Genomic DNA, 46,424 nt, shown 5'->3' on the forward strand with positions numbered 1-46,424 from the left:
CCCGGCGTCCACGGCTACAACGTAGGCCGCGAGATTCGCAAAACGCATGCCGCCGTGCCCGTCGTTATGCGCACGACCAAGGGCGAGGAGATCGACAAGGTCGTCGGGCTCGAACTGGGCGCGGATGACTACATCACCAAGCCCTTCGGCGTGCGCGAACTGCTGGCCCGGATCGCGGCCGTCCTGCGCCGCTCGCGCCGGAACGAACCGGCGCCGGAGCCGGCCGCCGCCTTGCCGGACGTGCTGCGCTTCGGGGACGTCGAGGTGCACCGGAAGAAATTCACCGCGGCCCGCGGAAAAAAGGTCCGCGCGCTCACGGCCCGCGAGGTGAAGCTGGTCGAGTATTTCCACGCGCATCCCGGCGAGGTCCTGGGCCGCGACGCCATCCTGAACGCCGTGTGGGGAATGGATTACCTCGGCACGACGCGCACGCTGGACCAGCATATCGCCCAGCTGCGGAAGAAGATCGAGAAAGATCCCGCGCGCCCGGCGATCATCCTGACCGTCCACGGCGCGGGCTATCGCTACAACGCGTGAACCGGAACCGCGGCGCTCCCCGCCTCCTTGACACGGCGGCGGGGTTCGAGCGACAGTCAGGGCATGAGCGCGTCACGGCCGATGCTGGTGGGCATGCTGCATGTCCCCATCAACACGATCCTGGCCTCGCCGCCCGCGCACCGCGAGGCGCTGGGCCTGCCCGTTGCCGCGCCGCGGGATTGGGAACTCCTGGGGACGCTTGACCCGTTGCCGTCGTTCCCCGGACTGGCGCTGTCGGAAGACGAAATGAGCGCCGGGGCGCAGCGCGCCCGGGCCCTGTCGTTTTTCCCGTTCCTTGAGGACCGGGTGCTCTCCGAGGCGGCGGTGTATGCCCGGCACGGGTTCCCGGCCTTGATGCTGGAGAATGTCGCCGGACCCTATTTCGTCCGGGGCGGCCAGCCGCCCGCCCTCTTCTGGGTCATGCAGGCGCTGGCCGAGCGGGTGCGCCACGAGCATCCGGAGGCGACGATCGGCCTCCAGGTGCTGGCCTTTTCCGACGATTGGGCGATGGATATCGCGTGCCGGTGCGGCCTGGATTTCATCCGCTGCGAAAGCGCGCTGTTCGAGGGGGTCCGTCCCGAGGGCCGTACGCCCAACAGGGGGAACCTGGCGCAGCTCTACATGGCCCGCCAGCAGATCCTGGCGCGGCAGGGCGGCGGGGGCGCCGGGCCGCGCGTTTGTGTGGACGTGCAGAAGAAGCACACGGTGTTTCCGGCCGAGTTGGGCACGCTCGATCCGTGGCTGGACAACATCCTCTTTCAGAAACTCGAAGGCGTGATCATCACCGGGAAGGCCACGGGGAGCGAGGCGGCGGAGCAGGACTTGCGCCGGGCCCGCGAGGCGATCGAGCGGGTGAAGGAGACCACCGCGCGGACCCTCGGCCGGGCCTGGGCGCCGTGGCTGCTCGTCGGTTCGGGCGTGACGATCGAGAACCTGCCGCGGTGCGCCCGGTACGCCGACGGGCTGATCGTCGGCTCCTCGCTCAAGCGGGGCGGCTATTGGGAAAACCCGCTGGACGAGGAGCGGGTGCAGAAGCTGGCCGAGACTTTTCGGCCGTAGGGGCGTCGCTTGCGGCGCCCGGCTTGCGCGGGGGCCTTCTTGAGGTATTTTCCCTCAAAAGGAGGGCGGAATGAAGAAGATCCTCAAATATCTGTTCATCACCTCGGACGACGCGAACCTTGGCCTGCTGATCCTCCGCGTGTTCATCGGCGCGGCGATGCTGACGCACGGCATCCCGAAGATCACGGGCGGGCCGCAGTTCTGGGAAGGCGTGGGCGGCGTCATGACAAAGATCGGCGTGCCCGGCCCGGCGGTGTTCTGGGGCTTCATGGCCGCCGTCGCGGAGAGCGTGGGCGCCGCGCTGCTCCTGCTCGGGGCGTTCACCACGATCGCCTCCTTCCTGCTCGTCTTCACCATGAGCGTCGCCGCCTTCGTGGCGCACGCCGCGGACCCGTTCGACGTCAAGGAGAAGGCGCTGCTCTTCCTGTTTGCCGCGCTCCTTTTCCTGCTTAAGGGCGCGGGCCGCTGGTCGGTGGACCGGCTGATCCGGCGCTCCGCCTGATCACGGCGACTGCCCCCGCCGCCCGTCCCGGCCTGATACCTAGACCCTCTAGGTATCAGGGCGCGGGCGCGCGGCGTCGGTGGACGCGGGGCGGCCGGTCGAAAATGAACGGTGAACACCCCGCGGCGGATCGGGTATACATGGGCCATGTTTGAAATCCGATGTATTCGGGCCGCATGCAGGATCGCGCCCCTGCTGGTCTGGCTGGCCGGCGCGCGTCTCGCGCCGGCCGGGTACGAGGATTTCGTCAATTACCCCGCGACCGGCACCTCTTATGCCAGCGGCACGTTTCTCGGCCGTGACGGATCCACCTGGTCTTATGCCCAATGCCGGGGCGACCGCGTCATTACGGCGCCATCGCCCTGCATGAACAAGGAAACCACGGCCGCGAACATCACCTCGGGATCGATCGCGGGAGGCTGCGGCGCGCTGACGTTCGAGTGGCGGATGGGATACAGCGCCACAAACGCGAACGGCACCAACGTCTGCTTCGACGTCACGGTCAACGGCGCGCTGGTCAGCACGGTCCGGTTGGGCGTCCCGGGCATCACGTACACGAGCAGTCCGGTCACGGTGGATCAGGCCGGGAATTTTATCCTGAAGTTCGCCCAGCACAACGCGACGGCAAAACAGGTGATCATCGACAACATCGCGTGGACCCCGTACGGGGGCGGCGGAACGAATCCCCCGGAACTCATCCTGACGCCTCCGGCGACCAGCGTGGTGATGTCCGCCACCAATCTCCTGGAGGTGGACGTCGGCGCGACGGAGCCGGATGCCGACGAACTCCGCCTGTGGGCGACGGGTCTGCCGGCGGGCGCGACGTTCGCCGGCGCGACCGGGGCGGCGCCGCTGGCCTGCACGTTTTCCTGGACACCGGCCCTGGTGCAGACCGGGAGCCACACGGTCGTCTTCCATGCCGGGGACAAGGACGGCACCAACCAGCAGGCCCTCGCCGTCCTGGTGCTTTCCAACAAGCCCTACTACTACGGCACTGAAGCGCTGGCCGGCCCGGAGCTGCGGGCGGCCCTGCACGAGATCGTGTCGACCGGCTCGCGCCAGCTCACCGACGACCAGGAGAACACCGCGATGAAGGACCTGGACACCGACCCGGCCAACACGAACAACATCATCTGCCTGTACCGCCGGGTGCCGATCGCCAAGAGCCTCTACAACGACAACGACGGTTGGAACAAGGAGCACGCATGGCCGGAGTCGCGCGGGTTGGGCGGCGACGGGCCTGATCAGAACGATGTGCACAACCTGTTCGCCGCCGACGCGGACGTCAACGCGATGCGTGGCAACCTCTATTTCGACGAGAGCAACCCGGCCGATCCGTCCTACCGAAATCCAGCGACAAACACGGCGCCGCAGACCAGCCTGGACAGCGACTCATGGGAGCCCCCCGACGAGGTCAAGGGCGACATCGCCCGCGCGCTCTTCTACATGGACGTCCGTTATGACGGGCTGGAAGCGAATACCGAGGACATCCAGTTGCAGGACGCCTTGAGCGATCCGGCCGAGCGCCGCATGGGCGTCCTGACGACGCTCCGGGCGTGGCACGAGGCCGACCCGCCGAGCCTCGCGGAAAGCAACCGGAACGAAAAAATCTACGCGACATATCAGTACAACCGCAACCCGTTCATTGATCACCCGGAATGGGTGGCCTCGATTTTCGATCCCGAGACCACGCCGCCGGTGCTCCAGCCGATCGGCGTCCAGACCGGCGGGGTGGGGGCCTGGCTCCGGTTCGAGGCCCGCGCGACCGCCACGCAGAACGACCCGGTGACCCTCACCGTCAGCAACGGGCCAGCCGGGTCGGCGCTGTACGCCACGAACACGGCCGGCACTTTTTCCTGGATGCCCGACGCGGTCGGCATCTGGACGGTGCGGGTCTACGCCGCCGACAACGACGGAGCGGATTTCGTGGCCGTCCCGATGACGATTCTCGTGGACCAGGACGGCGACGGGCTGCCGAGCTGGTGGGAGCAGCTGTACTTCGACGGCGGCACGAACGCCACGCCTTCGCAGGACTCGGACGGCGATTTCTTCAGCAATCTCCAGGAATGGATCGCCGGCTCGCACCCGCGGGACAGCAACTCCTTCCTCGCGGCGGAAGTGACGTGGCAAGGCGGCGCGCTGCGCGTGTCCGGCGACGACGTGAGCACCGGGAGGGTCTACACGCTGGAGCGCGCCGCCGTCCTCGCAGACGGCGCGCCGTGGGAACCCGTCGGCGCCACGAATGACCTCCAGGGCGGCGCGGTCCTGTTCGACCTTTCCCCGACGCAGGGCGGCGCGCACTACCGGATCCGGGCGGAAAGGCCCTGATCAGGGGCGCACGGCCGGGACGGCCGTGTCACGCCGATTTAGGCCAGGGCCTCCAGCCGCGCCGCCGCGTCTTCCCACTCCGCCGTCACCCGCGCGAGGTCTTCGACGACGTACTGCAGTTCGCGGTTCACGGCCACGGCGCGGCCGGGGTTCTGGTACGTGGCGGGGTCCTCCAACTCGGCGGTCAGCACGGCCTGCCGGGCCTCCAGCCGCACGATGTCCGCCTCGAGGTCGTTCACGATTTTCTCCAGCTTCCGCTTCTCGCGCGAGCGCGCCTGCCGGGCCTCGGCCTCGAGCCGCTTGCGCGCCTTCTCCTCCGACGGCGCCGCGGGCTTCGTTGCTCCCGTCCCGGCGGCCGCCCGCGCGGCGGTCTTGTCCAGGTAGTACTGGTAATCGCCGTGGTACAGCGTCAGCCGGCCCGCGTCCACGTGCAGGACCTGGCGGGCGAGGCGGCGGATGAAGTAGACGTCGTGGCTGATGAAGATCAGCGTGCCTTCGTACGGCTCCAGGGCCCGGACCAGCGCCTCGACGCTGGAGAGATCGAGGTGCGTGGTCGGCTCGTCCATCAGCAGCAGGTTCGGCGGGTCGAGCAGCAGCTTCACCAGCGCCAGCCGGCTCTTCTCCCCGCCGCTCAACACGGAAACCGTTTTGAAGACGTCGTCGCCGGTGAACAGGAACGACCCGAGCACGGTTCGCGCGAATTCCTCCGTCAGCGCCCGCGGCGTGTCGAGGGCCTCGGCGAGCACGGTGCGGTCCGGCTGGAGCATCTCGACGCGGTGCTGGGCGTAGTAGCCGGCCTTGACGTGGAGCCCGAGCTCGCGCGCGCCGGACTGGACCGGCAGCACGCCCGCGAGGAGCTTGAGCAGGGTGGACTTGCCCGCGCCGTTCGGGCCGACGAGCACGAGCCGCTGCCCGCGCTCGGCCTCGAAATGCACTCCGCGGTAGACCACGTTCTCGCCGTAGGCGTGGTGGATGTCCCGCAGCGCGATGACCCGGTGCCCGCTGCGCGCGGGCTGGGGAAACCGGAACTTGATCGCCCGGCGGTCGCTGGTCGGCGCTTCGATCTTGTCCATGCGCTCGATCTGCTTGAGTTTCGATTGCGCCTGCGAGGCCTTGGTGTTCTTGGCGCGGAACCGGTCGGCGAATTCCTGCAGCTGCTTGATCTTGCGCTGCTGGGTCTTGAACGCGGCGAGCTGCTGCTCGTCCTGGGCCTCGCGCTGGCGGAGGTAATCGTCGTAATTGCCGCGGTAGCGGACCAGGCGGCGCTGGCGGATCTCGACGATGCTCCCGACGACCTGGTCCAGGAAGTCGCGGTCGTGCGAGATCAGGAGGATCGCGCCCGGGTAGGCCTTCAGGTAGCCCTGGAACCACTGCAGGGTCTCGAGGTCGAGGTGGTTGGTCGGCTCGTCAAGCATGAGCAGGTCGGGCTGCTGGACGAGCAGCCGCGCGAGGTGCGCACGCATGATCCAGCCGCCGCTCATCTCCCGCAGCGGACGGTCGAAGTCCCGCTCGCGGAAGGCCAGGCCGTGGAGGATGGTCTTCGCCCGGGGCTCGAGCCGGTAGCCGCCCAGCGCGTCGAAGCGCGCCTGGACCTCGTGAAAATCGTGGGACTCGGTGTTGTGCCCCGCCTCGAACTCCTGGATCCGGCGTCGCAGTTCCACGATTTCTGGCGAGATCGCCGTGGCGAGTTGCAGGACGGTCTCGTCGCCGGCCGGCGCGGTTTCCTGGGGCAGGTGCCCGACGGTGAGCCCGCGGTCCAGCGTGACCTCGCCGGCATCCGGCGAATCATGTCCCAGGATGAGCGAGAACAGCGTGGACTTGCCGGATCCGTTGGGCCCGACCAGCCCGATCCGGTCCCCGGGCCCGACCTGGAGCGAGGCGTCCTCGAACAGGACGCCCGGGCCGTAGGCCTTGGACATGCCGGTTATCGTCAACATGGGAGGCAAACGGTACGGCATCGGCGCCGCGGAGTCAGCGACGAATTCGCGGGCGGCCTCCTCCACCTTCTTGCCGATCTGACACTTCCATGCCGGCGTGACGGGGACGTGCGCCCTGACGGGCGTGCTGCAAACCTACTGCCCGTAGCTCGGCCGTAAGGCCGCCGAGTTTCATCTGTGAATGATCCGGCGATCGCCGGGAGCGAACTGGACCCGTTCTTGCCGCGCGGCCCCGGCGCGCCCGTCTTTGGCCTTGCTCGCCCTGTTGGTCGGCGTTAGCGTTGCGGCCGGCGTTAAGCCGCATCATGAGAAACACCACGAGCGTCGCGCGCCCGATATCGCGGCACAGCGAGGAAAGCCTGCGGATGGCCCTGGAGGCCGCCGATATGGTCACCTGGGAATGGGACTTGCGCACGGGCGCCATCCGGTATTCCGAGAACGTGGCCGATCTGGCCCGGGGCGAGGATATCGAGCGCTTCAACTCGGATGCCGGGTTGCTGCGGGTCATTCACCCGGCCGACCGGGGCCGGTTGGCCCGGGCCCTCAAGCGGACGCGGACGGAGGGGTGCCCTTTCGAGTGCGAGTACAGGGTGCGCATGCTGGACGGCCGCTTTCACTGGATCCTCGGCAAGGGGAAGACCGTGTTGGTTCAGAAGGGGCGTCCCGTCCGGGTCCTCGGCATTTCCCAGGACATCACGGTGCGCAAGCAGGCGGAGGAGGAACTCCAGCGGCGGTCGAGCCAGTTGGCCAAGTTGGCGTCGGAACTCGCCCTCGTCGAGCACCGGGAGCGGCGGCGTCTCGCGGAGATCATCCACGAAGACCTGCAACAAAGCCTTGTCGCCGCCTCGCTGGAGGCCGAGGCGGTAGCCGTCGATTCCCGTGCCGCGGTGCGCCGGCGGGGAAGGGCGCTGCTCGGCATCCTGTCCGAAGCCCGGGCGATTACCCGCGGCATGACGCAAAGACTGGCCCCGCCGGTTTCCCTGCGCGATAACCTGCCGGCCGCCTTCGACTGGCTGGCCCGGCACATGCTTACGCGGCACAAGCTTGCCGTGACCACGCGGATGGATGCCTCGGTCAAGCAAGCGCCGGAATCGTTCGGCGTGTTGCTCTTCACCGCCGCCCGCGAGCTGCTCCTCAACGTGGTCAAGCACGCCGGGCGGCGCTCGGCTCGGATCGCGCTGCGGCGGCAGGCGGGCGCCCTCGTCCTCGAAGTCACGGACAAGGGCAAGGGCATTCGCCTGCACGCCGGGCGCCGGCGGGGGGCGATGCCGGGGTTTGGCCTCTTTAGCATTCGCGAGCGCGCCGAATTGCTGGGCGGCACGCTGACCGTCGAGCCGGCCGCCGGCCGGGGGACGCGCGTCGTCCTGTCGCTCCCCCTTCCGCGCGAGAAGAATCCGCCGCGGGCAAGCCGCACCCCCGGCGCCCGCCACCGTCGGCCCCCGCCCGCGGCGTCCGGGAAACTCATCCGGTTGGTGGTCGCGGACGACCACCGCACCATGCGCAAGGGGATTATCAGCTTTCTACGCGGGGAACGCGGGTTCCAGGTCGTCGGCGAGGCGGACAACGGGAAGCAGGCGGTCGCCCGGGTGAGGCAACTCCGTCCGGACGTGGTTCTCATGGATGTGCGCATGCCGGTCATGGACGGCATCGAAGCCGCGAGGATCATCACGACCCGGTGGCCGGAGGTCAAGGTGGTCGGGCTTTCGATGTACGAGGAGGCCTCCGTCGCGCGCCGGATGCGGGCGGCCGGCGCCGCGGCTTTCGTGCCGAAATCCGCGGCGCCGGGGAACTTGATCCGGGCCATCCGGTCCTGCGCCGCCCGCCGGGCTCCCGCCCGTGACGGAAAGGATGGATTTTCCGGACGGAATCCCCTTTAATAACGCCCGGCGAAAAGAGGAGGGTTTACCATGACGGCTTTTTTCGACGCCCTGACCGCTCTGGAGAAATTCTACGCGGCCTGCGCCCTGTTCGGCGCGCTGCTGTTCATCGTCCGCACCATCCTGATGTTTCTCGGCCATGACGACGGCGTGGACATGGACCATCCCGGCGACGTGTCCGGCGACGCCGACGCGAGCTTCAAGGCGCTTTCGCTCCAGGGCCTGACCGCGTTCTTCATGATGTTCGGCCTGGTGGCGCTGGCGGTGTCCAAGCAGGGCGGCGCGCACAACCTGTGGGCCGTGCTGGCGGGACTGGCCGCGGGGCTGTTCACGGTCTGGCTGATCGGCCGCATCTTCGTCGGCATGAAGAAGCTCCAGGCCGACGGCACCCTGCGCATCGAGTCCGCCGTGGGGCAGGAGGGCGACGTGTATCTTCCCCTCGCGCCCGGCAAGAGCGGCCAGGTCCGCGTCGCGGTCCAGGGGCAGCTGCGCGTGTTCGATGCCGTGACGGAAGGGAGCGCCGAGCTGAAGACGGGAACCCGGATCCGGGTGGCCCGGGTGACCGGCGGGAATGTCCTGGTGGTCGAGAAGATCTAGAAGAAACCAAGGGAGGGTACGCCCATGCTGCCGATCGTCGTCCTCGCATTCGTGATCCTGATCGTATCGACCATCATGTTCCTCGCGGCGCGCTACAAGCGCTGCCCGTCCGACCGGATCCTCGTGATCTACGGCAAGGTCGCGGACAACCGCTCGGCGCGCTGCATGCACGGCGGCGGCACGCTCGTCTGGCCGCTGATCCAGGACTACGCGTTCTTGAGCCTGACGCCGATGACCATCAGCATCCCGCTCCAGAACGCCCTCTCCCAGCAGAACATCCGCATCAACGTGCCCAGCACGTTCACCGTCGGCATCAGCGTGGACCCGAACATCATGCTCAACGCCGCCGAGCGCCTGCTCGGGCTGGAGAGCGGCGACATCGAGGCGATGGCCAAGGAAATCATCTTCGGCCAGTTGCGCCTGACCGTCGCCTCGCTGACCATCGAGCAGATCAACCAGGACCGCGAAAGTTTCCTGGAATCCATCCGCAAGAACGTCGAGCCGGAATTGAACAAGATCGGCCTCTACCTGATCAACGTCAACATCACCGACATCACGGACGAGTCGCTCTACATCGAGAGCATCGGCAAGAAGGCGGCCGCGGAGGCCGTCAACAAGGCGCGCGTGGACGTGGCCGAGCAGGACAAGGTGGGCGCCATCGGGCAGGCCGAGGCGAACCGCGAGCAGACCGTGCGCGTGGCGGAGAACGTCGCCGCCGCCGAGAAGGGCAAGAAGAAGGCGGAGGCCGACCAGCGCATCTACGTGCAGGGCCAGGAGGCCCAGGCCGTCGGCGGCGAGAACACCGCCAAGGCGGACATCGCGGATTCCAACGCCCTGCTGGCCGTGAAGCAGGCCGCCGCGATGCAGAAGGCCGAGGTGGCCCGGCGCGAGGCCCAGGTCCAGATCCAGAAGGCCCAGTACCTGGCCGAGCAGGAGCGCCTGAACGCCGAGCTGGTCGTCCAGCGCGAGATCGAGAAGCGCAACATCGAGATCATGGCCGAGGCCGAGGCCGAGCGCATCCGCCGCGAGGCGAAGGGCCAGGCCGACGGCGTGCTGCTGAAGTACGAGGCCGAGGCCAAGGGCGTCCGGCAGGTGCTCGACAGCAAGGCCGCCGGGTACAACGCGCTGGTCAAGAGCTGCAACGGCGACGCCAAGGCCGCCGCGACGTTCCTCATGGTGGAAAAGATCGAGCAGGTCGTCGCCCGCCAGGTCGAGGCGATCCGCAACCTGAAGATCGACAAGATCACCGTCTGGGACTCCGCGGGCGGCGGGGAGAAGGGGTCGTCCACCGCGAACTTCGTGTCCAGCCTGATCAAGAGCGTCCCGCCGCTCCAGGACGTCGCGTCCATGGCCGGCGTGGAGCTGCCCGAGTACCTCGGCCGCATGACCGAGGACAAGGCGAAGAAGCCGGCCGCGAAGCCCGCGGGCGACGCCGGCTGACCCGGCCCCGGCGGCTACATAGTCGGTTCGCTTCGGACCGCTGGGGGGATATGAAGAGCGCGTACGAAAGCTTCCAGGACGAACTGAACCGGCTGGTCGCCGCGTTCGAGAAAGGCTTCCAGGCCTTCACCGCGCCGGACTACTCCGAGGCCCGCTGCCGCGAGGACTTCCTCAACCCCCTGTTCCGCGCCCTTGGTTGGGACCTGGCGAACCGGCGCGGGCTGGTCCAGAGCCAGCGCGAGGTGGAGATCGAAAGCCGCACCGACGTCGCCGGGCGCGCCAAGCGGGCGGACTACCTCTTCCGTGCCGACGGCCGCGAGCGCTTCGTCTGCGAGGCCAAGAAGCCCCGCGAGGTCCTGGGCGACCGCTACGCCTTCCAGGCCAAGCGCTACGCCTGGAACAAGGGCCTGCCGCTCGCCGTCCTGACGGACTTCGAGGACCTCAAGGTCTACGTCGTCGGCGGCCGCCCCCGGCCCGACCGCCCCGACGACGGGCTCTGGAAAACCTGGAACTTCCGGCAGTTTCCCCTGTGCGCCCGCGAAATCTGGGACCTGCTCTCCCGCGAGCGCGTCGTCGCCGGCGGCATCGAGGCGCTGCTCGACAGCCTGCCCAGGGCCAAGCCGGTCAAGGGCAAGGCGCGCCAGCCGTGGCTGATCCGTCCGGAGCGCACCAAGGCCCTCGACCAGGACTTCCTCGAATACCTCGACGAGCAGCGCCTTTCCCTGGCCCGGGACATCCTGGCCAACAACACGCGCGAGGACCTGCTCGCGGAAGGCCGGCTGAACGAGGCCGTCCAGCACATCCTCGACCGGCTCCTTTTCCTGCGCATCTGCGAGGATCGCGACATCGACACCGGGCTGCGGCTGGCGAAGATCGTCGAGACCTGGCGCCGCGCGTACGGCCACGAGGACCGCCGCCGCCCGAAGCAGGGCCATTTCTTCCGCGAAGAGAGCGCCGCGTACCGCGCCGCGCCGCCGCCCGACTCGCTCTGGGCCGCCGTGGTCGGCCACCTCCAGGCCCTGGACCGCCGCCCGCCGGGCAACATGCCGCATTTCAACGGCAACCTGTTCAAGCCGCACTTCAGCGAGGCCCTGCGCGTCGGCGACCAGTGGCTCTGCGACTTCATCGAGGACTTGAGCGACGACGAGTCGCCCTACCTCTTCAACGTCATCCCCGTCGAAATCCTCGGCAGCGTCTACGAGCGGTTCCTCGGCAAGGTCATCCGGCCCAGCGGCCGCGGCGTGGCGGCGGACGAGAAGCCCGAGGTCCGCAAGGCCGGCGGCGTCTATTACACCCCGCGTTACATCGTGGACTACATCGTCGAGCAGACCGTCGGAAAACAGCTCGACGACATCGCGGGCGGCGAAAAGACCTACGCCGCCTTCGACAAAAAAACCCGCGCCCTGAAGATCCTCGATCCCGCCTGCGGGTCCGGCAGCTTCCTGCTGCGCGCCTTCGAGCGCGTGGGCGAACATTACCAGCGGCGGCTCACGGAGCAGGCCGGGGACCGCAAGCCCGACCGGTGCTGGACCGACCCCGCCACGGGCGACGTCCATTTGACCGTCGACCTCAAGCGGCAGATCCTGCGGAACAATATTTTCGGCGTCGACCTCGATGCTCAAGCCGTCGAGGTCACCCAGCTCTCCCTCTACCTCAAGATGCTCGAAGGCGAGGACCGCGCCACAATCAAACAGCAGCGCGAACTGTTCCGCGACGACACCGCCCTCCTCCCGCCGCTGGAGGACAACATCAAGCACGGGAACTCGCTGATCGCCTCCGACTTCTCCCTCGTGCCCGACGACTTAACGCGCGTCCACGCCTTCGACTGGGACATCCAGTTCGCCGATATCATGAAGGCCGGCGGCTTCGACGCCGTGATCGGAAATCCGCCGTACATACTTCTTCAAGATGATTTTCGTGACGACCAGCAGCTTGAGTATTTTCGGCGAACCTACGAGGGGGCATCCTTTAAGCTCGACACCTATCACTTATTCATTGAGCGCGGCATCCGCCTCTGCCGAAAGTCAGGGCGTATTTCGTTCATCACCCCTTCAAACTTCCTCACCAACAATCACCTCGATGGCTTGCGAAGGGTAATTTTGAAAGCTACCCAGCCTGAAGAAATCGTGGTCGTCGAAGGCGGAGTTTTTTCAGGTGTCAGCGTGGACAATGCCGTTTTCGTTTTTCGAGGTGACGGTCCTGCGGTCGCTCCATTCCCGATGACAAGGGCTGTAGCGGAGGGCAAAGGACTCAAGCCGACTGGCGAGGGCAAGGTCGAGCCGCGGAGAGTCATGGCCGAATCTCGCGCCCTATTCACTTCCGGAATACATACGCCCGATAGCGAACTGTGGGATCGGCTGTCCTCGCGTTTTCCACAGTTGGGAAGCTTTGCGGATGTTAATTTTGGCAAGCAACTTCGCGACCGCTCAAAGTTCACAAACGATGTAATTGAAGTTGCAGGACCTAGATCAATTCCGCGAACTCATGTTGCCTGCGTCACAGGGAAGGATGTCGAGCGTTACCTGCTTACATGGTCGAAGTTGGCTTGCCTGAACGACACGATTGCGCAATCTGGCGGTTGCTGGGATGAATCCAAACACAAAGCCAAAGGGAAGCTGCTCACGCGCCAGATTGGTCAGTTCCCAACGTTCGCGATGGACCCGAGCGGATACCACTGTCTGAACACTATTTTCATGGTAACGCTGCGAGACGGGGCAGCGATCAAGCCCGCCTTTCTGCTAGGCATCCTGAATTCAAAACTGCTTCGCCGTCTTTGGGTTGGCAGATTCTACGACCAGCGCAAAACGTTTCCGAAAATCAAGGGCACGTATCTAAAGGAGCTGCCAATTGCCGTTTCTGCTCTTTCCTCCCCCTCCGACCTTGCCCGTCACGACAAGCTGGTGGAGCTGGTGGACAAGATGCTGGCGCTGGTGCCGAAGTTGCGGAGCGAGGCGAGCGAGTCCAAGCGGAAGACGTTACAGAACGCGGTGGACGCGACGGACCGGCAGATCGACCGGCTGGTTTACGAGTTGTACGGGCTGACCGAGGAGGAGATCGCGCTGGTGGAGGGGCAGGGCGGATGATGACTTTGCGGGATTGTTTCGGGAAAGCGGTGAGACTCACCGACGAGCGCCTGGCGCATATTCTCGATCATCCTGAAATGAAGGCCATGACCGGGGCCATGAGCGCGGCCCTGCTCCGGCCGGAGATCGTGCGCAAGTCGCGCTCGGATGAGACGGTGCGCCTGTTCTATTCATTCCACGAGAAAACCGTTGTGGGTGGTAAATGGCTGTGTGTTGTGGTTAAATACATGAAGGATGACGCGTTTGTCGTGACGGCCTACTTGACCGACAGGCCGAAAGCGGGAGAAGACGTATGGCCGACAAAGTAAAGGTATGGTTTGACGCGGAGGCCGACTACCTCGAAGTCAGGTTCTCCGAGAAGGCTGGCTATGAAAAAGCCACCGCCCATGACGCCGTCATGGAACGCGTGGACGCCCACGGCAAGGTCATCGGTTTCAGCATCCTTGGCGTCAGCCGATTCAAGAAAATGAATCCGCTGGTAGCGGATCTGTCCCCGGCATGACCCCGGGTATGAAGGTGAACGCACATCGGGCGGAAGCCGCCCTGTACCTGCGTCTCGATGACGCTCCGGTGGTCGAGTCCGAACGAATCGCGCCGGGCACGATCTTGACGGCTCGATACCGGGCATGAGCGTCTCCCGGGCAGGGCGGCTTGGCTCAAGCCGCCGCCGCATGTTTTTTCCGGCCAACGAATACATCGAGGTGAATCGCATGAGTTTGGGCACATTACGGAAGTCCGCGGCCTTTGCGTGGTGCATGTTCTCTGTATCCGCCGGCGCGGCGGACTGGTACGTCAAGACCAACGGCAGCGACGCCGCCTCCGGCACCAACTGGGCCACGGCGAAGGCGACCATCCAGGCCGCCGTGGACGCGGCCGCCGACGGCGAGGTGGTCTGGGTGACCAACGGCGTGTACGACACCGGTGGCGTGACGAACCGGATCGTCGGCTCGGTGTTGACCAACCGCGTGGCGATCTACAAGCCGCTGACCGTCCGCAGTGTCAACGGGCCCGCCGTGACGTTCATCGTCGGCTCCGCGGGATCCGGGGGCGGGGGCATCTCTACCGTCCGCTGCGTCTCGCTGACGAACGGGGCGTTCCTGGGCGGGTTCACGTTGACCAACGGACACACCACCGGCTCGGTCGGCAGCTCCGACGGCTGCGGCGGCGGGGTCTGGGGCGCGTACAGCAACGCGGTCGTGTCGAATTGCGTCATCACCGGCTGCACGGCCTGGGAGGGCGGCGGAGCGTACGTGGGGCGGCTGGAGGACTGCCGGATCGTTGGAAACGATGCGGGCGAAGGCGGGGGCATATCTTACTCGCCCGGCTCCCCCGCCCGGCTTTTGCGGTGCGTGCTGTTCAGAAACTCGACCTACAACTGGGGCGGCGGGGCCTATAACGCCGAGCTGACGGGCTGCGAGGTCGTCAGCAACTTTGCGACCTCCGGCGGCGGGGGGGCGATGTACTCGACCCTGTCGAACTGCGTGGTGAACGAGAATTACGGCCATTACGGCGGCGCGGCCTTCGGCTGCACGCTCGCGAACTGCCTGATGATCAGCAATACCGCGGGCTATGGCGGCGGCGCGTACCGGAGCACGCTCAACAACTGCACCGTGGCCGGGAATAGGGTGTCCGATGACGGCGGCGGGGTTTTGTCCTGCACCCTGTACAATTGCATTGTGTACTACAACCAGGCGCCGGAAGGGCCCAACTGGTATGTCGAGAGTTTCGGCTTCGCCACCTCCATCTACTATTCCTGCACGACGCCCCTGCCGCCCAAAATCGGGAATTTCACCAATGAGCCGCAGTTTGTGGATGGGGCCGGCGGCAATTATCGCCTGGCGAGCAACTCCCCCTGCGTGAACACGGGATTCAACCAGAACTGGATGGTTTCGGCCAGGGACCTGGACGGCTCCAATCGCATCGCCTACGGCGTGGTGGACCTCGGGGCCTACGAGTACAACGGTCCCTTGATCCTGCCGATCACGGCGGCGACCGTGGCCGGCCCGGGCGTCACGCTGACGAACCGGTTCGTCACCAACACGGTTTCCGTCGTCCCGCCGGGCGCGACGCCGCCCCTGTACTATTCCTGGTCGCCGGCGCCGACCTCCGGGCAGGGCACGGCCCAGGCGGTGTACCGGTACTCGACGCCGGGCACGAAAGTCGTCACCGTGCTGGTCTCGAATCTCTTCAGCCAGGCCGTGGGCACCGGCGTCGTGCATATTGCCGTTCCATCGAATGCCTACGTGGCGGTGTCGGGGAACGACGCCCACGACGGGTTCCGCTGGGCCACGGCGAAGCGCACGATCCAGGCCGGGGTGGACGCCGTCAGCACGGGCTATACCGTGTGGGTTTCCAATGGCGTTTACGACACGGGCGGGCGTCCGTGCGGCGGCCAGACCCTGACGAATCGCGTCAGCCTGGACAAGTTCGTCATCGTGCGCAGCGTGAACGGGCCGGAGCACACGGTCATCGTCGGGCAGGCGGATCCTTTCGATCCGGACGGGGAATACGGTCCGGCGGCCGTGCGCGGGGCCTACCTGACGAACCGGGCGGTCCTGGCCGGGTTCACGGTTTCGGGCGGCCGCACGGATCACCAGGACGATTTCCCGTTCACGGCCATGGAGTACGGGGGCGGCATCTACTGCGCCTCGACCCAGTCCGTCGTGTCCAATTGCTGGGTCATGCAGAACGCCGCGTACCGGGATGGCGGGGGCGTGATGGGTGGCACGCTGCACAACTGCTTCATCGCGTCCAACCGGGCCGGTCAGGGGGGTGGCGTAGCGGGCGACATGGTCAGCGGCGGGGCGATTGTGCTGTCCAACTGCGTGCTGGAGGGCAACTCGACCTGGAACTGGGGCGGCGGCGCGTACAATGCGCGGATGTACGGCTGCCGGGTGAGCGGAAATCAGGCCGCTTCCGGCGGCGGCGGGGCCGTGTGGTCCGTCCTGTACGGCTGCGTCCTCGAGTCGAACACGGCCAACAGCGGGGGCGGGGTGCTAGAAAGCACGGCTTTCAGTTGCGTCATGCAAAGCAACGCGGCGGTGTGGGGCGGCGGCGCCGAGAGGTCGCAGCTCGTTAATTGCACGCTGATCGGCAATTCGGCCTCGCAGAGCGGCGGCGGCGCGGCCAACTGCGCCCTGTCGAATTGCATCGTCTGGTTCAACAGCGCGCCCGAGGGCACCAATTGGTTCGTCGATGAGTGGGAAACGACGAACATCGCCTACACCTGCGCGGTCCCCCTGCCGCCGGGGCCGGGGAATACCGCCGCCGATCCGGCGCTGCGGGACGCGGCCGCGGGCGACTGGCGGCTGGCCACCAATTCGCCGTGCGTCGACAAGGGCACGAACCAGGCCTGGATGACCGGGGCCCTCGACGTCGAGGGCAAGGCGCGGGTGCTCAACGCCCGCGTGGACATGGGCGCGTGTGAGCTGGTGCCGCCGTCCTGGGACTCCAACACCAACGGCCTGCCGGACTGGTGGGAATGGGATTACTCGCACAGCTTCACCGGCATGAGCGCCACGGCCGACCTGGACGGGGATCGCGTCGTCAACCTCGACGAGTACCGCGCCCGCACGATCCCGACGAATTCCGATTCGTTCCTCGGGATGTTGTCGCCGCCGCTGGCCGGCGGCCCGACCGGCCTCGTCGTGCGCTGGCGCAGCGTGAAGGACCGGACCTACCAGGTGGATCGCGCCACGAACCTGCTTTCGTCCGCCGCCTTTACGAACGTGTTCGCGAATGTCCCGGGCCAGGCGGATTACACGACGGTCACCGACACGACCGCCACCGCCGCGGGCCCGTACCTGTACCGCGTGCGCACGCAACCGTAGGTGAGGTTGGACCGTCGGAGGCGCGGCCCATACCGGCGGCGTGGTGTTCCGCACCAATCTCCCGGCCGGCGCGGGTCAGCCGCCGTCGTGGGCCGGGGCGCGGACCTGGCCCCGCGTCGCCCTCAAGTTCCGCCACAGGCGCGGGATGGTGTCCTGGTCCAGTTCCTGGAGCACCGCGAGTTTCTCGGCCGTGCTCGCGTCGGGCCGGGCGGCGAGCCGGTCCAACGCGTTCCGGGCGGCCAGGAGTTCTTCGTCGGTCTCCCGGAGCAGGCGTTCGGCGGCCCGGCCGGGCCGCGCGCCGGCCGCCGGGGAGTTCGTCCATTCGGCCCGCGCGGTGTCCTGTTGCCGGGCCACCCAGTCCAGCCTTCTCCGCACCCGCTGATCCATCCAGCTGCACATACGGTCAATCCGCTGGCGGATGTCCTCGTGGGCGGCGGCGACGCGGGGCGCGTGCTCGTCTTTCACGGCCAGGAGCTTCGGCGCGCGCCGCGTGTATTCCTTCGCCAATTTGGCCACGTCCTTCTCCAGGATGACGACGACGAGATTCCCCTCCAGCAGCGCGACCGACTCCCGGTGCGGCCAGGAGGCGTGCTGCAGGGCGTACTGGCAGGCCTGTTGCCACAGGACCTCCTGGTCCCGGGTCTTCCACGGGGTTTGCAGGGACAGGGTCGACCCGAGCATGGCAAACATCAGTTCCGGCTCCCAGGGCGGTAGCATGGAGTGCTCGTCCATATAGTCGGCCGGCTTCCGGGAGAGGAAGTCCCTTTCGCGGTACCGCGGCATCGCGTCCAGCGGCAGGTCGCCGATCACCACCAGGGAGTAGGTCTCGTCGGGGTCCAGCCGGGGCAGCCGCTCGATGCGCGAGAGAAGGCGATTGGCCAGGTGCATGTCGTGGTCGTTGCTCCGCACGACCAGGCCCTGGTGCACGAGATCCTGGTAGGCGAAGAGGAGCAGCGCGCCGGCCGACAGCGCGGCCGCGAGGGCCCGGACGCGGGGGCGCGGCGCCTCCATCGCCAGCAGCATCGCGAAGACGTACAGGAAGGTGAGCCCGCCCGAGAGGCGGAAGGCGAAGTAGAAGCGGAGCGGGCTGAACAGGACGATGCTCTTCGTGGCCCACACGGCGGCGACGAGCAGGAGCAGGCCCCAACCCGCGTATTGCAGGCGGCGCGCCCCCGGCCCGGCCGTCCGCGCGCCGAGCAGCCGGCGCAGGATGGCCCCCGCGGCCAGGACGAGCAGCGCGAGCAGGATCAGCTTGACGGTCAGGAGCATGTAGGGCTGGGGGAGGACCAGGTGCTCGAGCGCCGCTTGCAGGCTTCGCGCGAGGCGCTGGGGCCAGTAATGCCAGTCGGCCTCGCGAAGCTGGTACGCGCCCCAATCGATCCACCCGAACCGCCGGCAAACGGCCAGGCTCGCCCGGTACAGGACTCCGCCGGCGGCGAGGGCGAGGGCGCCGGGGGCAAGGGCGGCGGCGAGGAAGCGGAACGGCGCCGGGCTCTCGCCGCGCGCGCGGGCGTCCGACAGGGCGAGCAGGGCATACAGAAGCAGGGCCACGGCGGCCACGCTCAAGACCGGCTGGTAGGAGGCCAGGGCGCACAGGATCAGCGCGGCGCCCCCGGCCACCCCCGCCGGAGTCGCGCGGGCCGCCGCGATCAGGCCCCCGAGGGCCAGACACTGCGCCGCCCCGAAGCAGAAGGACTGGTAGCTGTAGTAGAAGTGAGACAGCACGAAAGGCACGAGGGACGCGGCCAGCCCCGCGACGGCCAGCGGGAAGGCGCGGCCGGCCCGCTTCCAGTAGATCGCCGCCGCCATGCCGCTGACGATGTGAAACACGATGGCCAGGAACTGGTTGAAGACCGGCAACTGGGCGTGCCCGACCAGCAGGTACAGGACAAAGCAGAACCAGCGGCCCACGGAAACCTGGTTCCGGTACTCGATCCATGGCAGCCTGAAGAGATCATGGTTGCCCAGGGGATGCTGGATGAGCAGGTACGCGAACACGAGGATGTTCACGCCGAGCACGAGCGCAAAGGCCTTCTTGAAGTGGGCGGGTATGCGCCGCCATGCGCGGCCCAGGTACTCGCCCAGCGCCCCGGCGCTCGGACCGTCCGGCTGTTTCGTGTCCTGTGGCATTCGGCGGAACCGGGATATCCAGCGGTGCCGCGAATCCTGCGCCGGGCCGGGGGGGATGTCAAGCGCCCGGGTCATATCTTCTAATTCATGCCCTTGTCCTGATCCCCTTAATATGGCATGCTTTAAACATGGGTGGTTGTGCCAAGGAAGACATCCCGCCGGCCGCGGACGGACGGAAGCACGATCTCGCCCCGCCCCCTGACGTTTCTCGGAAAGCCGGCGGGGCGAATGCCCGGCCGGCGGACGAGCTCCTGCAGGTTCTACGGCAGCGCGGGCTGGAGGGTTTGGTCGTCCTGGGCGGCGCCGCCCGGGACCGGCTCCTGTCCGTCAACGGACACGGCGACGTGGACCTGCAGGTCCAGGTCCGGCTGCACGATTTCGAACAGGCCTGGATCCGCCGTATCCGCCGGTTGGCCCGGCTCCGCTGGCCGTGGGGCGGACTCTGGTATTCGCTGGCCATGCGGGCGGCCATGCGCCGGATTCAAACCCGCCACACAACGGACTGGGACCCGCTGCTCCGGAGCGGGGTGCTGGACCGGCCCGGGGAACTCTTCGCCGGCGGGGCCGGCTTCCGTGGCGTGCGCGTGGAGCGGGCCAAGCGCGTCCTGGTCACGGATCGCGGGGAAATCATCCCCGAGAACCGGGTGCCGTCCTTCGAGCTCGTGGCGATCTCCCCGAAGGGAGAGGTGTTCACCTACGACCGGCAAACCCTGGAAGACCTGGAGCAAAGGCGGGTCCGGATCACGGGCTGCGGCGCGTTGTCCATCCGGACCGTCATGCGGATGGTGTCGATACGGCGTCAGTTCGCGGGGGCCTGGTACGACGAGGAATCCTGGCGCGAAATGACCCGGTACGCCGGGTGGCTCCGGCGCGGCCTGGGGGCGCGCTATCACCTGCGCTCGCGGCATGCGCGCCGCGTGATCCTGGCGCGGCTGGGCGAGACGATCCAGCGGGCCGGGGACCAGTGGCCGCTCGCCGTGGAGGACCTGGACAAGCTCGGCATCCTCACGCTGATCGAGGCGGCGTGCCCCGAGGCGATCCGCCTGATTCACTACCGGGGCGCGCTCGATCGCGGGTCCTCCGTCCCCGGGGAAGAGGCCGCCTTCTGCGAGCCCCTGCTCTCGAGTTTTTCCCGGCAGCTCTTTCCGTTGGATGCGCCGCCCCGGGCGGGGGTGAGCCGATGAACACGAACTCCGGGGGCCGGAACGGCTCGAGCTTCGCCTACTCCTTCTCCCTGCTTTCCATCATGCTGTTCACGGTGCTCGGGACGACCCTGCTGCGCCCGGTGATCGACCTGAACCTCAACCGCGCCGGGCAGACCAAGACGTACATCGGCGCCAACGGGGTGATGTGGGAACTCGGTTGTTTCCTGGCGGCGCTCCTGCTGGTCCGGATCCTACGGCGCTGGGGCCAGCGCGCGCTCCTGGCCGTATGCCTGGCCCTGCTGCCCCTCCTGATCCTCGCGACGCCGCCCCTGATGCCCACGGCGCTGCTCTTCCCGGCCCGTTTTCTCCTGGGCCTCCTGACCACGCTGGTGTGCCTGGCCTGCATCACGGGCGCGGTGGTGGCCAGCGGGAAGGAGAACCACGGTACCGCGCTGTGTGTCATCACGGCCTCGGCCACCGGGGCCAAGGCCCTGGGCTCCGCCATGGTCCATCCGGTCGGCATCGACGGCTACGGACCTTTCCTGTTCGCCGCGATGAGCGTCGGGCTCGGCCTGCTGCTCCTCGCGGGCCAGCGGAACGGCGGCGCGAAGGCCGGCCGCAGTCCACCCCGCGTGCCTCCGCCCCGCGGGAAGGCCCCGTCCGTGGCGCGCGGCACGCTGATCGCCCTGGCGTTCTGCGCGGGCGCCAGCCGGGCCGCGTTCTTCACCTTCCTGCCCATCTTCGCCACCGGCCTCGGGTTCCGGGCCGAGGACGGCGCCCTGCTGCTCGCCGTTTCCTTTGCCGGGGCCGTGATCTTGAGCGTGCCGATCGGCCGGCTGGGGGACCGGTTCGGGCACGGCCGCATGCTGGTCCTCGTGATGCTCGCCGTCGTCGCCGCCTCGATATTCCTGGTGCTTCCCTCCGCCGGCCTGCCGGGGCTCATGGCCGTGGTCTTCGTGATCGGCGGCGGGGTCTCCACCACGCGGGACCTCGGGCAGGCGGTATGGAGCTGCCGGCACCCCGAGCCGGAGAACGTCATCGCGCACCTCTCCTTCTGGGCCGGGTTGGGCGCCGTCGTCGGCGTGCTGGGCACGGGAGTGCTCATGGACCTCTCGGGCCCGCTGGCCTTCGGCTTTGCCGTCATGGGCGGGAGCGTGCTGATCATGGCCATGGCCGCCGCCACCGATCCGCGCGATCTCAAGGTCGACGAGGAGGCCGGGCGCTCCATCGATCCGCTGCTGGGCGCGGACAAGATCCTGTTCGAAGATTGAGGCCGGCGCGGGCCGGCCCGAAACACGGGTGACGCCGACGATGAAAACGGAATGGATCCGAGGGTGGAGCCGGAGAACGCGTTGGACGGCGGTCTTCCTGCTGCTGGTGTTCGCGGGCCTCGGCCTGCGCGTGTGGCGGCGCAGGGAAACGCCCCCGCCGCCGGCGCCGGTCTGGGCGCCGGACGAGGACTACCTCTCCGAGCCGGATCTGGACTTCGTCTCGCCGCACCCGGCCACGGACCCCGCCCCGTTTCCCTACCTCGCCCAGGTCGTCCAGGCCCTCAACTACCGCCTGCGGGACGTCGAGCTGGCCGGCCGCGCGGGCGGATTCCGCTTCCGGCACGTGTTCCAGGGCGGGTGCGGCTCGGGCTTCCTCCGCGAGAACACGGTGGGCAACGACCTCGATTACATGGTGACGGTCCATCTCGGCGAACTGGAGACCGACCTGGCCGATCCCGCCGCCGCCGCGGACGCCCTGCTGGCCCGCATGGAAAGCTACCTGGAGCTGTTCCACCGCGTGGTCCACGACGAGGGCGGTCCCGACCTGGCGCTGGGCGACGGCGTGAACATGCGCGGCGCGCGGCTGCGGGACCGCGACCGCCTGCAGCAGCACCTGGCCGACTCGCTCGCGGCGCTCCGCGAGGGACGGGGCCGGTACTTCTTCCTCGATACCGACTTCGGCCGCCACGTCCCGTGCCACGTGCCGCAAGGCGAACTGGGCCTCCCGAACGATCTCATGGCCAAGCTGATGTCCAACCGCATCCAGTACCAGCCCGCGATGTATCCCGGCATCCGGGAACTCGGCCTCCTCTTCCGCTTCTACTGCGACTTCGTGAGTCCCGGGCCGGACGGGCAGGCGGAGGTGAAGCGGAACGTGCCGGTGAATGCCCTGCATTCCTCCGGGCGCGTGCTGGGGCTGCACAACGTGTTCATCGGCCTGGCCCCGATCGGGCGGGATTCGGCCGCGTTCCTGCGCGCGGAGATCGCGGCCGACCCGGCGCAGTGGGTGCGCTACCGTCTGTGGGTGGGCGCGGACCTGTTGAGCCAGGTGACCCGTTTTCTCAATGAGGACAATCCGCTCAAGGCCCTGAAGCGCCTCCACCAGGCCCTGGATTTCCTGGAGCCGATGCTCGACGAGGAGGCCGTCGCCGGGCTCCGGCCGTTCCTGCGCCGGCGCCTGCAGGACCCGGACGTGCTGCGGACCGACGGGATCCGGGAACTGTCCTGGCAGGCCGCGGACGTGGTCGCGTCGCCGTGGCTCCGCCGGCTCTACACCGGTTCGGGCGATTTGCGGAGGACCCTGCGCCGGATTTTCGTGGACCTGGCCCGGTTCGAAAAGCGCTGCCCGGCCGCCCTTGCGCAGGAGGTCGCCGGGCTCAAGGCCGAAGCGGAGCCCCTCCTGCTGGGCGACCTTCGCTCGGGCGGCGATCGTCGGCTCGCGGCCGTCGAGCAGGTTCTCGAGACCCTCGGGGACAGCGCGGCCCGGTGGACGGCCGCGCTGCTCGAACCCGCCGAGGGCGAGATCGCGCAGTGGCGCGATCGCCTGCAGCGGGAACTGGCCGCCTGCGGCCTGCACCCGTTCCGGGCCTACGGCATCGCGACCAACGAGACGGTCGGCCTGCTCGCCGAGGACCTGGCGGGGGTCGTGGCCCTCGACGCCTTGAATGAACTTGCCGCGCGAACCAACGTGCCGCCCTTCCGCTACGAGGTCATCGCGCCGGACCGGATCCCGCCCGATTCCAAGGGCCGCACGGACTACTTTCCCCTCTACCTGTGGCTGCGGCCGGCGCCCGGCCCGGAGGCGGAGGCGCGCTTCCGGCAGGCCCTGTCCCGGCTCGAGGCCGACCTGGCCGCGTCCGGCTTCTGGGGGGAGATGCCGTGACGGCGCCGGCGCAGACCCTTCCCGCGGCGGGGGCCCGGTCGCGGAAAGGCCGGTGGATCCTGGCGGCGCTGGCCGTGGCCGTCGCCGTCGGCGCGGGGCTTTATGTCGGCCTGCGGCGCTCCGGTTCCGCCTATCGCGACCGGCGGGCCTGGGGGGTGCCGTCGGACGAGCAAGCCGAGCGCGACGAGATCTTCACCTTGCTGGCCTTCGCCGTCGCGCACAAGGACTGGCAGGAAGAACGCCCCGACAAGCGCGGCTTCAACATCGGGGCCGTGGTGGTCGATGCCTCGGGAACGAACGCCGTCTCCTGGGGCCGGAACTGCAACGTGCGGCTGGGCAACGCCACGCAGCACGCCGAGCTGCGGGCGATGCTGGGCTACCTGGACGATGCCCGGATCTACAGCCTCACGGGGTGCACGGTCTACGCCACGCTCGAGCCCTGCGCCCAGTGCGCCGGCATGATGACGATGCTCGGCGTCCGCCGCGTGGTCTACGGGCAGGCCGATCCCGAGTACGGCAAGGCCTTCGAGCGCCTGCAGCTCCATTCGCGCGGGCGGCTTCGCGAGTGGCGCGGGAAGCAGAAGCGCGGCTACGTCCCGTACCCGCGGGCCGTCGCGGTGCACCGGAGCCGCTCGGACCTGACCCGGCGGCTGGAGGAGGCCCACGACCGCTCGGGGTCCGACATGCCCGACTTCCTGTGCAGCGAGGAGGTGCGGGCCCTCTTCGAGGAGGCGCGCCGGGCCCTCGACGCGTACCGCGTGCGCCATCCCGAGAACGAGTCCGCCCTGTCGTCGGCCCGAAGCATGCTCGAAAGCGTCCCGGAGGATTACGCGCCGCTCGGCCTGGACCTGTGACGCCGCGCCCGGCTTTATCAAAGGACCCCCGTGAAAAGAATAACCTACACCGTCGGTCTCGTCTCCGCCCTGCAACTGGGGCTGGAGATCCTTTTCATCAAGCTGGCGCGCTATGACTTCGGGACCTTCTCGGTGGCCGTGGTCGGCATCGCCATGCTGGGCATCGGCGCGGCCGGCTGGATCGCGCACGTCGCGGCCGCCCGCCGCCAGGCCCTGCTGGAACGCTCCCTCCTGGCGCTGCCCGTCCTCGTCCTCCTCGCCGGCCTCGTGTTCTTCTCGTCGCCGCACGCCCTGACGCCCCTGGCCGCCGTCTTCCTGCGGCTGGGCCTGGAAAGCCTGGCGATCTTCCTCGTCATGTGCTGTTCCGCCATCCCGATCTTCGCGCTGCTGGCGGAGCAGTCCCAGCGTGCGTCCGTCGTGTACGGCGCCAGCCTCATCGGCGCGGCGCTGGGCGCGGTGGCCAGCTTCGTCATCAGCCACTTCCGGGGCGACTTCGTCGCCTACGCCGTCATGTCCGGCACGCTGGTCTTTCTCTGGCTGCCCGCCACGCACGGGGGCCGCCGCGCCGCGTGGATCCGGGCCGCGAGCCTCGTGGCCGCCCTCGCGGGCTTCGCGCTCTACCCCGTCCTGGAACGATGGGCCCATCCGGACAGCCTCTACTCCCGCAGCAATTCCTTCACCCGCATCGACGTCGTCCCCTCCAGCGAGAAGGTCATCCATATCCGGACCGGCGGCGTCAACGCCGGCACCAGCGTCCTGCTCGAGGGCTACAAGCCGCTGGCGTGGCGGCACCGCCGGGACATCACCGCCGCCCCGTGCTACGCGGGCGGCAAGCGGTCGCTGATCCTCGGCAGCGGCGGCGGCAAGGACGTGGCCCAGGCGCTGGCGCTCGGCGCCGACCACGTGACCGCCGTGGAGATCAACGGGCTGATCACGGAGTTCATGGAGGCGCAGGTGCCGGCGGAGGTCAATCCGTACCGCGACCCGCGCACGCGCCTGATCGTCGGGGAGGGCCGGGCCGCCGTGGCGGCGCTGCTGAAGGAGGGCGCCCGCTTCGACACGGTCTACATCACGCTGGCCACCCTGTACGGGTCCTCGGGCCACATCTTCACCCACAGCTACCTCATGACCCGGGACGCCGTGCGCACCTACTGGGACCTCGTGGACGGGGAGGGGATCGTCGCGGTCTACCACATCGGGGAGGACTTCTTGCGCGCCAAGACCGCGCATGCCCTGTTCGACGCGCTGCGGGCCGTGCAGCCCGACGCCGTGCCGGAGCAGCTGGCGGTGTTCGTGCAGCAATCGGAGTTCCGCATGGCGCGCTTCGTCATCCTCGCGCGCAGGGGCCGGCCGTTTACCGGGGAGGAGAAGGACGCGATCCAGGCCCGCCTGCAGCAGGTGGAGCAGCGGGATCCGGTTCGGGATCTCGAGGTCGGCCGCTCGCTGATCCTGATCACCGACGACAATCCGTTCATGCACAACGACACGGAACTGCCCGTCAGCACGAGGCGGTTCTTTGTCTGGAGCCAGCGCATGCTCATGCCGCTGCTCGCGGTGTCCGGCGCGCTGTGCCTGGTCCTGTGCCTGTGGGGCGGCCGGTGGGGAAAGGCGGGCGCGGGGCGGTCGCACGCCGACGGTGTGCTGCACCTGGCGGCGTTCACGGGCATCGGGTTCGCCTACACGCTGCAGCAGACGCTCGTCTTGCAGAAGCTCGAGTTCTTCCTGGAGCACCCCGTGACCAACACGTTCGTGGTGCTGCCGCTCTCCCTGGTGGGGACGGGGCTGGGTTCCCTGGCGACCGCGTCGTTGACGCGCCGATTCCCGCGGGCCGTGCTCCTGGCGTTGCGATGCCTCCTGCCGGTCGCCGTGATCGGGCTGGCGTCCGTGCCGGCCGCGTGGCTGCTGGGCTTCGCCTGGCCCTTGCCGGTCCGCGTGGCCGTCGCGGCCCTGCTGGTGATCCCGTGCTTCTTCCTGATGGGCACCTACTTCCCCGTGCTGTTCGCCCGGGCCGCGCGCCTGGACGCGGGCCTGCTGCCCTGGTGCTGGGCCGTCAACGCCGTGGCCGCCGTGGCCGGCTCGCTGTGCTTCATCGTCGTCGGCATGCGCATCGGCTTCCGCGCGCTCGCCGTCCTGCCCGCGGCCGTCTACCTGCTCGTCACCCTCTGGGACTACCGCCGCTCGGCCCCCACGCGTGAAACGTCTACCTGAAATCCGAAACAAAACCGCGGAGTACGGATGCACGCGGATGGAAGAGGATGAAGGGACGAGAGCGAAGGGGATCCCAAATCCGCGCAAGGATCTCCGACCCTGTGCGATGCTGCGCAGGTTCTCCTTGGCGGTCACGGCTCGCGGGACGCTCGCCCTCCAGGCGAGAAAATTATCTGCATCGTATAGAAAGCGTTCTGGAGCGAGCGTCCCCGCAAGCCGCGGTTCAGAACCCCGCCCGGAGCACCTCGACGTAATCGAGCAAATCCTTCCACGGCGAGGGAGGGAAGTCCGTAGCCTGGCTCGTTTCCACGCGTGTTTCGGGCTGCGGCTGCCCGTCGTCGCCCCGCAACCGGATGCGTAGTTCGGCGGCGCGGGTCCAGGGCGTCTTCTCGGTCGGCGCCTTCAGCGCCTTGGCGAGCAGCGCCCACAGTTCGCGGGCCTGTGCCCGGGAGAGCCGGCCGAGCAGCACGCGCTCGGCCGCCCCCCGCTCCAGCCATATCTCGCCGCCCTCGGTGATGCGCAGCACGTCCTCCCCGCCGGCCGCGGGCATGCGGAGTTCCAGGCTGAAGGGTTTCATCGGCTCGCCGGGCGGCGGCTCGACCGCGAGTTCCTCGTCCATCGCCACGGGCGGCGCCACGGCCGGTGGCGCGGCTTTCGCCGCGAAGACCCCGCCGCCCGTGAACCCCGCCCAGCGGCCGCGGGACGTGGCGGGCGCGACCATGGGCATGCCGCCCGGCATGGACGCCAGTTCGCCGCCGAAGACCCCCTCGTACGATACGCCCTCGGGCATCTCGACGGGCACCTGGATCGTCACCGGCGTGCCGTCCTCGTTGACGACCTTCTCCTCGACGGCGACGAAGGATGTGTACTCGGACATCAGCCGGTGCTTCAGCGCCAGCGCGGTGATCTCCTCGACCACGTCCGGGTCCTCGCCGGCGTAAAGCTCGGTGGAGAGCTCGCGGATCCGCGAGCGCGCCCACAGCGAGGCGACGGCCGCGTGGCCGTCCGCGCTTTCCGGCAGGTCCACGGGCAGGTCGTAGGTCACCGGGGCCCCGCTGATTTTCCCGTGGATGCGGATCGTCGCCGCGCCGGGCCGGTTGTACCGCCCGAGGACGAAGACCGGCTGGCCCGCGAACAGGTCGGGGATGCGCGCGGGGTAGAGGTCCTCGACGTCGAGGCCGGCCCAGTCCACGCGGATGTGCGTGAGGACCGGGTTGCGGATGCGCTCGTAGAACTTCTTCACCGTGTCCTCGGGCTTCTCGTTGAGCAGGACGTACTTCACCTCGCCCCGGCCGACCTCGGCCATGCGCTCGAGGAGGTAGCGGTTGACCGACGAGCCGACGCCGAAGGAGAACAGGCGGGTGTCGTCGCCGAGCCGCGTTCGGATGGCGGCGAGGATGTCCTTCTCGTTGCCGATGTACCCGTCGGTCATGAAGCACACGATGCGCAGGCGGTGGTCGCGGTTCGGGAAGTCCAGGGCCGCCTTGATGCCCTCGAGCATCTCCGTGCCGCCCTCGCCCTCGAGGCCGTTCACGTACGACAGGCCGCGGCGGACATTGGCCGGCGTGGCCTTGACCGGCTCGGACGAGAACGAGGAGGCGGACTCGGAGAACCGGATGATGTGGAACGTGTCGTCGGGATTCAGGTTTTGGAGCGCGTGCCGCACGGCCTTCTTGACCAGCGAGATCGGCTCGCCGGACATCGAGCCGGAGCAGTCGAGCACGAAGACCATCTCCTTGGGCGCGATAACGTCGAGCCCCGGCTGGGCCGGCGGCTGGAACATCAGCATGAACGCCCCGCCGTTTTCGTCCCGGTGCGCCAGGAACCCGGTCCGCGGCGCGGCGCCGGCGACCGTGTAGCGCAGGACGAAATCCTTGTTCGGCACCCTGTCACGCGGGGCCAGGCGCACGGTCGCCGGGCCGTCGAACGGCGCGGGCCCCGGCTCGGTCACGATCTCGTGGCTCGGGCACTCGAGGGCCTGGACCGGCACGCCGGCGTCCAGTTTCACGGTGACCATGATGTCGTGCCCGTTGCGCTCGCCCGGCTTCAACACGGGCGGCGTGATGCGCGACGCGTCGGGAACCTTATCTGTATCTTCCGCCCAGCCCCCGGCCTGTTTTCCGGCCGGCTGGCCGGGGATGTATCGCGGACCGACGACCATCGGGAATGCGAACTCGTACCGGCCCTGCTCATAGGGGAGAAGGTCGTCGTAGGTGATTTCCACCACGATGTCGCTCCCGGGCATGAGGTTGGCGACCGACTGGCTGAAGATGTTGGGCCGTTCCTGCTCCAGCAGCGCCGCCGTCTTGCCCTCCTGCTTGGCCTTTTCGTAGATCTGCTTCGCCTCCTCGCGCTTCTTGATCAGGCCGCGGATCACCCGTTCGCCGATCCGGATCTGCATGTCGTTGACGGCGGCGTTCTGCGGGAGGGGGAAGACGTAGACGGCCTCGATCGGCTGGTCGCACGGGTTGGTGAACGTCTGCTTCACCTTCACGCGCGCGATGTACCCGCTGATCTCCGCCTCGACCTCCGTGTGCTTCAACGGCAGGTCGATCGTGGTTTCCTTGCCCTGGTCGTCCTTGACAACGGTGCTCAACGCCCCCTGCGAAGGGGCATCGGACTTCGCCGCCGCGGTAACCGCGGCGCACAAGCACACCACCAAACCGGAACAAAGCAGGCTTTTCATGGCGATTTCTCCTCTGTGGGTTCCGAAATCATGCAATGCACGGCGCGAAAACCGCCGGCCGAGACGTCGGCTTCGATCACGGCCTCCAGGTCCGATTGGCGGGCCACTCGGCCTTCGTTATTCAAAAGCCGAAGGCTCCAACCCGGCCGCTCGAAGGCGCGGGTGACCGATACGAGCTGCGCGTTCGTGGCGTCGTTCAGGACCCGGACCTGCCAATGCCGGGTGCGGAAGCCTTCCTCCGGCGCGGCGACGAGCCCGTCGGCCTTGCTTTTCAGGGGGATCAGCATGACGCGCACCTGGTTGGTCGGGTCGAAGCTCCAGCCCTTCGGCAGCCGCGCGGTATGGGGCGCCGTGTCGGCGGGGCGCGGCTTGCGCGGCCGCCGGGCGGGCTTTTTCTCCGCCGCCGGCGCGGAGGACTTGGGCGCGGGCGGCTCGCTGATGTCCGCCCCGGCCGACCGCTCCGGCGCGAAGGCCCGGGCCGCCGCCAGCATCGGCGCGGCGGGCTGGCCCGCCGCATCGGAAAGGATCTCGTCCGCCTCGCGGAGGCTCTTGTCGCGGTCCGCGAGCTCGCCGGCGATCATCGGGACGCTGTCTGCCAGTAGTGCGCCGCCCGCGAATTCCGACGGAGGCGGAACCGCGGCTGGGGGCGGCGCGGCGACGGGTTCCGGAGCGGGCGGGAGAGAAGCTCCGGCCGTGCCGCCGTCCGCCGGGGCGGGAACTGTCTCGCTCCGGGCCAGTTCCATCGCCGGCTCTCGGCCAAGCCTCGGCGCGACGACGAACACGGCCAGCAACACGGCGGCCGCCGCGGCGGCGATCCAGCCGAACGCGGGGAAGCGCGTCTCGCGCGCGGGCCGGTCCACCCGGACGCGGCGCAGGGTATCGGCGATCAGCCGCTCGGACGCGGCCTCGGTTTCGCGCAGGGACTCCAGCGTCGCGAAGCGCCGCCGCAGGAGTTCCGCGTGTTTCCGGCAGTCGCCGCATCCGGCGAGGTGCTGCTCGGTCCGGGCGCTCTCCGCGGGTTCGGCCAGCCCGAAGAGGTAGTCCAGGATCTGCTGTTCTTTCAGGTGGTGGTTCATGCGGCGCCTCCCGCGGCATGGCCCGGCGCCAGGTCGGGTAGCGCGCGCGCCAGGGTCCGGAGCGCGCGGGACATCTGCTTCTTGATCGTGCCGAGCGAGCGGCCCAGGGCGCGGGCCGCCTCGGGGTAGGTGAAGCCCTCGAAGTAGGTGAGCGACAGGATCGCGCGCTGGGCGGGGCTCAACCGCTCCACGGCGCCGCGCACGCGCGCGCGGAGATCGGCGGCCGCGGCGCAATCGGCGGGCCCGGCGGCCGGGTCCGCCAGGCGGTCGGCAAGGGAATGATGCTCCTCGGTCTGTTCGTCCATGGAGAGCAGGATGGGCGTGCGCTTCCGGCGGCGCAACTCGTCCACGGCCAGGCGGGTGGCGATGGTATAGAGCCACGGCTTGAACCGGCCGTCGGGCCGGAAGTTCTCGGCGTGGCGGTGGACGCGGACGAAGGTTTCCTGGAAGAGGTCCTCGGCCTGGTGGGGATTCGAGCTCATGCGGGTAAGGTAGCCCAGCAAGGGGCCGGAATGACGCCGCACCAGCCGGGCCAGGGCTGTCTCATCGCCTTGCCGGTAGGCTTGCATCAGCGTCTCATCCGTAGGGTCCATGGCGGCGCCTTCACCGTCCTGCTCTTCCATACGGCCGGGAGCCGCGCCCGGTTGACAGGAAAAGAGCAGCCCCAGGCGGAAAAAGAGCGGGAACGCCGTCCGCCGATACCGAGGCTGGCCTGGAATGGTGAACATACGCATGATTCAACGGCCGTCCGCCGTCCTTTATTCAGTATGCCCGTTCGCCGGGCGGTTGCCCACAAAATCCGCTTCGCCCTTGAGCGCGCCGGGCCGCCGCGCTAACGTGAAGGCATGTTTCCGCTCCGGGACGACAATCCCACGCTGCGCGCGTCGGTGGCCACGCTGGCGATCGTCGCGGTCAACGCCCTGGCGTGGGTCTTCGTGCAGCGGCTGGGCATCGATCCCGGCTTGAGCGAGTCCGTCTGGCGTTTCGGGCTGATCCCCGGCGAGTTGCTGGGCCGGGTGCGGCCGGGGACCGAGGTGCCGGCCGGGCCGGGCCTGGTGGCGGTGCTGGACGGCGCGCCGAACGGATGGAGCGTGCTGACCTCCATGTTCATGCACGGGAGCTGGATGCACCTCATCGGCAACATGTGGTTCCTCCTGGTCTTCGGCGACAACGTGGAGGACGCGATGGGGCCGGTCCGCTTCGTGGTCTTCTACCTCCTCTGCGGGGTCGCGGCGGTGGCGGCGCAAGTGCTGTCAGGACCGTCGAGCCTGGTGCCGATGGTCGGCGCGTCCGGGGCGATCGGCGGGGTGATGGGGGCCTACCTGGTCCTGTATCCGCACGCGCCCGTGCACCTGCTGGTCTGGATCGGCTTCTACGCGAGCCGCGTGGTGGTCCCGGCGTTCTTCATGCTGGGCTACTGGTTCCTGCTGCAGCTGGTTGCGGGCGCGTTCGACCGGGGGCACGGCGGCGTGGCGTTCTGGGCGCACGTCGGCGGGTTCGCGGCCGGGGCGCTGCTGGTGCGCCCGTTCTGCGATCCCGCCCGGCTGGCGGCGTTCCGCGCGCGCCGCGCGCGGCGGTGGGGCCGAGCGCGCTATCCCTGAATCCGGGACCCCGGCGAGCTTGTCTCGCCGGTGAACAAGGCGGGGATCCTGCGTGCGGCGCCGTGGTTCTCCGCCTTTCGCCCCTGCCGGGCAAGCCGACAGGGGGCTACGTAGATCAGTACACTTCCGGCACAAACGTCTGGTCCGTGATCGGCGGCCGCTCGTAGCCGGGGTCCGGCTGGCGGCGCGGCAGCTTGAGCTTCTCGGGCGTCAGGTCCTTGAAGGGGATGAGCGAGAGCAGGTGATGGATGCAGTTGAGCCGGGCCCGCCGCTTGTCGTCGGCCTCGACCACGTACCACGGCGCCTGCTTGATGTCCGTGTACTTGAACATCTCGTCCTTGGCCTTCGAGTAGTCCACCCAGCGCGCGCGGGACTGCAGGTCCATCGGGCTCAACTTCCAGCGCTTGGTCGTGTCGTGGATGCGGTCCTGGAACCGGCGCTCCTGCTCGGCGTCGCTGACCGAGAACCAGTACTTGATCAGGATGATCCCCGAGCGGATGAGCATGCGCTCGAACTCCGGGCACGACCGGAGGAACTCCTCGTACTCCGCCTCCGTGCAGAACCCCATCACGCGCTCGACGCCGGCGCGGTTGTACCAGCTGCGGTCGAAGAGGACCATTTCGCCGGCGGCGGGCAGGTGGGCGACGTAGCGCTGGAAGTACCATTGCGTCTTCTCGCGCTCGGTGGGCGTGCCGAGGGCGACGACGCGGCAGATGCGGGGGTTCAGCGACTCGGTGACCCGCTTGATCGCGCCGCCCTTGCCGGCCGCGTCGCGGCCCTCGAACAGCACGACGACGCGGAGCCCCTTGTGCTTGATCCATTCCTGGAGCTTCACGAGCTCGATCTGGAGCTTGCGCAACTCGCCCTCGTAAATCTTCCGCTTGAGCTTCTTGCGCGGCGCGTCGTCCTTCTGTTGGTCCCCGCCTTTCTTGTCCTTGGACATGGGCCACCTCCCTCGTGAGTTTTAGAATAGCAGGGCCCGGCGGGAAAACCAAGCGGTCCCGACGCTTGTCCCGCCGCGGGAAAGGATTATGCTGGGGCCGACCATGAAACCCGGCCTTGCGTATTACATCAGCGCCCACGGCTACGGCCACGGGGTGCGGTCGTGCGATATCCTGCGCGCTTTTATACGGACGTATCCCGGCGTTCCCGTCATCATTGTCAGCGACCTGCCCGGGGCGTTCCTGCGCAACCGGCTGGCGGGCGCGCCGGCGGAAATCCGGCAGGGCTCGTTCGACGTCGGCATGGTCCAACTCGACTCCGTGCGCGTGGACGTGCCCGCGACGCTGGAGCGCGTGCGGGACCTGTGCCGGCGGCGGGCGGAGTTCATCGAGCGCGAGGCCCGGTTCATCCACGAGCGGGAGATCGGGCTGGTCGTCGCCGACATCCCCGCGCTGCCGCTCGAGGCGGCGAAGCGGGCCGGCCGGCCGGCCCTTGCCGTCGGCAACTTCGCCTGGGACTGGATCTACGAGGAGTTCATCCCGCGCGACCCGCGCTGGGCGGAAGTGGTGGCGGCGTTCCGGGAGGGGTACGCGCAGGCCGATCGGCTGCTGCGCCTCCCGTTCCACGAGCCGATGGCGGCATTCCGTTGCATCGAGGATCTCCCGCTGGTCGCCGAGCCCGGCCGCGCCCGGCGGGAGGAGCTGGCCGCGTGGACCGGCGCGCGCGCGGACCGGACCTGGGTGCTGCTCTCCTTCACGTCGCTGGAGTGGGACGACCGCGCGCTGGACCGCGTGGAGCGGCTCGAGGCCTATGAATTCTTCACCGTCAAGCCCCTGGAGTGGGCGCGCCGCAACGTGCGCGCCGTGGACCGGGAGCGGGTCCGTTTCTCGGACGTGCTGGCCTCGGTGGACGTGGTTGTGTCCAAGCCGGGCTTCGGACTGGTCTCCGAGTGCGCGGTCAACCGCAAGCCGCTGGTCTACGTCGACCGCACGGATTTCCGCGAGTACCCGGTCCTCGAGACCGGCGTGAAGAAGTTCCTGAAACACCGGCGGCTCCCGGCGGAGCGGCTCTACGCGGGCGACCTGGAAGAGGCGCTGGCCGCGATCGTGCGCGAGCCGGAGCCCGCGGACGGGTTGTCGGCGGGCGGCGCGGAGATTGCCGCGCGGCGGATGGCGGAGCGGCTGGACCTGAAGAAGGCGCTTTAAACGGAGCCGCCGACGGCGTATACATCAGGCCATGCCGGGGCCGAAACCCGGCCAGGAGAACAGCCCATGGAAAGCGCGACCGGCCAGGATAGCGGCGGGAGACTGAAGCACCCGGAGGGGTTTCGCGCGCGGCGCGGCCTGAACTGGGTTTCGCTGGGCCTGCTGTACGCCTCGTACTACATGTGCCGGTACAACTTCCGGTTCGCCACCCCGGGCATGGTGGAGGAGTTCAGCTTCACCAAGACCCAGATCGGCGACATGCTGGCCATCTGGTCCCTGGCGTACGGGACGGGGCAGCTCATTAACGGCCTGCTCTCGGACCGCATCGGCGGCAAGCGCTCCATGCTGATCGGCGCCGTCGGCACGATCCTGCTGAACCTGTTCTTCGGCTTCGGCTCGTTCGTCGGTTCGTTCGCCACCTTCTCGCTGATCTGGCTGGTCAACGGCTACATGCAGTCCTTCGGCGCGCCGGGCATGGTGAAGATCAACGCGGCCTGGTTTGCCCGCCGCGAGCGCGGCACCTTCGCCGGTATCTTCGGCTTCATGATCCAGCTCGGCCAGGTGGCCATCAGCCAGCTGGCCCCGATCATCCTCGCCGGGTTCATGATCGGCACCCTGCTGGTGGTCAACGAGGGCGAGTGGCGGTGGCTGTTCCGGATCCCGCCGCTGTTCACCGCCGCCTGCGCCATCTTCGTGGCGCTGGCCGCGAAGCAGACACCGGAGGATGCCGGCTTTCCCGGTGTGATCAAGGATGAGATCGACAATTCCGCGGGCGTGCTGGTATCCCTCAAGGAATCCTTCAAGACGATCTTCACGCACCCGCTGGTCTGGTATTACGCTGTGGCCTATGCCTGCACCGGCGCCGTCCGCCAGAGCTCGGACCAGATCGCCATCCTCTACTTCCAGGACGAGCTCGGTTTCGACATGAAGACCGAAATCCCGGCGGCCGCCAAGCTCACGCTCTCGCTCATGCCGATGGTGGCCGTGGTGGGCTCGTTCCTGTCCGGCTGGGTGTCGGACCGGTTTTTCAAGGGGCATCGCTCCCCGGTGGCCATGGTGCTCTATTTCCTGGAGGCGGTGGTGATCAGCGCGGCCGCGCTGGTGCTCTTGAGCGGGGCCGTCGGGCCGACCCCGTGGGGCATTTTCCTGGGCTGTATGTTCCTCGTGCTCATTTCCTTCACGGCCAATTCCACGCACTCGGTCGTGGGATCGGCCGCGCCGATGGACATCGGCGGCAAGAAGATGGCCGGGTTCGCGGCGGGCGTGATCGACTCGTTCCAGTACTACGGCGGCGCGATCTCGCTGGCCGTCACCGGCCGCGTGCTGGACGCGACGAAGGAGCAGTACGGCTACACCTTCTGGTACGTCATCATGGCGGGGTTCGGCGTGCTCGGCGGCTTCACGATGTGGATGGTCACCCGGAAGCAGCGCCGGCGGCGGATCGTGGCGGGCTAGGGGACGAAAGGAGCGTGGCTCATGAAAAGAGGGTTGTGGATCGCGGGATGCGCGCTGGCGCTGGCGGGGGCCGCCGGGGCGGCGGAGCCGAAAAAGGTTTCCATCAAAGGGTCCAACACGTTCGGCGAGGAGCTGGGCCCCGCGCTGATCGCGGAGTTCCGGAAGAGCCGCCCGGACATCGAGATCGCCCTGGAATCCAAGGGCAGCGGCTCCGGCTTCGCCGCGCTGCTCGCAGGCGAATGCGACATCGCCTCGTCCTCGCGCTCGGTGAACGCGGACGAGCGGCGCCTGGCCGCGAAGCGCAAGCTGGCGCTCCGGAACTACACGATCGGCTACTACGGCGTCGCCGTGATCGTCCATCCCGACAATCCGCTGAAGAACCTGACCACGCGCCAGGTGCGCAGCCTGTTCACCGGCCAGACGAAGAACTGGAAGGAGATCGGCGGTCCCGACGCGCCGGTGAACCTGTACATCCGCGATCCCGTCTCCGGCACGCACCTCGGGTTCCGCGAGTTGGCCATGGCCGACAAGCCGTACGCCGGCCGCGTGAAGATGTTCGACAACTACATGGCCATTGCCGACGCCGTCGCCGCCGACCCGGCCGGCATCGGCTACGCGGACATGGCCGTCGCGCGCCGCGACGGGATCCGCTCCGTCGGCATCGGCAAGGTGAAGCCCAGTGTCGGCTCGATCAACGACGGCACCTATCCGTATGCCCGCCAACTGCACCTCTACACCGTCCGGGGCCGCGAGTCGAAAGAGGCCAAGGCGTTCATCGACTACATCCGGTCGCGCGCCGGTCAGAAAAAACTGACGGAACTCGGCTATATCCGGCGATTCGAGTAACCGCCGCCGCCCCTCTTCCTTGACAATCCGCCCGGCCTTTTTACACTGGCCGGGCAGTCTATTCCTGAAAGAGAGGACGTGTTTATGCGGAATCGCACGGGTTGGTGGGGGGTGGTGCTGGCGGGTTCGGCCGGGCAGGCTTTCGCCCAGGCCGGGGCGGCGGCCCCGGCGGCTTCGAACCAGGGCATGAACCTGGTGGAGATCTTCAAGGCGGGCGGCTGGCCCATGTACCCGCTGGCGGCGCTGTCCGTGCTCGGCCTCGCGCTGGTGCTTTACTTCCTGCTTGTCCTGCGCGCCGAGGCCGTGGCCCCGCGCCGCTGGCTGCAGAAGGTCTTCGAGCTGATCCGGCAGGGCCACGCGGACGAGGCCCGCGGCCTCTGCGACGGCCGGCCCTCGCCGCTGGCCGCCGTGACCGCCGCCGCGCTGGACTACGTCGCCGATGCCAAGCCGGTCCAGCCCGACATGCTCAAGGAGATCATGGTCGGCGAGGGCATCCGCCAGGCAACCCGCATCCAGAACCAGGTCCAGTACCTGATGGACATCGCGGTGATCGCGCCCATGATCGGCCTGCTCGGCACCGTGGTCGGCATGCTTCAGGCCTTCAACGCGGTCGCGCTCGACCTGGCCAAGGCCAAGCCGATGCTGCTCGCGGGCGGCGTGTCGCTGGCCCTGATCACCACCGTCGCGGGACTCATCGTCGCGATCCCGGCGATGATCTTCTTCGCCTACTTCCGCAACCGGGCCTCGGCGCTCGTCGCCCGCCTGGAAATGGCCTCGACCGACCTGCTGACCCACCTGCTGGGGCGCGCGCCATGAATTTCCGGCCCGCGATCCGGCAGGAGTCCGGCGCGTTCCCCCTCGCGCCGATGATGGACGTGATCTTCCTGCTCCTGTGCTTCTTCGTCACCACACAGATCTTCGCGCAGTGGGAGACGGAGATCGACATCACCCTGCCCACGGCGGAGACCGGGCAGATGCCGCAGCGACTGCCGGGCGAGATCATCGTCAACATCCTCCCCTCCGGCGGCGCGGTGGTGAATAGCCAGGACCTCGACGACGCCGCGCTCGGCGCGATGCTCAAGCGGCTGGCCTCGCTGTTCCCCGGCCAGCCGGTCGTGCTGCGGGCGGACAAGGCTGTCGCCTACGAGCACGTTGTGCGCGTCCTGGACCTTTGCCGCAAGGCCGACATCTGGAACATCTCCTTCGCCACCAGCCTGCCGGAGAGCCCGGCGGCCCCCTGACCGGACCATGCGTTTTTCCGCGAAGCTTCTGACGGGTTTAGGCTTCCTCGCCGCCCTCGCGGCCGGGGCGCAGACCAACCCGCCTGTCGCCGACCGCATGCAGTTTGCGGACGGGCTCTACGTGCGGGGCATGTACGACCTCGCGGTGAAGGAGTACCTGCTGGTCATCCGCGACGAGCCGCCGGGCGTGCCGCTCGACACCGCGCTGTTCCGCGCCGGCGAGTGCCACCGCCAGCTGGGCCGGAAGGAAATGGCCGAGCGGTATTACAAGCGGATCCTCGCGGATTTCCCGCAGAGCCCGCACCGGTTCCTGGCCGAATTCCGGCGCGCCGAGCTGTTCATCTCGGCGGGCCAGCACCTGGACGGCATCAACCTGCTGCGTGCTCTGCTCGAGGCCGGCCCGCCGGCCGACGTGGCCGCCTCGGCGGAGTACTTTCTCGGCACGAGTCTCGACAAGCTGGGCCAGGCCGGCGAGGCGGAGCAGCATCTGAAGACGGTGATCGATAAGTATCCGAAGTCGCCGTTTTACGGCTACGCCTGCCATGCGCTGGCCGACCTGGGCCAGCGGAACGGGAGGCCCGCCGCGGAGGTCCGCGAGCTGTATCGCCGGGCCGCGGAGCAGCCCGCGACGCCGCGCGCCGGGGCCGAGGCGCTCTTCCAGTGGGCCGAGCACGCGTTCAAGGCGGGCGATTTCGAGGAGAGCGCGAAGGCCTACGAGCAGCTTCTGGAGAAGTATCCCGACGACCGGCGCGTGCCCGAGGCGCGGCTCCAGATCGCGTGGGCGTTCCTGCAGTCCGGCAAGAACACGGCCGCGCTCAAGCTGGCCGAGGAGCGCATGGCGGCGGGGGAGGCGGCCGGCCGGGAGGACTGGTTGTACATCAAGGCCAATGCCCTGCGCCAGCTGCAGCGGACCGACCTGGCCCTCGCGGCCTATGACGAACTCCTCGCGCAGTTTCCCGGGGGGGGGCGGCGCGCGGCGGCCTCCTATGAAAAGGCGCTCATCGTTTTCCGGCGCGGGCAATTCGAGAAAGTTATCGAGCAGTTGGCGGGTCTCGATCCGGCGCCCGCGGTCGAGGAGGATCGCGGCTGGCTCCTGGCGGAATCGTATGCCGCGCTGAACCGCTCGGCGGAGGCCCTGGAACAGTTCAAGGCGCTGGGGGAGAAATTCCCGGAGAGCGGGCGCGCGGCGCAGGCGCTGTATCGCCGGGCGGAGCTTCAGCAGGCGGCGGGCGACTTCGACGCCGCCGCGGCGGCCTGCCGGAAGATCGCGGATAAATACCCGCGGCACCCGCTGGTCCCGGATGCGCTCTTCACCGCCGGGTACTGCCATGCCCGCCTGAATCGGCACGACGAGGCCCTGCGCGACTGGACCGCGCTGCTGGACAAGCACCCGGATTACCGACAGGCCGACGTGGCGCTCTACCAGGTCGCCGTCGCGCAGATCCAACTCGGGAGGGAGAGCGACGCGCGCCGGACGCTCGAGCGGCTGCTGAAGGATTACTCGAAGACCGATCGCGCGGTGGACGCCCTGGTCGCGTTGTCGATCCTGCACGAGCAGGCGGGCAAGCTGGACAAGGCCGAGGAAGCGGTGCGCGACGCGCTGGCCCGGAAGCCGGCGGAGACCGAGTTACCCAGGCTCAAGTTCCGGCTGGCGACGCTGCTGCAGAAGCAGGGCCGCGAGGACGAATCGGCGGCGATGCTCCAGACGCTGTTGGACACCCCGGTCCGCCGCGACATGCCGCCCGCGATGCTGGAATGGCTCGCGGATCTCCAGTTGCGGCACGAGGCGCCGGCGGACGCCCTGAAGGCGGCGCAGGCTCTGGTGGACCAGGCCGGCACGCCGGACTGGAAGCAGATCGGCTGGTACTGGGTCGGCCGCAGCCGGGAGGCCGCGGGGGAGCAGGACCGCGCCCTCGAGGCCTACGCGCGGGCGCTGGACCAGGACGCGCGGACACAGGAGTCCGCGGAGGCCGCCCTGCGCCTCGGAGATCTGCGCCTGGCGGCCGGCGATGCGGCGCTGGCGGGGACGGCCTACCAGCAGGCCGCCGAGCGCGCCACGGCGCCGGAGTCCATGCCCCTGCGCGCCCGCAGCTACTTCGGGCTGGGCCGGGCCGCCGCTGCCCGCGGGCAGTGGGAGGACGCCGCGCGGTATTACATGAGCGTCGCCGTGCTCTTCGACGATCCCGACCTGGCGCCGCACAGCCTCTTCGAGGCCGCCGCCGCGTTCGAGAAAGCCGGCCGTCCCGGCGAGCAACGGAAGGCGCTGGAGGAACTGGGCGCCCGCTATCCTGGAAGCGAATGGGCGGAGAAAATGGCCGGGCGGGCCGGGGCGGATTCCCCTCCTGATGGTGCAAAACGTTAGGCCATGTTTTATAAAATGTGTCCGGGTATAAGTATGTGTTACTTATTGATAATAAGAATGATGTGATATTTGCTAATCGGGCCGTGTTGTTTTTCATCGGTCACCTTTTATAAAAGGTGGCCGCCCGGAAATAATGCGATCGGGGGAGGGGCATGAACCAGCAGGAATGGAACATTAAAATGCCGGCTGCGGCGTGCGCCTCGTGCGGGAAAAGCTTTGCCGACCGGGAAGCCATTTATTCCCGGCTGACCTTCGGGGCGGAAGGTTACCAGCGGGACGACTGCTGCGCGGGCTGCTGGCCCGAGGCGCAGAAGACGCCGTCGTTGAGTTCGTGGAAGAGCGCCTACCGTATGCCGGCCCCCCCGCCGCCGGAAGCCATCCAGCGCGAGACCGCGGAATCCATGCTGCGGCAGTTCATGGAGACCGAGGACCCGTCCCGCCGGAATGCCATCTATATCCTCGCCGTGATGCTCGAGCGGCGGCGGATCCTCGTCGAGCGCGACGTGAAAACACGCGAGGACGGCATGAAGGTGCGCTTCTACGAGCACCGGAGTACCGGGGAGACCTTTGTGGTCCCTGATCCCGGCCTGCGGCTGGACGAACTCGAGCATGTCCAGCAGGAAGTGATCGCGCTGCTTGGCGTTCCGTCCGCCAAGGCTCCGGAAAGCGCCTCGCCGACTGAACATGCTTCCTGATCCGCCAGAGCGATCCGGTTCCCCTAAGTCCATTTTGTCGTGGCTTCCCGCCGTGATGCTCTTGCTGGTCGGCGTTCTCGTGTACGCCAACAGCCTCCAGGGACCGTTGCTTCTGGATGATCACGGCAACATCGCGGCCAATCCCGGCATCCGCCGCCTTTGGCCATTAAGTGCGGCCTTGGCGCCGCCGCCGGGCCCCATTTCTTTTTACACGCGGCCGGTCCTCAATTTGACCATGGCCTGGGACTACGCGCACTCGGGGACGGGCGTCGCCGGCTACCGCCGCACCAACGTGACCCTTCACGTCTTGTCGGGCTTCATGCTGTTCCTTCTGTTGGGCCGCCTGATGAGACGGCGCTCGTGCCCGTCGCCCTGGATGGATCCCGATGGCTTTCCCGCGTGGCTGCGTCCGTTCTTTCCCGATGCCGCCGGCGTGGCGTCGTTCGCGGCGGCCCTCCTGTGGGTGGCGCATCCGTTGAACACGGCGGCGATGAACTACTTGAGCCAACGCGGGGAACTGCTCGTGACGTTGTTCATCCTCGCGCTGTTCTACAGCCTGATGCGCGCGGCGGACGCGGCTCCGGCCGGCCGATGGAAATGGCAGGCCGCGGCCGTGATCGCCTGCCTGCTGGGGATGGGCAGCAAGGAAAACATGCTGGTGGCGCCGTTGCTCGCGCTGGTCTTCGACCGGTTGTTTCTGGCCGATTCCTGGCGCGAGGTTTTCCGGCGACGGGGCCTGGTGCATGGCCTGCTGTGGCTCACCGCGTGGTGGCCGATCCATCGCCAGTGGCTTCATTCTCCGCATTTCTTGCCGGGCGCTGTCCCGGGGGACGCGCGGTGGCACTATGCGCTGACCCAGTGCTGGGCGCTGGCGAGGATGCTCCGGTTGGCCTTCTGGCCGGATCCCTTGGTTTTCTACTACGGCGCCGGCCTGGTCACGGATTGGCGCATGGTCTGGCCGCAGGCCTTGTTCCTGCTGGCTGTGGTCATCACTTCGCTGTGGGCTTTGTTTAAGTATCCCCGCGCCGGCTTCGCGGGGGCCGTCTTTTTCGGCCTGCTGGCTCCGTCTTCGACCCTGATCCCCATCTGGGGGCAACCGGTCGCGGAGCATCGCATGTATGCCCCCCTGGCCGCGCTGTCGGCCCTGGCCGCGGCGGGGTTGTGCCGGATAGGCATGAGAGCCCGTCGTCGCGATGTTTCGCTCTCGGCCTTCTTGATCCTGGTCCTGGCGGCATCGCTGGGCCTTGGGGCGATGACGAGCCGGCGCAACGCCGTCTATCGGGATTCGCTGGACCTTTGGCTGGACACGGTGCGCAAAGTGCCGGGCAGCCACGAGGCCCACAATTCCGCCGCCAACATGCTGGCGCAGAGGGGCCGCTACGAGGAGGCGATCTTTCATTACCGGGAGGCGTGGCGTCTCAAGCCGGAGAGCATCCAGTACCTTCACAACCTGGCGATGACCTATCTGGAAACGGGCCGCTTCCGGGAAGCGATTCCCGGGCTGGAAAAGGTTCTGCAGGAGATGCCGAACGATACCCGCGCGATCCTTCAACTGGCCCGGGCGCTGGCGGCCACGGGCCGGAGGGAAGAGGCCCTGGAGCGACTGCGCGTCGCCGCCGCCGCCCGTCCTGACGAGTCCGAACTGAAGCGCATGATGGCCGCCTTGGACATCCCGCGGCCAGAGAAAGAACCATGACCCTGGACCTGCTCATCCGTGGCGGTGTCCTCCTTGACGGAACAGGCTCCGCCGAGCGCCGGGCCGACGTGGGCGTAAAGGGCGACCGCATCGAGGCCGTCGGCGACCTCGCCGGGGCGGAAGCCGTGCGCGTGATATCCGCCTCGAATGGGTGCGTCTGTCCCGGCTTTATCGACGTCCATTCGCATTCCGATGCCTACCTGCTCATCGAGCCTTCCGCCCCGAGTAAAGTGTTCCAGGGCGTCACCACCGAGGTCGTCGGGAACTGCGGCGCGTCGGCCGCGCCGCGCCTGGGCCGCTACCTCATGCCGTCCGACTGGCGCGCGATGCCGTACCCGGGATCGTGGGGCACCGTGGCGGAATACCGGGCGCTGCTGGAACAGGTGAAACCCGCGGTCAATGTCGTCCTGCTCATCGGGCACAGCGCGCTCCGGGCCTCCGTCATGGGCTACATCGAGCGGCCGGCGACCCCGGATGAACTACGGGCGATGAAGGACCTGCTGGCCCGGTCGTTGGACGAGGGCGGGGCGGGGTTGAGCACCGGGCTGATCTACTCGCCCGGGATGTTCGCCGCGCCGGAAGAAATCGTCGAGCTGGCCCGCGTGGTCGCCGGGTGGGGCGGAATCTATACCTCGCACATGCGCAGCGAGGGCGGGCGGCTGCTGGAGGCGCTGGACGAGACGATCGGGATAGGTCGGGCGACGGGCGTCCGCGTGGAGGTGTCCCACCTCAAGACCTCCGGCCGGGCCCACTGGGGGAAAATCGATGCCGCGCTGGACCGGGTACGCGCGGCGCGGGCCGCCGGGCTGGACGTGGCCGCCGACCGCTATCCGTACACCGCGTCCTGCACGGACCTGGACGTCATCCTCCCCGCCTGGGCCTCCGGCGGCGGGCGCGACGAGGTGCTCAAGCGCCTGCGCGATCCCGCGCTCCGCGCCCGCATTCGTGCGGATGTGGCCAATTCCCGCGATGCGGCCTACTGGGCCGACCTGCGCATCGGCTCGACCCGCCACCCGGACAACGCCCGTTTCAAGGGCCGGCCCATGCCCGAGGCCGCGCGCGAACTCGGCCTCGAGCCGGTGGACGCCGCCCTGTACCTGGTGGACACGGACGAGCTTCACACGTCGGGGATCTTTTTCGGCATGAGCGAGGAGAACATGCGGCGCATTCTTGCCGAACCGTACGTCATGATCGGGTCCGACGCCTCCCTGCGCGCGCCGACCGGCCCGTTGAGCCACGATCATCCGCATCCGAGGGCCTATGGCACTTTCCCTCGATTCCTGCGGGCCGCGCTCGATGGTCGGACCGTCGGCCTGCCCGAGGCCATCCGTAAAATGACATCCCTGCCGGCGCGCCAGTTCAACCTCAAGGACCGCGGAGAAATCGCGGTGGGCAAGAAGGCGGATATCGTCGTCTTCGATCCGGACGGGGTGGGGGACGCGGCCACCTACGAGCAGCCGCACCAGCTCGCGCGCGGGATCGAAGCGCTGCTGGTCAACGGCGTTCCGGTCCTCGCCGGCGGATCGCCCACCGGCGAACGCCCGGGCCGGTTCCTGGACTGATCAGGGATAGTCCTGCTTATCCGGGATGACGCCCCGGACGCCTCCGCGCGGGCGGCGCACGTCGCCCGAACGGCGGGGGATCAGGTGCACGTGCACGTGGAAAACGGACTGGCCCGCCGCCGCCCCGTCGTTGATGCCAAGATTAAATCCTTGAATCGACGGATCTTCCTCCTGCATCCGCTTGGCGAGCAAGCGGGCCAGGCGGAGCACAGCTTGCCATTCCTCGTCCGTCAGGTCGCGGAACGAGGCGACGTGGCGGCGCGGCACGATCAACTGGTGGCCCCGCGACACCGGGTAGCGGTCGGACAGCGCGAGACACGGGCCGTCCTCGGCCATGATCCGTTCCGGCGCCACCTCGCAAAACGGGCAGGGATTCATGGCTGCGAGCATAAAAGCCCGGAGCGTTGACATCGAGCGGAAAAAGCCTACTATCCCACTCTCGCGCGGGGCCAGATAGCTCAGCTGGTAGAGCAACGGACTGAAAATCCGTGTGTCGACGGTTCGATCCCGTCTCTGGCCACCTTTTTCATTTTTCCCGCCATTCATTTCAGCCTTATTTTACAGGGCTTTTCTTGCTGTTTCGCCCCTTGAAGCCATGACCCGCCGACAGGGATGTTTTTCTGTCAAAAAAGCCACGGGGCCAATACGGGGCCAAAAGGTTTTTGCAGGATGGTGCAGGGGCAGGGGGCCAAAGGCGGCTTTACGAGTCGCGCCGTCATGGAATTTTCAAAGCTCTTTCCACGCCGCAACTGTAAGGATGCTGGGCCGTGGGTGGCGGGGCTCCAACAGGCATTTTTCTCGCCCAGGAAGCCATCCCGGCCATTTTTCCTCCAGAAGCCGCCTCTTGGATGCCCCTTTGGACCTGAAGGCCGTAGAGAAGGCGTGGTAGGGCTTCCGGCGCTGGGGCCATGGACTTGGGGACGTACTCGGGCCAGACGGTAGGGAGCCTACACGATTTTGATTTTGGCCACTTCCACATCGATGAACGGCTGGGACAGGTGCTGGTAGTGTTTTTCCAGCACTCGGGATGACGGGGTATGCCCAATCATCTTCTTGATAGCCTGAGGGTTTGAGCCACTTTCTGTTGCTCTACTGCAAAAGTAATGCCGGAAGGTGTAGGGCGTGAATTTTTCCAACCCCGCGCTTTTACCAGTGGGAGCGGCGTGCGCTCTCGGGGATGGTGGAGGCGCTTCAAGGGAAGACGGGGGGCCGTCCATCCAAGCCTCCGGATCCGCAGAGGGAGCAGATGCAGAAGCGCTTGTCGGAGTTGGAAGCCCAGGAGCGGGTGCGTGAGCAAGTGGAGCATATCCGGGCCGAGTTGAAGCAAGCGGAAAACGCGGCGCAAAAAAAATGAGGCGGTCGAGACGTTGGTGAAAACGGTCGAACAAGTTCGGGAGCAGACGGGTTGGTCGTACCGCCGGGTGCTGGGGGGCGGCCCCCCTCTGCCGGTCGAGTTTTAACCGGTGGAGAAGCCGTCTCCGGAACCAGCAGCCGTCCGTGCAGACGCCGGGCCCTAAAAAGGAAGTGCAGTTGGATATGGAATCGCTGATGGAAGAGGTGCGGCAGATGGAGCACCGGCGCCATCGCAGCTTCGGGACACCGGCGCTCTCCCAGGCTCACAAGCAGGAGATATCGCGGCGGCAGTTACAGGGGATCGTGAGAGAGGAGCGTCGGTTGGTGAATGCCCGGAGGCTGGCGAAGCTGCGGCGTATCACCTGGCACGTGCCGGGGATGGCCTGGGCGATGGACGGAGCCCAGATCGGGCCGATGAAGCTGCACCAGATGCAGGACCTGGCGTCGCGGTACAAGTACGAGCCGGTTGTTGCGTCCAGCGTGTACGGCCATCAGGTGGCGGAGCATCTGGAGCGGTTGATCGGACTCCACGGCGCGCCGCTGATCCTCAAAAGAGATCGGGGCGGGAACCTGCGGGACGAGGCGGTGCAGGCTGTCATGGCCAAGCACCTGATCATCCCGCTGGACTCGCCTCCGCGGTACCCGGCGTACAACGGGGGGATCGAGTATGGGCAGAGGGAGATGAAGGAACTGCTGGGTGAGCGGTATGCGGGGGCCGAGGATCTCCTGGCCTGCAGCAGCGCCGCCGCCCAGGAACTCAACCATCATCCCAAGCCCTGTTTACAGGGTCGCACGCCCTGCGCCGTGCTTCAGGAGGCAAGTCAGGCGATGCGGATCTACAGTAAGCGTCACGCCAACCCCCATCTATCGTAGGAGATTGGAGATGTCGTAGGCTCTAGAGACTGTCGGACTTTCCCTGTTCATCGCCGCGTCGCGCTGGTAGAATCCAGACATTATGAGCGCCCAATTCGTCAACATTGACCGCAACACCCCGATGCTCCTGCCGCCAGACCTTCGTGATTGG

35 protein-coding genes and 1 tRNA gene are annotated in these 46,424 nt (G+C 68.0%); 28 read left to right on the top strand and 8 right to left on the bottom strand.

The genetic code is table 11. The features are described from left to right. The 4 genes from KA248_11680 to KA248_11695 all read left to right on the top strand — a co-directional run. On the top strand, positions 1-537 hold a 537-nt coding region (locus KA248_11680), incomplete at its 5' end, for a response regulator transcription factor (protein MBP7830567.1). Between the two features lie 63 nt (positions 538-600). Further along, the gene (locus tag KA248_11685) at positions 601-1,596 is read left to right on the top strand and encodes a hypothetical protein (protein MBP7830568.1); all 996 of its coding nucleotides are present in this window, start codon (positions 601-603) and stop codon (positions 1,594-1,596) included. Positions 1,597-1,666: 70 nt separating this feature from the next. Then, the gene (locus tag KA248_11690; GenBank protein ID MBP7830569.1) at positions 1,667-2,098 is read left to right on the top strand and encodes a DoxX family protein; all 432 of its coding nucleotides are present in this window, start codon (positions 1,667-1,669) and stop codon (positions 2,096-2,098) included. 147 nt (positions 2,099-2,245) lie between these two features. Beyond that, positions 2,246-4,426, top strand: a complete 2,181-nt coding sequence (locus KA248_11695) for an endonuclease (GenBank protein ID MBP7830570.1) — start codon at positions 2,246-2,248, stop codon at positions 4,424-4,426. A 38-nt stretch (positions 4,427-4,464) separates the two neighbouring features. Here KA248_11695 and KA248_11700 read toward each other — a convergent pair whose 3' ends face one another. Further along, positions 4,465-6,363 (bottom strand): ATP-binding cassette domain-containing protein, encoded by a 1,899-nt coding sequence (locus tag KA248_11700; GenBank protein MBP7830571.1) that lies wholly within the window; start codon positions 6,361-6,363, stop codon positions 4,465-4,467. Positions 6,364-6,668: 305 nt separating this feature from the next. Here KA248_11700 and KA248_11705 point away from each other — a divergent pair, with 305 nt between their 5' ends. From KA248_11705 to KA248_11735, 7 genes are all read left to right on the top strand, one after another. After that, positions 6,669-8,240, top strand: coding sequence for a response regulator (locus tag KA248_11705; protein MBP7830572.1), 1,572 nt, complete (start codon positions 6,669-6,671; stop codon positions 8,238-8,240). A gap of 30 nt (positions 8,241-8,270) precedes the next feature. Beyond that, positions 8,271-8,837: an NfeD family protein gene (locus tag KA248_11710; GenBank protein ID MBP7830573.1), complete on the top strand. Its 567-nt coding sequence runs from the start codon at positions 8,271-8,273 to the stop codon at positions 8,835-8,837. 24 nt (positions 8,838-8,861) lie between these two features. Beyond that, complete coding sequence (locus KA248_11715; GenBank protein ID MBP7830574.1) at positions 8,862-10,277, top strand: flotillin family protein; 1,416 nt, start codon at positions 8,862-8,864, stop codon at positions 10,275-10,277. A 50-nt stretch (positions 10,278-10,327) separates the two neighbouring features. Next, positions 10,328-13,360, top strand: coding sequence for an N-6 DNA methylase (locus KA248_11720; GenBank protein MBP7830575.1), 3,033 nt, complete (start codon positions 10,328-10,330; stop codon positions 13,358-13,360). Between the two features lie 29 nt (positions 13,361-13,389). After that, positions 13,390-13,668 carry a hypothetical protein gene (locus KA248_11725; protein ID MBP7830576.1) on the top strand — a complete coding sequence of 93 codons (279 nt, stop codon included), beginning with the start codon at positions 13,390-13,392 and terminating at the stop codon, positions 13,666-13,668. After that, the gene (locus tag KA248_11730) at positions 13,653-13,862 is read left to right on the top strand and encodes a DUF2283 domain-containing protein (GenBank protein ID MBP7830577.1); all 210 of its coding nucleotides are present in this window, start codon (positions 13,653-13,655) and stop codon (positions 13,860-13,862) included. The genes KA248_11725 and KA248_11730 overlap by 16 nt, the downstream gene beginning before the upstream one ends. Positions 13,863-14,070: 208 nt before the next feature. After that, the gene (locus tag KA248_11735; GenBank protein MBP7830578.1) at positions 14,071-17,190 is read left to right on the top strand and encodes a hypothetical protein; all 3,120 of its coding nucleotides are present in this window, start codon (positions 14,071-14,073) and stop codon (positions 17,188-17,190) included. A 75-nt stretch (positions 17,191-17,265) separates the two neighbouring features. Here the strand turns inward: KA248_11735 and KA248_11740 are convergent, their stop codons facing one another. Beyond that, on the bottom strand, positions 17,266-19,395 hold the full coding sequence (locus KA248_11740; protein ID MBP7830579.1) for a glucosyltransferase domain-containing protein: 2,130 nt from the start codon (positions 19,393-19,395) through the stop codon (positions 17,266-17,268). Between the two features lie 53 nt (positions 19,396-19,448). On the opposite strand from KA248_11740, the gene KA248_11745 reads away from it, so the two are divergent. From KA248_11745 to KA248_11765, 5 genes are read left to right on the top strand one after another with little or no spacing between them, the layout of a single operon-like run. Continuing rightward, positions 19,449-20,504 carry a hypothetical protein gene (locus KA248_11745; protein ID MBP7830580.1) on the top strand — a complete coding sequence of 352 codons (1,056 nt, stop codon included), beginning with the start codon at positions 19,449-19,451 and terminating at the stop codon, positions 20,502-20,504. Beyond that, positions 20,501-21,736 (top strand): MFS transporter, encoded by a 1,236-nt coding sequence (locus tag KA248_11750; protein MBP7830581.1) that lies wholly within the window; start codon positions 20,501-20,503, stop codon positions 21,734-21,736. Before KA248_11745 ends, KA248_11750 begins: the two co-directional genes overlap by 4 nt. Before the next feature lie 40 nt (positions 21,737-21,776). Further along, complete coding sequence (locus tag KA248_11755) at positions 21,777-23,618, top strand: hypothetical protein (protein MBP7830582.1); 1,842 nt, start codon at positions 21,777-21,779, stop codon at positions 23,616-23,618. Then, entirely contained in the window at positions 23,615-24,472 is an 858-nt protein-coding gene (locus KA248_11760; protein MBP7830583.1) for a nucleoside deaminase, read from the top strand. The genes KA248_11755 and KA248_11760 overlap by 4 nt, the downstream gene beginning before the upstream one ends. 30 nt (positions 24,473-24,502) lie before the next feature. Continuing rightward, positions 24,503-26,680, top strand: coding sequence for a hypothetical protein (locus KA248_11765; protein ID MBP7830584.1), 2,178 nt, complete (start codon positions 24,503-24,505; stop codon positions 26,678-26,680). A 223-nt stretch (positions 26,681-26,903) separates the two neighbouring features. Here the strand turns inward: KA248_11765 and KA248_11770 are convergent, their stop codons facing one another. The 3 genes from KA248_11770 to KA248_11780 are packed head-to-tail and all read right to left on the bottom strand — an operon-like array spanning position 26,904 to position 31,035. Beyond that, on the bottom strand, positions 26,904-29,366 hold the full coding sequence (locus tag KA248_11770) for a VWA domain-containing protein (GenBank protein MBP7830585.1): 2,463 nt from the start codon (positions 29,364-29,366) through the stop codon (positions 26,904-26,906). Next, entirely contained in the window at positions 29,363-30,442 is a 1,080-nt protein-coding gene (locus KA248_11775; GenBank protein MBP7830586.1) for a zf-HC2 domain-containing protein, read from the bottom strand. Before KA248_11775 ends, KA248_11770 begins: the two co-directional genes overlap by 4 nt. Beyond that, on the bottom strand, positions 30,439-31,035 hold the full coding sequence (locus tag KA248_11780; protein ID MBP7830587.1) for a sigma-70 family RNA polymerase sigma factor: 597 nt from the start codon (positions 31,033-31,035) through the stop codon (positions 30,439-30,441). Before KA248_11780 ends, KA248_11775 begins: the two co-directional genes overlap by 4 nt. 252 nt (positions 31,036-31,287) lie before the next feature. Between KA248_11780 and KA248_11785 the strand changes: the two genes are divergently transcribed. Next, entirely contained in the window at positions 31,288-32,043 is a 756-nt protein-coding gene (locus tag KA248_11785; GenBank protein ID MBP7830588.1) for a rhomboid family intramembrane serine protease, read from the top strand. Positions 32,044-32,158: 115 nt separating this feature from the next. Here the strand turns inward: KA248_11785 and ppk2 are convergent, their stop codons facing one another. After that, complete coding sequence (gene ppk2, locus KA248_11790; protein MBP7830589.1) at positions 32,159-32,986, bottom strand: polyphosphate kinase 2; 828 nt, start codon at positions 32,984-32,986, stop codon at positions 32,159-32,161. Positions 32,987-33,089: 103 nt separating this feature from the next. Between ppk2 and KA248_11795 the strand changes: the two genes are divergently transcribed. The 9 genes from KA248_11795 (at position 33,090) to KA248_11835 (ending at position 44,047) form a co-directional block, all read left to right on the top strand. Next, complete coding sequence (locus KA248_11795; GenBank protein ID MBP7830590.1) at positions 33,090-34,190, top strand: hypothetical protein; 1,101 nt, start codon at positions 33,090-33,092, stop codon at positions 34,188-34,190. A 66-nt stretch (positions 34,191-34,256) separates the two neighbouring features. Further along, entirely contained in the window at positions 34,257-35,645 is a 1,389-nt protein-coding gene (locus KA248_11800) for an MFS transporter (protein ID MBP7830591.1), read from the top strand. A gap of 21 nt (positions 35,646-35,666) precedes the next feature. Beyond that, the gene (locus tag KA248_11805; protein MBP7830592.1) at positions 35,667-36,491 is read left to right on the top strand and encodes a phosphate ABC transporter substrate-binding protein; all 825 of its coding nucleotides are present in this window, start codon (positions 35,667-35,669) and stop codon (positions 36,489-36,491) included. A gap of 84 nt (positions 36,492-36,575) precedes the next feature. Further along, a complete protein-coding gene (locus tag KA248_11810) occupies positions 36,576-37,307 on the top strand; it encodes a MotA/TolQ/ExbB proton channel family protein (protein MBP7830593.1) in 732 nt (243 codons plus the stop codon). Continuing rightward, positions 37,304-37,732, top strand: a complete 429-nt coding sequence (locus KA248_11815; GenBank protein MBP7830594.1) for a biopolymer transporter ExbD — start codon at positions 37,304-37,306, stop codon at positions 37,730-37,732. The genes KA248_11810 and KA248_11815 overlap by 4 nt, the downstream gene beginning before the upstream one ends. 7 nt (positions 37,733-37,739) lie before the next feature. Then, positions 37,740-40,094: a tetratricopeptide repeat protein gene (locus KA248_11820; GenBank protein MBP7830595.1), complete on the top strand. Its 2,355-nt coding sequence runs from the start codon at positions 37,740-37,742 to the stop codon at positions 40,092-40,094. 152 nt (positions 40,095-40,246) lie between these two features. Beyond that, positions 40,247-40,789, top strand: coding sequence for a hypothetical protein (locus KA248_11825; GenBank protein MBP7830596.1), 543 nt, complete (start codon positions 40,247-40,249; stop codon positions 40,787-40,789). A gap of 52 nt (positions 40,790-40,841) precedes the next feature. Further along, positions 40,842-42,485, top strand: coding sequence for a tetratricopeptide repeat protein (locus tag KA248_11830; protein ID MBP7830597.1), 1,644 nt, complete (start codon positions 40,842-40,844; stop codon positions 42,483-42,485). Then, the gene (locus KA248_11835) at positions 42,482-44,047 is read left to right on the top strand and encodes a D-aminoacylase (protein ID MBP7830598.1); all 1,566 of its coding nucleotides are present in this window, start codon (positions 42,482-42,484) and stop codon (positions 44,045-44,047) included. The genes KA248_11830 and KA248_11835 overlap by 4 nt, the downstream gene beginning before the upstream one ends. Here KA248_11835 and KA248_11840 read toward each other — a convergent pair whose 3' ends face one another. Then, positions 44,048-44,425, bottom strand: a complete 378-nt coding sequence (locus KA248_11840) for an HIT family protein (GenBank protein MBP7830599.1) — start codon at positions 44,423-44,425, stop codon at positions 44,048-44,050. A 69-nt stretch (positions 44,426-44,494) separates the two neighbouring features. On the opposite strand from KA248_11840, the gene KA248_11845 reads away from it, so the two are divergent. Continuing rightward, positions 44,495-44,567, top strand: a tRNA-Phe gene (locus tag KA248_11845). A 427-nt stretch (positions 44,568-44,994) separates the two neighbouring features. Here KA248_11845 and KA248_11850 read toward each other — a convergent pair. Continuing rightward, complete coding sequence (locus tag KA248_11850) at positions 44,995-45,264, bottom strand: tyrosine-type recombinase/integrase (protein MBP7830600.1); 270 nt, start codon at positions 45,262-45,264, stop codon at positions 44,995-44,997. Positions 45,265-45,583: 319 nt separating this feature from the next. On the opposite strand from KA248_11850, the gene KA248_11855 reads away from it, so the two are divergent. After that, positions 45,584-46,273 carry a hypothetical protein gene (locus tag KA248_11855; protein MBP7830601.1) on the top strand — a complete coding sequence of 230 codons (690 nt, stop codon included), beginning with the start codon at positions 45,584-45,586 and terminating at the stop codon, positions 46,271-46,273. The last annotated feature ends 151 nt before the right edge of the window (positions 46,274-46,424 follow it).

Source organism: Kiritimatiellia bacterium (assembly GCA_018001225.1).
Lineage (GTDB): Bacteria > Verrucomicrobiota > Kiritimatiellia > CAIQIC01 > JAGNIJ01 > JAGNIJ01.

Excerpts from the sequence above, each read along its gene's own strand:
- KA248_11685 (MBP7830568.1), top strand. The coding sequence starts at position 601 with ATGAGCGCGTCACGGCCGATGCTGGTGGGCATGCTGCATGTCCCCATC.
- KA248_11690 (MBP7830569.1), top strand. The coding sequence starts at position 1,667 with ATGAAGAAGATCCTCAAATATCTGTTCATCACCTCGGACGACGCGAAC.
- KA248_11695 (MBP7830570.1), top strand. The coding sequence starts at position 2,246 with ATGTTTGAAATCCGATGTATTCGGGCCGCATGCAGGATCGCGCCCCTG.
- KA248_11700 (MBP7830571.1), bottom strand. The coding sequence starts at position 6,363 with ATGTTGACGATAACCGGCATGTCCAAGGCCTACGGCCCGGGCGTCCTG.
- KA248_11705 (MBP7830572.1), top strand. The coding sequence starts at position 6,669 with ATGAGAAACACCACGAGCGTCGCGCGCCCGATATCGCGGCACAGCGAG.
- KA248_11710 (MBP7830573.1), top strand. The coding sequence starts at position 8,271 with ATGACGGCTTTTTTCGACGCCCTGACCGCTCTGGAGAAATTCTACGCG.
- KA248_11715 (MBP7830574.1), top strand. The coding sequence starts at position 8,862 with ATGCTGCCGATCGTCGTCCTCGCATTCGTGATCCTGATCGTATCGACC.
- KA248_11720 (MBP7830575.1), top strand. The coding sequence starts at position 10,328 with ATGAAGAGCGCGTACGAAAGCTTCCAGGACGAACTGAACCGGCTGGTC.
- KA248_11730 (MBP7830577.1), top strand. The coding sequence starts at position 13,653 with ATGGCCGACAAAGTAAAGGTATGGTTTGACGCGGAGGCCGACTACCTC.
- KA248_11735 (MBP7830578.1), top strand. The coding sequence starts at position 14,071 with ATGAGTTTGGGCACATTACGGAAGTCCGCGGCCTTTGCGTGGTGCATG.
- KA248_11740 (MBP7830579.1), bottom strand. The coding sequence starts at position 19,395 with ATGACCCGGGCGCTTGACATCCCCCCCGGCCCGGCGCAGGATTCGCGG.
- KA248_11745 (MBP7830580.1), top strand. The coding sequence starts at position 19,449 with ATGGGTGGTTGTGCCAAGGAAGACATCCCGCCGGCCGCGGACGGACGG.
- KA248_11750 (MBP7830581.1), top strand. The coding sequence starts at position 20,501 with ATGAACACGAACTCCGGGGGCCGGAACGGCTCGAGCTTCGCCTACTCC.
- KA248_11755 (MBP7830582.1), top strand. The coding sequence starts at position 21,777 with ATGAAAACGGAATGGATCCGAGGGTGGAGCCGGAGAACGCGTTGGACG.
- KA248_11770 (MBP7830585.1), bottom strand. The coding sequence starts at position 29,366 with ATGAAAAGCCTGCTTTGTTCCGGTTTGGTGGTGTGCTTGTGCGCCGCG.
- KA248_11775 (MBP7830586.1), bottom strand. The coding sequence starts at position 30,442 with ATGAACCACCACCTGAAAGAACAGCAGATCCTGGACTACCTCTTCGGG.
- KA248_11780 (MBP7830587.1), bottom strand. The coding sequence starts at position 31,035 with ATGGACCCTACGGATGAGACGCTGATGCAAGCCTACCGGCAAGGCGAT.
- KA248_11785 (MBP7830588.1), top strand. The coding sequence starts at position 31,288 with ATGTTTCCGCTCCGGGACGACAATCCCACGCTGCGCGCGTCGGTGGCC.
- ppk2 (MBP7830589.1), bottom strand. The coding sequence starts at position 32,986 with ATGTCCAAGGACAAGAAAGGCGGGGACCAACAGAAGGACGACGCGCCG.
- KA248_11795 (MBP7830590.1), top strand. The coding sequence starts at position 33,090 with ATGAAACCCGGCCTTGCGTATTACATCAGCGCCCACGGCTACGGCCAC.
- KA248_11800 (MBP7830591.1), top strand. The coding sequence starts at position 34,257 with ATGGAAAGCGCGACCGGCCAGGATAGCGGCGGGAGACTGAAGCACCCG.
- KA248_11805 (MBP7830592.1), top strand. The coding sequence starts at position 35,667 with ATGAAAAGAGGGTTGTGGATCGCGGGATGCGCGCTGGCGCTGGCGGGG.
- KA248_11810 (MBP7830593.1), top strand. The coding sequence starts at position 36,576 with ATGCGGAATCGCACGGGTTGGTGGGGGGTGGTGCTGGCGGGTTCGGCC.
- KA248_11815 (MBP7830594.1), top strand. The coding sequence starts at position 37,304 with ATGAATTTCCGGCCCGCGATCCGGCAGGAGTCCGGCGCGTTCCCCCTC.
- KA248_11820 (MBP7830595.1), top strand. The coding sequence starts at position 37,740 with ATGCGTTTTTCCGCGAAGCTTCTGACGGGTTTAGGCTTCCTCGCCGCC.
- KA248_11825 (MBP7830596.1), top strand. The coding sequence starts at position 40,247 with ATGAACCAGCAGGAATGGAACATTAAAATGCCGGCTGCGGCGTGCGCC.
- KA248_11835 (MBP7830598.1), top strand. The coding sequence starts at position 42,482 with ATGACCCTGGACCTGCTCATCCGTGGCGGTGTCCTCCTTGACGGAACA.
- KA248_11840 (MBP7830599.1), bottom strand. The coding sequence starts at position 44,425 with ATGAATCCCTGCCCGTTTTGCGAGGTGGCGCCGGAACGGATCATGGCC.
- KA248_11850 (MBP7830600.1), bottom strand. The coding sequence starts at position 45,264 with ATGGACGGCCCCCCGTCTTCCCTTGAAGCGCCTCCACCATCCCCGAGA.
- KA248_11855 (MBP7830601.1), top strand. The coding sequence starts at position 45,584 with ATGGAATCGCTGATGGAAGAGGTGCGGCAGATGGAGCACCGGCGCCAT.